Consider the following 57,671-nt stretch of genomic DNA (forward strand, 5'->3'; position numbering starts at 1 on the left):
CTGCTGGTTTTGCTTTGTGGAAATATTGGGACCGTTTTTCTTCTTTTATGAAGGGCTTTGCACGGGGGGTATCACGGGCTTGGGGGCAAACCTTTGAAGCCGTCATGCGCTTTTTTGGTGCTGATACGGCAACCATCACAAAATGGAAAAACATCCTTGCTGCTGCTTTTGATTTCTCTCAAACTTGGCAAAAGTTTAAACAAGGGCTTGGCGCTGTTGTTCAAAGCTTTGAAGGTTTGTGGGAGGGCGTTAAACAAAGCCTTTCCAACTTTTGGCAATGGTTGAAGAGTTTTTTTACACAGGAAAAGCTCTCGGAAAGTGCCAAGGCTGGTATGGAACAAGCCGGCGAAGATCTGGCTAATTCGATTGTCGATGGCTTTATGGGCCCCATCACAAAGTTGAGCGATTTTTGTAAATCTTTGCCCAGCCGCATGAAGGGGTGGATTGGGTCGATTGATGTAAGAGAGTTTTTGCCAAGTTTTTTGGGGGGCAAAACGTCCATTCAACCGATTGCACAATTTGCGGGGGCTTCTCCTATCAATTCATCGGGTAGAGAGCAAAGAGACAAAGACCGTTCCACCATCACTCACAATCAAACTGTCACAGTGCATGTCAATGGGGCGCGTGAACCCATGGCCACCGGTCGTGCGGTTGCCCATGCTTTGCAACGGGCACGCGCCAATGCCCTGCATGGCGGGACAGAATGATACGGGCGACAGAAGAAGGAAAAAGGCGGCGTGCTGGAAAGAACACAATGAGGGGAGGAATGAAGTGCTAGGAGGGCATAATGGTAGGAGAGATGCAATGATACGTTTCGAAAGAGATAACGTGCTGGAAGGGATACAATCAAGGAGAGGGAGCCTATGAGAGATCCTTTGATGATGTTAGGTTCCCATCTCTTTTATGTGGACTGGCTAAATTTCCAATCCTTTGAGGAAGAGTTTTCCGCTTCATGGGTATGTCTAGAGCGTTTTGGTGAGACTCCTGGTTTGCAATTTACCGGCTATGGCAATGACCCCAAAACCATCCATGGGGTGTTGTTTCCAGAAGAGTTTGGGGACCGTGCTGCTCTTGATGCTATCACCAGAACCATTCGTGCTGCCAAGCCCGTTCAGATGATCCGTTGGATGAGTGACAATGGCTATAGCGCCATTCTCCATGGATCTGTGGTGATCACCAGTGTCACGAAAGATCACGACTATATTCGTCGCTCTGGTCAATCGGGGCGCATTCGCTATGCCATTAGCTTGTTACCGTTTTTCGATGGAGGAAAACCACAAGGTCAATATCAGGTGGGACAATCCCAAGTGGGATATGATTAAGGGGGAAAAACGTCATGAAGATACCAGAAAAGCACCTCGTGGTAGAGCTAGAAGATATGAGTCTTGATCTGATCTGCTTTCAACATGCCATGGCTGTGTTAGGAGACCGTTCTCAAGTTGGAGCGATCAGAGGTTATTGTGAGGCTACTTTGCAAGCCAATCCAGGGATTGCAGGGTATGGTGCTCTGTTGCCACGGGGCTTAAAGGTTATTCTGCCTGAATTTGTAAGCCAAGAAAAGAACAGCGTGGTGAGAAGGCTATGGGATTAATGCGCGCACATCCCTTTATTGAAGTGAGGGTGGGGGAGAAACTTGTCCATGAGGTTTTTTACCAACGTCTTTTAACGGCAACCATTACGGACCATGCGGGCAATGAAGCCGATACATTTGAAGCAGAATTTGATGATAGCGGCAATGATTTAGAGGTTCCTTCCAGTAACAGCGCACTCCATGTCACCTTTGGCTATCAAAACAGCATCCGTGCCTTTATGGGGCGTTTTGTTGTCGAGTCAGTGGTAAGTTGTGGTGGGAGTGATGGAGAGATTTTGCGCCTTTGTGGCAAAAGCGCCTCGATGCGGAAAGAGATCAAAGAACAAGCCAGTGAACATTTTGACCACCAAACCATTGGTGAAATTGTCGAGACACTCGCCAAACGCCATGGCTATCAAGCAAAAGTCAGTCCCCAATTTACCAAACAAACTCTTCCTTATGTGGTGAGAACCGATCAGTCGGCGGTTGATTTTTTAACCCGCCTTGCGGACCGCATGCGGGCGCGTTTTTTAATTAAAGACCATAAGTTTTTATTTTTAAGCGGGGACAATTTACCAGCCCTCACCCTTCATAAACATGACTGTTCAAGCTGGGAATTCACCCTAGAGCCGCGCACCCAATATGGCACCATTGAAGCTTCTTATTTTGATCGCTCAAAAGGGCAGCAATGCCAAGTCAAGCATCAGACAGGGGTTAGCGGTCCCGTGCGGCGTCTTCGCACTTGTTATCCATGTCAAGAGGAAGCACGAGCTGCTGCTGCTTCCGAGTCGGACAGGTTGTGTCGTGCTGTGGGCAGTGGCTCTTTGTCTCTTGCAGGACGCCCTGAAATCATGGCGGATCAACCTCTTTTANAGGAAAAGAGGCAGGAGAAAAGGAAACCTCTGAGTGACAGAAAATCAAAGGGACAACTTGACCCTTTGATCGGTCGTGATGAGGAATAGGTGCAACTTGCACCAATTGCTAAAACCAGAAATAGGATCAAGTTGATCCAATTGCATGAGTACAGCAATAGGGTATTGTTTACCCAATTCCTTAAAGGAGTAATGATGAAAACATTGCACAATTGCATACTGAAAAGGAATTCTGTCAAGTTGACCGAATTGCTTAAACGCTTCTCTTTTTAATAATGTACTTGAATAATGTGTTTGGGGTACGGAAAAACTATCAATCAATTTAAGATAAAAGAGGTGAACACATCTTATATACGCTGCTTCTCAAATAATACGATTCCAACTCAATGATTGATCATCAAAAAGTGCGATTTTGAGCAGAAAAAAAAGAGGCTTTAAATACCCTTTAGATAAGGTCTTTGAAGACCCTTTGAGAACCCCTTAAAAACTCTTTGAAAAAAAATAAATTGGTACAAAACCTAGTGGCAAATTATACAAAACCCGCTGGCAAGCTACAATCAATTAAAATCACTTGCTTGCATACCACAAGCGGGGCTGGCGTGTGGGTAAAAACTGTACAAGAAAGGATTAAAAATGACTCTTATGAATCGTCTTAAGTGCCAAGGGCTATCGCAACATTGGGGGCTGGCAGATATGATGATGGTGCCGGCTTGCTACAAGAAGTATTTTGCGTGATTTGTCGTTTGGAGAGCTGAGAAAGATGAAGCAAATGGGCACTTTATCTTGCAATGTTTTCTTTTTTTGGGGGCTTTTTTGTAACGAGGTCGTGTTTTCTTGATTAAAATTGCATGACAAGATTATGAGATAAAATAAATTTAAAATGTACGCTCATGCGTTGTACTTCTGTGTACGTAAATTGGTTTGTTGAAACAACGTATGTTTCCTAAAGGGAGCTTTGAAAGCTTTTTAAGGTATATGTGGAGGTGAAAGGTGGGTGAAGGTATCATTATTGGACAGATTTTTTTTAACAGTACTCTATTTTTATGGCTGCATAGCTTACTTCTAAAATTTCAGGAATAAAATGACGTAAGATCTTTACATTCCATGTTTGAGCGCTGTTGAAGAGGGGCAATCGGTGTGGTTATTTTACCTATTGAGGTCAATATTTATTGTGATTTATTGTGGCATGGCTTCAACGCCTAAAACTTCAGGGATAAAATGACGTAAAAGATTTTCAATACCATGTTTGAGAGTTGCTGTTGAAGAGGGACATCCAGCGCAGGAGCCGCGCATATTGAGATAAACAATACCATTTTCAAATCCGCGAAAAGTAATATCTCCACCATCATTGGCAACTGCGGGGCGGATACGCGTTTCAAGGAGCTCTTTAATGGTTAAGACAATATCAGCATCTTTTTCGTCATAAAATTCTTCGTTAAGGGCATGGGTTTGTGCTTGTGTTGTAGCGTTGGTGGTGATCACTGGCTCATTGGATAGAAAATGTTCCATAATTGTGCCTAAAATGACGGGCTTGAGATGTTGCCATTCTCCTTCTTTTTTGCTTACGGTGATAAAATCATAGCCTAAAAAAACACCATTGATATTGGGAATATTAAACAGTTTAGCCGCCAAAGGTGAGTTTTTAGCTGCTTCTTCACGGTCACGAAATTCTAATACGCCCTCAGAAAGAACCACGCGTCCTGGCAAGAATTTAAGAGTTGCAGGGTTTGGGGTGGTTTCAGTTTGAATAAACATAGATTCTCCTTTTATAATGAAGGCTTGGGAAGATCTTACGTTGTAGAATATTATATTTTTTAGGCAATAGATCTAATATCTTCATCGGCAAGATTGCTAGGAATAACAATGACAGGGATTGAAAAAGCTGTTCCTTTATTCCCGATTAATTGAACAAGGGGGCCTGGTCCTTCTGTATGTCCACTGGCTGCTAAAACAATTAGTGCAATCCTTTTATCTTCGTCGACCAGTTTAGAAATCTCATCAATTTTTTTTCCTTCACGCACTACTATTTCTGTTTCAAGCGCATGGGTGGTGCGGACTTCACTGGCAATGTCTCCTAATATTTTATGAGCACTTTGCTTTGATTCTGTACGCATAACGTTGTTTACACCCAGAAAATGTTGAAATTCTACACTATCAACGACACAAAGTAATACCAATGTTCTACTGGTATTTTGGGCATGCTGTGCGGCAAACACAACGGCACGCCGACACTCTGGTGTTTCATCGATAATAACTAAGTTTTTTTTCTTTGGTTCTTTTTTCGGATTTTGGGGTTTGGAAATCATGCACTTTCTCTATTTTGTACAAACGATTTTTTTGCTCTCTACAGTTTTTAGTTTTATTATTTTTATGTATTGTGCAAAAATCCAATAATTTCACGAATTTTTTTCATATTTTCTTCTGCGAGCATACTAGCACGTTTAGCGCCATCATGCAAAACAGAGTCGATATAACCGCTTTCTTGATGAAGGCGACGTAATTCTTCTGTTATAGGGGCAAGCTTATGGACAACAAGGTCGGCTAGAGCTGTTTTAAAATGGGAAAATTGTTGACCAGAAAATTCTAAAAGAATCTTTTCTTTGCTAACTTTGGCAAAGGCGGCATAAATACCAAGCAGGTTATCTACTTCTGGTCGTTCTTTTAAAGCGGTTAGGGTATCGGGAAGTGGAGCTGAATCCGTTTTGGCTTTGCGTATTTTTTTTGCGATAAGATCAGCGTCATCGGTCAAATTAATGCGTGAAAAATCTGAAGGATCTGATTTTGACATTTTTTTTGTCCCATCGCGCAAAGACATAACGCGTGTGGCTGTTGTTCCAATAAGCGCCTCTGGGAGGGGAAAAAAGCCTTGTCTTTTTTCTTCATCTGTTTGCATAGAGATACCAAAATTTAATTCGGCAATACGCTGTGCATAGTCGTTGTTAAATTTTTGTGCAATATCGCGTGTGAGTTCAACATGCTGTTTTTGATCTTCGCCTACTGGAACATGCGTTGCTCGATAGACTAAAATATCAGCAGCCATCAAAGTGGGATAGGCAAAAAGCCCGATGGATGCTTTTTCGCGATCTTTTCCCGCTTTATCTTTAAATTGTGTCATGCGTTGAAGCCAGCCGATACGGGCAACACAATTAAAAATCCAGGCGAGTTCAGCATGTTGAAAAACACGTGATTGGTTAAAAATAATGTGTTTTTGAGGATCGATACCGGCGGCTAAAAAAGCTGCTGTCACTGTTCTGGTGGATTCGCGTAAAGTAAGGGGATCTGGGTTGACTGTGAGCGCATGCATATCCACAACACAATAGAGGCAGTGATGAGAGTTTTGCAGTTCAACCCAACGCTGAATGGCTCCAAGATAATTGCCAAGATGTAAATGACCACTCGGTTGTACGCCGGAAAAGACAAGTGGTGTGAAGGTATCCATAGGAGTGCTCTTTCTTCAATTAAGGTTATTCATTTTATTGTTTTTGACAAAGTATAGATATTATGGGCGTTTTTTCAAATTTTTAAGCGTGTGAAAAAAGGAACGGGTGTTGAATAAAAAATAGGCACTAAAATAGATCAAAAATATGCCAATCATGATCCCAGCTAAGGTGATCGCGCGCAAGAAAAATGATGCTTGTGAGGATAAAGGAAAAGACAAAAAAACAAACACATTCAATCCGTAATAGAGGGCTAGTGCACTCAAAAGAGTTGCCATCATGAGACATAATATTCGCTTTATCAGTTGGAAGTCGTATTTCCAATAACCGCGTTTGATAAGGACACTCCACAGCAAAAGGGTGTTGGCCCATCCAGAGGTAATTTCAGCAATAACAATGCCTCGTGCAGATAGAATAGGAAATAATGTTAAGGCGAGACTGATATTGATGAAAACGCAAATACCTGTAAAAATCATCGGTGTTTTGGTATCTTCATGGGCAAAAAAATTAGGAATAAAGACCTTAATAAGAACAAAAGCTGGAAGTCCTAGTCCATAAAGCTCCAATAATTGTGCAACATGGTGTGTTGATTGACTGGTAAATTGTCCTCGTTCAAAGAGCAAACTGACAATGGGAGTGGAGAGCAGCAAAAAAGCGATGGATGCTGGAAGTGTTAACAACAATGTTAATTCAATAGAGCGATTTTGTAAATGGTGGGTTTCTTTATGCTTTTTGCTCCGCAAAGCGCGTGTTAACTCTGGTAAAAGAATGGTTGCAACGGCAATGGCGATTACGCCTAAAGGCAATTGATAAAGACGATCAGCATACATCAAAGAAGAGACAGCACCCGATTGACTAGAAGCAATGTTGGTATTAATAAGCAAATTAATTTGCGTGATGCCACCTGTGATGGCTGCTGGGAATGCTAAAGTTAATAGCTTACGAACATTAGGACTTAAATGGGGCTGGCGGAAGGAAATTTTCATTCCACTTTGACGCAAAGCAAGGGCAATTAAGGTGAGCTGAAGAAGCCCTGCTGCCAATACACCCCAAGAGAGATTTAAGCCAATATGCCAAGCGTCAAGTTTATAGATCCAAGCATAGGCAAGCACACCAATCAAAATAATGTTTAAAAAGAGTGGGGCAATGGCGGCAATAAAATAGCGTCGCAGCGCATTAAGCATGCCCCCCATCATGGCAGCAAGCGACATGCAGGTTAAATAGGGAAACATGATTGCAGTAAAGTGAATTGTAGCGTTAAATTTTGTTGCATCTTCGGTAAAACCTGGGGCAATAATGGTTTGTACCAAAAAAGGCATACTCAGTTCCATCGCAATCGTTAACAGTAAGAGCAGCGAAAAGAGAACGCCAAAGACTTCTTCTGCAAATTTGCATGCCGTTTCGTGACCTTCTTCAGTGATTTTTTTTGCAAAAAGAGGAATGAAAGCAGCGTTAAAGGCACCTTCAGCAAAAAAACGACGAAATGTGTTGGGAAAACGAAAAGCAGCGTTAAAGGCATCAGAAACAGGACCTGTCCCTAGGGCTGCGGCCATAAGCATTTCGCGTACGAAGCCAAAAATACGGCTCATGAGGGTTCCGGAAGCAACTGTTGCAATTTTTTTAATCAATGTCATAAAGATATATCAGCTTTGTTGTAAAAGAGAAGCGATGACAGGAGAAATAAAGCGTTTTAAATCGTAAAAATCTGATCTCTATCCTAATCAAGGATACTTTTTGAAAGCGTTTTACGACGGTGTTTATCTTTCTGTCAACAATGGTGCTTGAAGACTTTTTTATGCTCCTTGTTTACTGTTGCATTAAAATTTTTATTGTTGCCATAAAATAATTAAAATTTCTTTTTCAAACTGAAATATGCGAGTGATATTATAACAGTTTGAAGGGATATGTAGGGATATATAATGATAATTTCTCTTTATGGTGTGATGTCGTGAATAGTGCAACCCAATACCGTTCTGTTTTATGTGAGGGGTGTGACCCTATTAAAGAACGCAAATAAAATAAAAGCGTGGAGCAATACGCAATTTCCATTATTTATTCATTATTAAAAAAAACAGCGCTTTAGATGTTTTAAAAAGTCGTAAGGCTGAGCTAAAAGGTGATGGTAAAGCTGGTGATTTATTTTTATCTTTACGGCTTTATATTCTCCCCAAATTTGGCTGCCTTTTCGTTTTAGAGATTACATAAACAAGAGGATAGGAAGACATGATCTTTCAACAGCATTTTTCCTGTTCAGGTTTCTTTTCACAGTTGATGAGGATAAAATCTGAGGAAATAAGATCAATTTGTTCTCTCATGGTTTCCATTCTCGTTGAGGTGCAATTGATTTGCCGATGAAGGCAGAGGGGGGTAAAGGCTATCATTTTTACCAGAGGGGCAAAAAAGTTAAAGTTTATAAACCTTTTAGATATTCATTGCCATTTCTTTTGTGTGCTCCGTTTTGTGAGGTTGAATATTTTCTTGTCTTTTTGGACTCTGATTGACGATTTCTGTCATTTTTTGCACTTTAATTGCTTCTTTATCAAGGGTGTTGGAACATTTTTTTTCATTATTTTTCTTTATAGATTGATGCTGGATAGATTGATACTGGTTTGGTGCTAAGCGCTCATCGAATTTATGGTTATAAAAATACATGGGTTGTATATGCGGTTCTATCTCTTTTATCTGCTTGACTATTTCCATAATCTCTTTTGCTTTGATGGTTGATGTGCCAAGACTCTTCGCAAGTCTTTCAGGATTATTTTCTTTTATAACTTCATGCTCATTTGAAGATAAGCGCTCATTGATTTTTTTGATATAAGTCCTTATCTCTCCCCTTAATTCAGGAGAGTTTGATAAAGTTTCTTGCTGTTGTGCTTTTGACAAGGAAAGGAGATTTTTCATCCAAGCCTTAGGCATTTCTACCGACTGTTCACACCGCCTTTGTTTTACATGATGGGTATGGAGAATGTCTCTTTCTGTTTGTTTAGAAATATTGATATAACGATCAATGGCTCTACAGAGGGGCAAAATATTTTCTTCAGCATGGGCGCGCGCGTTGTTTTTGATGCCAAATACATTGCTACCAGAAAGCTTAGAAATCGATTGGGGAGAGGTGGTAATTTGATAGGTGAGTTGTTCTCCTTCAGTATGATTTTCATGGATCATCTCAATTCTTTCCCGCAAAATATGACGATTGCCATAAATGATTTGGCACAAAGTTTCTATTTCTTTTCTTCTTGCTTGAATGGATGCGTTGTTTTTTATCCTTGTGGCAATTTCATTGTTGGTAAGGGGGGCTATTGTTTGTGCGGGGATAAGCACTTCTTGCTGGTTTTGAATTTTTGGTGCTTTAAAGGAGAGGGCGTCACCGATTTTTAATGTCTGTATTTGCTCTGGGGTGAGATCTTTTTTATTTCCCAAGATGAAAATTCCGTTAGCATCAAGCATAAAGCCATTGGGTCCACTGCCTCTGTAAAAGCCTTTATAGGTATGACCTTCTTTTGCTGTTATAATAAGATAATGATGAATACTCTCAAGCCCGATATGTTTCATGCTGTCCATGAATTCTTTTAAAATAAGTGTTTTTTCTGGATTTGAAATATCTTCAAGCAGATGTTTCATTTCTTCTTTATCGTTATGTTTTAGCGATGCAATGCTGGCAAGATTCATACGTTTTTCTGTTACAAGAGAAAAGTCGAGTGTGTGGCCAGCAACTTGCCCAAGTTTTTCAAAAAACATTCGTTGCGTGCGTCCATTGCCTTCTCTGAAAGGATGTGTATAGTTGAGCTGTATCAACATTTCAGTGACATGTTCAACAAATGTTTCGCGGGTTAAGCCTTTTAAACTATTCGTTTCTGCAAGTATTTTATCTAAATTTTCTAGACCCTCCTGTATCTGTTTTGCTGAGGCAAAAGAAATACCAGCTTTTTTCATCATTGGCATATAAGCAACGGTACCATCTTCAAATGTAAATGGTTTTTCGCGTGTTTGTCCGGCCCATTCAAAAGTATTTTTAAATAGGGTGTGATGAATATATTGGAGATATGTGGAGGTTAGTTTTTGTGGTGGCGCTTCTTGGCGCAGATGAATGATTGCTTTTGTTGTATCATGGGCACATTGCACTTTTAATTTTCCATAGTCTTTTATTCCATATTTATTCTTTAAGGTGATACTATTGGGATAAAAGAAATTACGATGTATTGTCTTATTTTCTTCGGTTTCAGGCAGTGATGATAATTTCTCCTGTAAGGTGAGAGGGACGGTGTCCGTTTTTCTTGTACCAGTATCCCAGTATGCCATTGATTTTTTTTGGGGTTGTTTTGTTCTTTCTTGATGATCAGAGCGTGTTTCCTTTGTCATTTTGACAGATATTGGATTATTTGTCGCTGTATTACTGCTCTGAAAAATGTTTTTTTGAAAATCTTTTTGCATTTGCCTCATAGCGGAAGCCGATTGAGCAATTGGTTGTGCCATTTGTTCTTTTTCTTGTTCTTGCAAACTTTGGGGCATAACTTCAACGCTGTCATGTAAAGCATGAGGGACAATCCACGGTGAAAAATGGGCTTGTTCTTTTTTCTTTGTTTGAATGGATGCGTTGTCTTTGCTCTTTTCAGTTATTTCATCGTTTTTAAGAGTGGCTCTTTTTTCTTCTGGAAGCAATGTTTTTTGCTGGTTTTTTTCTGGGTTTTGAACTTTTTGTGCTGTAAAGGAGAGGGCATCACCGATTTTTAATGTCTGTATTTGCTCTGGGGTGAGATCTTTTTTATTTCCCAAGATGAAAATCCCGTTGGCATCAAGCATGAAGCCATTGGGTCCACTGCCTCTATAGGTACCATGATAGGTTTCTCCTTCTTTTGCAACGACAGCGAGATGATAATTTTTTTCATCCAATCCAAGCTCTCTCATAGAGTTGGTGAATTCTCGTAAGAGGAGCAATTTTTCTGGATTTGAGATATCTTCAAGCAGATGCTTCATAGGCTCTGGGTTGCCATGTTCCATGGCAGCGGCGCGGACAAAGTCTTTACGTTTTTTGCTCACAAGAGAAAAATCTAGCTCATGTCCTGCTGCTTGAGAGAGTTTTTCAACAAACAGTCTCTTTGTGCGCCTATTGCCCTCTCTGAAAGGATGCAAGTGGTGCAAATCTATCATTATACTAGCTGCTTGTTCAACGAATTCTTCGCGCGTTAAGCCTTGTAAATTATTCTTTTCAGCAAGCGTTTTATCTAACTTTTCTAGTCCCTCCTGTATTTTTCTGCCAATCGCAAAAGGTTTTGTAAATTCTTTTCTTTTCAAAATGGGCATAGAAGCAACAGTGCCATCTTCAAATGTAAAAGGCTCTTCGCGTGTTTGTCCGGCCCATTCAAATGCACGGGAAAAGAGGCCTTGATGAAGGTATTTTAGATAAGAGGCATTAAACTGCTCTGGTAGAGGTTCTTGGTGCAGTTTTATCATTTCTTTTTTTACATCATTAGAACAGCATTCTTTTAATATTTCTTTATCTTTGATACGGTATTTATTTTTAAGCACTTTGCTATTGGGGTAGAAAAAATTTTGCGCTTCTTCATTGATTTGCTTTGAAATGGCTGCATTAATTACAGAGTGTTGTTCTTGCAATTCTTCCTGTGTAGAGGAGGCACAATGTTCTGTGTTTTCTTTCATGCATATTTCCTTTCAAATGGTAACATTATTTTTTGATTTTTTTGTTTACATTTTTTGCCTTATGTTATTTTCATAGTGTTTTCTTCAAAGAAGAATGCCTATTTGAATGATTGAAAAAATTGACCTTATTCGCATGGAACAAAGTTAAAGTTTGTAATTTTTATAAAGTATTATCGTGAAATTTTATCAATGAATTCTGTAAAATAATGGGGTGTCTTATTCAAAATTTTCTGTATTTCATACACCGTCTTTGGTGCAATCTTGGCAAGATAATTGCACCAAAGTTTTGGATGAAAAGCCAACGATGATTAGACTGTCACGACAAAGCCATTGCTTTTGATGTTTCGGCTCTGTGCGGTCGAACATGCGGCTGGTCTTCCTGTCTAGAAGTTTCTGCAACTTCTTGATGCCGCTTTGCTGTTGAGCGTTCAGGCAGCTTTGGGGGCTGCGATAAGCTTTGCTGCTGTTGCAACTTTTTATCGAGATCGGTAGGTGGTTGATGACGTTTTTGTTGTTCTTCCTGATGGTTTTGCACAATGCCTTCTCTTAACTGTTTTACAGTTTCAGCATAATCCTTAATGGCGGTACAAAGAGTAGGAAGATTTTCTTCAGCAGCTTTGCGTGCTCCATTTTTTATGCCAAGGACTTGTCTACCAGCAAGCGGAGAAACAGATGTACAATCCTTTTCAATTTGAAATACAAGCTCTTCTCCCATCTCTGGAATTTTTTGCATATCTTCTATTCTATATTGCAAAATAAATGGATCCTTATAAACAATTTGGCACCAATATTGGATCTCTCTTTGACCATATTGAACCGATGGATCTTTTTGAACTCTGCGGGCAATTTCCTCATTTGAGAGAGGCTGTATTTTCTTTTCTGAATTGAGCGGATTTTGTAAATGTTGATTTGTTAGCTCTTCCTCTTGTGCTTGTCGCTGATGTTGTTGTTCCGTGTGAGAACCTTGTAAAATATTTTCACTTTTTGTATATTTTGAAGTATACACATAACCGTTAATGGCAGCACATAGGGTGGGAAGAGCTTCTTCAGCTTGTTTGCGCGCATGATTTTTTATGCCAAGAACTTTTCTACCAGCAAGCTTAGAAATAGACTTAGGCTGTTCTGTAACATCCCATAAGAGTTGTTCTCCCATATCGGGGTTTTCTTTGATTTCTGCTATTTTTTCTTCTAAAATAAGTCGGTCGCCATAAACCTTTTTGCACAAAAATCGTATCTCTTCTTGATATGCTACGAGCAATAGCTCTCTTTCCATTGTATTAATAGATGGTTTTTGTTCGTGAGACGGTTTTGGTTGTTCAATTGCTGTGTGTGGAGAGGCAGGCTTTTGGACGACAGTATCGCTTTGTTTTCTGTTTTCTATACGGTGCGGTTTTCTTGAAGGCGGGACGGCATATGTTCCACTGTCTTGTGATGATGAACTGCTTTGCTGCCTGACTTTCATATGTGATAGTGTTTTGGGTCTAACACTTGGTTCGTGTGTTTCAGGATTTTGGATTTTTGTGCCATTTTGTACTCTTTCTCTCATGCGTGGGGGAAGGGGCGGAGCAGGCGTTGCATAGAGATGTTCTCCCTCTTGAGCTGTTGTTTTGTTTTGTTGCTTATCTTTTGCGCGTGGAGGTCTTTGTGGAGCTGCTTTTGTGTGCGGAGAGGAGTGTTCTTGGATTTTTGAGTTGAGGATTTTTGCGTCGGCTTGTGTTTTTTCTCTCATGCGTGGAGGAGGGGGCGGAGTCACTTTTGTCTGTAGGGGGGGGGACTCTTGAACTGTCGGTTTATGTTGTTGTCTCTCTTTTGCACGTGGAGGTCTTTGTGGAGCTGCTTTTGTGTGCGGAGAGGAGTTTTCTTGGATTTTTGAGTTGTAGATTGTTGTGCCGGTTTGTGTTTTTTCTCTCATGCGTGGAGGAGGGGGTGGAGCCACTTTTGTCTGTAGGAAGGGGGACTCTTGAACTGTTTGTTTATGTTGTTGCCTCTCTTTTGCACGCGGAGGTTTTGGTGGAGCTGCTTTTTTTTGTGGGGGAGGCGTCTCTTGGTTTTTGGCGTTAGGAGACATTGTGTTGGTTTGCACTGAGCTTTTCATACGAGGGGGTGGTGGTGGAGCAACTTTTGGGTGGGGGGATAAATTTTCTGGGCGTTTTTCTACAGTTGCTTTTGGCAAACTTTGAGAAACTTGGGAAGGAGGGGTTCTGGTAGGGGATTGTTCAGCCTGTTGTTGAAATTTTTCCATCATTTCGGTGATAAAAGGGGAGGGATTTCTTTTTTTCATACATGTTCCTTTCAAACTCTTCCAATATTGTTTTTAAATACTATTTAAAAATTTACGTTGGTTTTTATTCTGTTTTATGCTTTTTCATTTGCTTTTATGAGAGAGGATATGAAACTGAATGGTCTCGCACGATTTGACTCTTATGGTTCAGATCATAATCATTCTCTAAAGATTATTTTCTCAGTGTTTGGGTTAAGGGACAGAAAAATAAATTTTGTTTCAATTTTTCTCTCTTTCTTGGCGCAAACACCTCTTTCCTGTGTTGCGCCAAGACGTTAGATTCAACGTGAAAACTTATGTCTGTTTAGCTGGCAAAAGCCATCGCTTTTGGGGCGGCAGTTTTGCGAGGACGAACATCTGTTTCTCTTTGTTGTCCAAGGGGTGTTGCTCCTTCATGCGTTACTATTGAAGGCTCAGGGCGTTGAGCAGACTGTGAGACGCTTTGTTGTTGATGCAAATTTTGCGATCTGTCAGAAGGTGCTTCATTGTGTTCTTGTTTTGCCTGCTGAGTTTTTGAAAGGCTCTCTCTTACTTGTGTTACAGCTGTTGCATAATTGTCAGCGGCGTCAATGAGGTGAGAAAGACCCGCTTCAGCATGTCTGCGTGCTTTATTTTTAAAGCCACAAAAGTTATGACCAGCGTACTTGTGAAAAGATTGAGGATTTCCGACAAGTTGCTGTGCGAGTGCTTCTATTGTTTCAGGGTTTTGGAAAAGCTCTTCTGTTTGTGATTGCAAAATGTTTTCGTTCCCAAAAACAACTTTACACCAATATTGGATTTGGGCGAGGTGTCTTTTGACTTTTGAATGTTGTTGAATTTGGGTAGAAATTTCTGTCTCTGAAAGAGTTTCTTTTTCACGATGATTTGGTTTTTGCAGAAGTTTAGCGACGGCTTCCTTCCCCATGAAGCGTTCATAGTTTTTGAGTTCTTGCTCTGGAGATTGTACGAGGCTCTCTCTTGCCTGTTTTACAGCTTCTGTATAACAATCAACGGTGACACTGAGAGCGGAATAACTCTCTTCCGCGTGTCTACGTACTCGACTTTTGAAGCCCAACGCGCTGGTGCCGGAAAGTTTAGCAAAACTTTCAGGATATGCTGCCATGCGCCATGAGAGCTCTTCTCCTGCAGCGGGATTTCTTTGAATTTCCTGCATTTTTTCTTGCAAAATGTTTGGGTTACCATAGGCACTTGCGGATAAACGTTGGATTTCCTCTTGATAGGTTCGAACCAATGAATGGTGTGGAAGCAATAGAATGATTTCTTCCTCTGAGAGAACTCTTGTTGTTCTTTGGGTAACTTGTGAAGTAACTGTTGAGTGTGTCGTTTCAGGTTTTTGCTGCCTTTTGGTAGAGCTGCCTCTTGTTAACGAAGCTGTTGGATTTGTTGATGCATGTACAGTTTCTTCGCTTAAAAGAGATTGTCTTTCCTCATCTTTTTCCGGTATGGATGACAGTCTTTTGCTTTTTGAAGGTGTTTCTTTAGGAAGGGGGGCTGCGCCTGAGACCTCTGCCGCCGCTTGTTCATAGAGCTTTATAAGTTCTTGTATTGAAGAGGATGGAAAAGGATGAGGGTGTTTTTTTTTCATGCATGTTTCCTTTCAAAAATTGTTTTAGAAAACCTCTTTGGTGCATTCTTGCCTTTTATGCTTGGATCGCTTTGAGACAAAAAAAATATCGAGCTGAATGAGCTTCCAAAGATCTGCGCTATTTGCAATCAGCTTAATAGACATTTGTGTCTTTTATACAGTTTTTTTGTGAAATTTTATCAATAAGTTATGGTCAATCACAAAGTACATTTTTAGGACTATTTTTTGTAACATTCTAAAACAATTCTTGGCGCAATCGCAATAAAACGATTTGCGCCAAGAAATTCACTGAAAAAGAGATTATATGAAAAACAAAAATTGATCTGTTTTTATGTTTATGCCCCCTTACATGGCATAAGCCATCCCTTTTTCTCCTTGTCTTTGTCGTTGTGGACTGTGTTCTGGACTATTTTGTTCTTGTCCTCTTTCGTGATGACGATGATGGTGATGATGGTGATGATGATGATGGCGTCTCTGTTCCGCTAGAGGGGTTTGCGATAGCCTCTCTGTGGCTCTTTCTACAGCCTTTGTATAATCATCAATGGCGTCAACAAGCGATTTAAAACCCTCTTCAGCTTCTTTGCGTGTTTGACTTTTTAGTCCAAGTGCGGTACGGCCCGCAAGCTTATGTATAGACTCAGGATCTTCAGCAAGTTGATCTGAAAGCTCTTTTCCTTTAGTGGGATCTGTAAGTATTCCTTGCAAGTGCTGCTGGAAAATCGTATCATCGCCATAAACAATTTTACTCCAGTGTATGACTTCTTCTGCATGTGCTTGGACGTGAGGATTTTTTAAAAGCATGACACTCTTTTGGTCAGTTGTGAGAGAAGGTGAAGATGATCTTCCTTTTTGTTGTGGAGAAACCTCTGTGTAGTTAGTTTCAGTTTCTTGTTGTCTTTGATTATGGTGTCTCCCTCTTGAAAGAGGAGAAACGCTGCTCACTGATGCGTATAGAACTTCCTCTTCACGTTTTGGGGGAGCAACCGTTGTGTAATCGGTTTCAGTTTCTCGCTGTCTTTGCTTAGGGTGTCTCCCTCTTGAAAGAGGGTCAATTTCGCTAACTGATGCGTATATTAGCTCTTCTTCTTGGTTTTGGGTGCGCTGGTTTCCTCTGTTTTGTTTATTAACTTGTGCATAGAGGGGCTCTTGGCTCTTGGCTTCTGAGTGTGGGTGACTTTTTTTCATGGCTGTTTCCTTTCAATATTTTTAGAAAACCTCTTTGGTGCATTCCCCACTTTTAGTTTTGATAACTTTTATATAAAGGAAGATATCCAACTGAATGACCGCCAAAGATTTCGCGCTATTCGGGAGTAGTGTAACGGACCTTTGTGTCTTTTATACAGTTTTTTTATGAAATTTTATCAATAAGTTATGATAAATTATAGGATCCACTTTTAGAACTATTTTTTGTAATATTTTAAAACAACTCTTGGTGCAATCACGATAAAATGATTTGCACCAAGAAACTCACTGAAAAAAAGATTACATGAAAAACAAAAACTATCTGTTTTTATGTTTATGCTCCCCTTACATGGCAAAAGCCATTCCTTTTTCTCCATGTCTTTGTTGTTGTGGGCTGTGCTCTGGACTATTTTGTTCTTGTCCTCTTGCGTGACGATGATGATGGTGGTAATGTCTGTCTTCTGTATCTCTTTCTGGACTTTCTTGTCTTTGACCTCTTTCTCTTTCATGCTCCCGTGTAAACTTTTTATGGAGCTTTTGTGTATTATGTATATGTCTCTCAAGAGCTGAGCAAAGAGGACGAAAACCATCTTCAGCTTCTCTGCGGCTTAGAGATTTTACACCAAGTATTTTGTGACCTGCAAGCTTACCAGCGCTTTCAGGATTTTCTGCAAGGCTCCATAAGACTTTTTCTGCATTTTGAGGGTCGTCAAGAATCTTAGCCAGTTGTTGATTCAAAGCATGTTCGTTACCATAAACAACTCTGCACCATTCTTGCGTTTCTCTTACACCATATTGAAAGTCTACGCTTGTTAAAAGCTTTGTTGTAACCACATCTTTTGGGGTTCTGGGAGGGGAGATTCTGCCTCCGCCAACGCCTTGATAGATGGGATTTTCTAGTTGTTCAGATTCTTGCCCGCCTTCAGCTCCCATGCCAACCGTTGCATAGACGGATTCGAGTGGTCTTTGGGGAGAGTGCCTACCATTTTCACCAACTTCAAGCTCTGCATAGAGATGTTCTGGTTCTTGGGGATGTCGTCCACCCTGTGCACCTTCACCAACTGTGTCGTAGGGTGTTTGCCAATTTTGTGCTGCCAAATCCGTTATTGAATAGGGATTTACGAGTTTGTCGGTGCGTCGCCCATCACTTGGTCTTTCACCAAGTCTATCATAGGGATTTCCTAGTGGCTTTTGGGGAGCATAGGCCGTTTCTGATGGTTGTTGAAGTGTATATTGTTGTGAGTTGCGCTGTTCTTTGGGTGGTTTGTTAACCTTTGCGTAGAGGTCTCCTACATTAGAAGCTCCTAGATTTTGTTGTTCAAGTGGCTTTTGGGGAGCAAAGACCGTTTCTGGTGATTGTTGAAGTGTATATTGTTGTGAGGTGCGCTGTTCTTTAGGTGGTTTATTAACCTTTGCGTAGAGGTCTTCTACATTAGAAGTTTCTAGATTTTGTTGTTCAAATTGTCGTCTTAGTTCCTCTACATTGGTAGAAGGAGTTGGGTGACTTTTTTTCATGGCTGTTTCCTTTCAATATTTTTAGAAAACCTCTTTGGCGCATTCCCCACTTTTTTGATATTTTTAGGACAAAAGAAGAATATCAAACTGAATGGTCTCCAAAGACTTCACGCTATTCATATTGATATGTAATGGACATTTATGTCTTTTATACAGTTTTTTTATGAAATATTATCAATAAGTTATAGTAAATTATAGGATTCATTTTTAGGACTATCTTTTGTAACATTTTAAAACAATTGGTGGGCGTAATGGAGATAAAATGATTGGTATAAAGAGTTCTGTTGGAAGGCAAAAGTTCACGCGTTTTTAGCCGGTAAGAGCCAGCGATGAAGAGCGACTAACTTTCAAGCTGCGAGCTTGACATTGTGCTTCTTGGGTGTTCTTTACAGTATTCGCAATTTCTTTTGCTTTGCTTTCCGATGTCCCAAGGAGGCAAGCTAGTCTGGTATAATCTTTTTCTTGTATGGCTTTACGATCTTCTGAGGATAGACGATTGTGTAGTTGTCGTGAAAAGGTATGGAGTTCTTGTCGCAGTGAACGAGAATGCAATAAAGCTTCCCTTTGTTGTTCTTCTGGTAAGGCAAAAAGGTTTTGTAAATTTTTTCCAGGTTTTTCGACAGTGTGGTTCAGGCGATTTTGTTCTCTTTGGTGTTGCTCTAGAATTTCATCTTTTGTTTGTTGTGTTATTGCGCCATAATTTTTAAGGGCTTGGCTGAGTTGTGGAACAGCCTGTTCGGCTTGTCTGCGATTTGAACTTTTCATGCCAAGTATTTTACTCCCAGCAAATTTAGAAATTGATTGAGGGTTTTGTAAAGTTTCATCGGCAAACTGATTTCCTAAGTTTGGAGCTGCCGTTATGATATCCAATTTTGTCTTTAAGGACTGGGTTTTACCATAAACAGTCTTTGATAAATTTTCGATTTCTTTTCGGCACGCTTCAACATAAGCGTCATTTGAAATCCTTGTGAATAACTCTTCATGGGTAAGAGGGGCTAAAGTTTCTTTTGGGATCAGTGTTTCTTTTAAGCTTTGAACGTTGGTTTTTTGAAAGCAGAAGCGGGCACCGTTTTGTAATGTTTTGACGAGTTCTGGGGTGAGATCATCTTTGTGTCCGACGACGAAAGCCCCTTCTATTTCCATGACAAAACCTTCTGCTGAAAAACCTCTAAAGATGCCTTCATAGGTTACATCTTCCTTTGCTGCAACAACAACACGATCGTTAATTTCATCCAGTCCAGCGTTTCTCATTTGGGAGATGAACTCTTTTAAAACAAGGGATTTTTGCGGATGGGTGATATCTTCAAAAAGATCTTTCATTGGTTGGGGATTGCCATGTTGCATAGCTTCAATACAAGCTGCTGTCATCCGTTCTTTTGTGATGAAAGAAAAGTCAATGGTATATCCTGCGGCTTGTCCAAGTTTTTCCATAAACATTCGATTTACGCGCCCATTGCCTTTTCTAAAAGGATGTGCGTGCTCGAGCGCCATAAAAACTTCAGCGGCACTTTCAGCAAATTCTTGGCGCAATAAACCTTTTAAATTGTTCTTTTCATTAAGTGTTTTTTCGAGTTGTTTTAGTTCTTTTTGAATCTGCGGTCCAATAGCAAAAGGAATTTCATAGGCTTTGGGACGCATCGCCGGCATATGGGCAGTGGTGCCATCTTCAAATGTAAAGGATGTATCACGGGTTTTTCCAGCCCATTCAAAAGTTTTGTAGAAGAGGCTCCAGTGGATTAGTTTTAGATAGGAAGCATCAAATTTTTGTGGGGGTGGTTCATGGCGAAAATTTACGGCTGCTTTAGTGACGTCATGGGTACTGCGTTGATACAGTTTTTTAGGGTCTTTGATGCCATATTTATTTTTGAGTGTTTTGGTTCCTTTATATAGATAATTTTGCTCTAACATGTAATCTCTCCTAAGTAGGTAGGGTGGTGGTTGATGAGCGTCTTAAACGCTGCATGTGAAAAATTCCCCTTCGCGTATTCTTTTGAGATTTTGGGTGTTATGAGAGGGAGTGTTTTTCCCTTCAGTGTATGGATGTTGTATAAATCGTTTCGTGATGCTTTTGAAAAGCTTTTCTGATGTTTCCTTTGTTTATTATCTTGTACTGTAAAATGCTGGTATTTAGGGCGCTGATATGAAGCCCATGAGTGGTCAGAAAATGGATTTTCTATAAAATTGACTCTGGGTAAAATCTTCGTTTTTTGAGGTGTAAGGAAGAGGTCAAAAAGAAAAATGTTGCTTAAAATTGTTGTTTTTTCCTTTAACAAAGTTGTTTGCAAGAGCGCTTTGATGAGGGGCGTGGATATAGCGGGTGTAATCGCTCTTGGTTAGTGGATGGTGCTGGTACTTTTCATACACAGCTCTCAGATTGGTGAATCTATGGGCAAAAGCAGTCATCAAAAATTTTTCTCCATTATATTTTTTTTATTGCTCCATATGAATATCTTGCCATACGAACATCTTTTTTGTGTATTTTTGCAACAAAATGTTTTTTACTTTGTGTTGTTGCTCTTATTGTATGCGCTGCTTTAAGATTTAAGACCCATAAGAGAATAAAAACTTTTCTTTGGTTGGGGAGAAAAGCCTTTTTCAGCGCTTTATCATTAAAATAGAACACTTTATGATATCGTAAAGGGGGAAAAGCTTGTATAAGAATGATTTATTCATTTTGGTGTATATCTTGGATGTTTTTTGGGGGGGAGGGAGAAAATCGATGTTTGTCGTGTGGGTGTTTTGAGAACTTCTTGTCTCAAAGGCAAATCTTTTGTTGATTATGTTCTTTAATGGAGGAACGCCCTTGACGTAAAACAGAATACCATTGGGGTGCTAATTCACGGGCTTGTTTTAAAGAGACATCTTTTAACACACCCATTTGGCGACGGTGCTCATAAATAGTACAACGTTAAAGCCCCCCATGAAGTGTATAAAATCTATTGAGCTTTCCCATTTTTACGCTTCATAAAGAAGCCAGTATCCTCAGATACTTTGAGTGCCTAATGTTTCGGACAAGACCTTGGGCCTTAGAGACGGTTCATAAAAAGGTATGCCTTTCTTGTACAGTTTTACTCTACATGAGGCTCTCGCTTGTGACATGCAGGCGACAGAGTTTTGATTGATGCAACACGACATGGAACAGATTTAAGATGAGAGAATCTTACGCTATTTAGTCTCTTATTTAACAAAAAAATATAAATTATCATTTATAAATCAATTTATTATATAAATTATAGATGAAAAACTTTGTAGAAATGGGTTCCTTTTCCAAGTGGAGATATTAGTGTCGCTATTGGTTGGGTGTATGGGCGTTTTTATAAAGACTTTTTAAAGACCATGGGCGCTGATAAAGCTGATAAAACGATGCACAAAATATAAAACAGAAAATATAAAAAGAAAAATCATGGATTTTTTGAACCTGTTTTTCTTGTATGCGGGCGGTTATTTTTTGTCAATATCGCATCATGGAGGGTAGTTTTTCTTTTGTGGGGTAAAGTGGTGTTTTGTAGCTGCGGCTAACATTTCTTTCCTTCTGAAATAGATGGCTCAACCACATCGCGAAGGGGAGCCTTGCATCAGAATAATTTGTTCATCTTGACGCATTTCTCGAATAACTTTGTGGGGTAAAATGAGTGCTCTTTTTAAAATATTCATATAACCACGAAAATCGACTCCATCTAAGACAAATAAAATAGGCTTTTGTAGCTTTCGTCAGTAGTAATCATGACGTTTAAAAGGAATTAACAATTATCCTGTCCAATTGCTTTGGATATGGTGTATATGCTATGTGCAAAATTGGTGGTAGGGCGCTTAAGTAGTCTGTTTTTTGCATGTATGATAAGAATATTAAAATATCTCTTCCACATAGGTGTTTAAAACAAAAAAACAAAGTTTCATATTTTTTAGTTGGCCATAGCAAGTGTATTTGAACGATTTTGTGTGCGTGTGTAGAATTGGCTATGAGCGTTCCTTGCTTTTTGAACAATGTCGGTAATTTCTCGTGCTTTCTGTTCTGATATACCAATACTTTGTGCAAGTGTTTCATAATCTTTGTTTGTGATCGCACTACATTCGTTTGATGAGAGACGATGTTCTAAACTGTTTATAAAAGTACGGAGCTCTTGGTATAATTGAGGAGATTGAGACAAGATTTCTCTTTGTTTTTCCGGTGATAAAGCAAAAATATTTTGCAAGTTTTGACTGGGATTCTCTACCGCTTTTCCAAGGCGTTCTTGTTTAATTTTATGGTCTCGAGTGACTATATTATAGGTAGCTTCTACAGTATACACATAATTCTCAATTGCAAGAGAGAACACATCAAGATAATTTCGAGCGTGTACACGTGCCGGATTTTGTAGACCGCATATACTAAAACCTGCAAGAGGAGAAACAGAGTGCGGTGCCTGTTTAATCTGATTAGCAAACTGTCTGCCGAATTCTAGATTTTTAATAATCTCTTCTATCTGTTCGTTTAATACGTTTGCGTCACCATAAACAGTTTTTGCGTAAGCTCGGACTTGCTTTTGAGCTTTGAGAACGTAACTATCTAGCGCAACTGTTTTGGCACATTCACTTTTTGTGAGAGGCGCTAATGTTTCTTTTGGAATAAGCGTGTTTTCAAGCTCTTTGCTGTTGGGGGCGGTAAAGGTAATGATATCACCAGGTTTTAGTGTTTTTAATCGTTCTGGTGTGAGATCATCTTTGCTACCAATGATGTAAGTTCCTTGCACATCGAGTATAAAACCTTCTGAATAACAACCTTTATAAGTTCCTATATAGGTTTCTCCTGCCTTTGTTGCTATAACAAGGCGATCATCCACGTTGCGTCCCGTATTGTTTATGTGGTCCATAAATTCTTTTAAAAGACGTATTTTGGGGGGATTGGAGATATCCTCAAAAAGATCTTTCAACAGTTGTGTATTGGTATATTGCATTGCTTCGCTACAGGCAGCCATCATACGTTTTTGTGTGACAAGCGAAAAGTCAAGCTGATGTCCTGCAGCTTTGGCAAGATTTTCAAAAAAGACTTGTTCTGTGTGCTCATTGCCATCTATGAATGGGTGGATTTTGTGAAGAGAATAAAATAGACTCGTTGCTTCCTTGACAAATTCTTCGCATGTTAAGCCTTGCAAATTGTCTTTTTCGGCAAGCGTTTGATCTAATTTTTGTAAGAGTTCAGGGATTTCTTCACCGGTTGCAAAATTATTGCCCCATTCCATTCTTTTCATTTCTGGCATGGCGGCAATGCTATCGTCTGTAAATGCGAAGGGGATATGGCGCAGATGTCCAGCCCATACAAAGGTATTTTTAAACAATTGTTGGTGGATATGGCATAGATAAGTTGAATTAAAATATTCTGGCAGGGGTTCTGCACGCAGATTGATCATGGCTTTTTGCCTATTATGTGAGCATTTTTCCAGAAAGCGTTTTAAATCTGTTTCTCCATATCTATTTTTGAGAATTTGGGTACCAAGATAGATATAATTATGGGGTGAGGGAATTCCTTTTGTTTTTTCTTTTGCTTTGGGCATTGTTACATTCCTTATAATGTTACATTGTCTATGAGAGTGTGTTAAACTTTTTGTTTGAAAATCCCCCACGCATATTGTTTTGAGATGTTGAGACTTGGGTGAGGAAAAAATCCCTCAAATTCGTAGGTGTTTTTGAGTGTATCAATCTTTATCTTGGCACTTTTTTCTTTTACTGAGAGAGAATGGTTCATTTGGGTTGTTTTCATGCATATTGTCTTTTAATTTTTTTGTAGAAAAATTTCCCTATAAAAGCGGTGCCTTCAAAAGTTTCCTGATAGGATTCTCAAGGCATAGATATGATTGGTATTTATTATTTGGAGATGAGGAGAGTGCTTTATAAAGAAAATTGGCATTGGTAAGCACAGGCATAATACCATCATTCAAAGACTTTTCCCCATATTTTTCTTGTTGTATCAAGCGGGAATTCCTTCTTTATAGGCTTTTATGAGATAGAATCTCTGCTTTTATCCTTTGATGTTTTTGTTTTGATGCATGGCCTCCATTAGAGGGTGTTTTTTAGTTTTTCTGTGCTTTTGGGGCAAAACGGTTTTTTGCAGCTGCGGCTAACATTTCTTTTCTTCTAAAATAGATGGCGCGGCCACATCGCAAAGGGGGCTGTCCTTGCATAAGAATAATTTGTTCATCTTGACGCATTTCTTGAATAATCTCGTGGGGTAAAATGAGAGCTCTTTGTTGGTAGTTGACGTTGTATGAACTCTTTCCTAAAGATAAGCCTCTTGATTTGTTCGTTCCGGTTACTTCAACGGTCATTTGACCACAGCGTTCTGAAATGTCTTTGGCAGTTTGGAGATCTTTAATGGCAGCATAGCTGACAAAGGAACAACTTTCAAACCATGAACGTGCTCCTGCTTCTCCAAAGTGGTTGACCAACTGACCAGAGGATTGATAGAAGAGCATCAAGGATGTACCGTATTTACGTCCACGGTCGCGGGCTTCTTCTAAAATATTCATATAGCCTAAAAGATCAACTTCATCTAAGACAAATAAAACACGCTTTTTATAGTTACCGTCTGCTGTAACCATGGCATTGAGAAAGGCGCCAATAATCACACGTCCAATAGCAGGATAACTGTTTAAAATGCTTGCGGGGAGATTGAGAAAAACATCTGTATTGCCATTGGTAATATCTGAGGAAAAAAAATCATCTCCGCAGACAAGATCTGCATAATTGGATAAAGAAAGCCATTGGGTGTCTTTTGAGGCGGTGGTATAAACCCCTGAAAAGGTTTGCTCTGCCATTTCTGTAAAAATACCAACCATTTCACGAATAAAAGGAGAAGGTGTTGTTTCTTGAATCATGCGTAATTGATTAACAACAGCTGTTTCTGATTGAGAGAGAATGCTACGCAATGTTTTTAAATTGCGCTCGCTGTCTTCATATTCATCAGAAAATACAACATGAGCAAGAAGAGCTGTTAATAGATTATGGGCTTGTGTTGAGAAATATTCCGCTGAAGAATTGTCTGATTTTTTATCTGTAAGAAGCAACTTTGAAAAGCTTACAATATTCGCTTCGCGTTGTGTGCGTGGTACGCTGTCGTCTAAAAGCCAATCGATGACATTAAAGTTTTTTGTTAACAATGAGTTAGGATCGAGAACAATGACATTTCTATTTCCCATTTTTTGACGCGCAAATTTGACCATTGGGGCAACTTCTGTTGAAGGATCAAGACAAATAATAGACCCTGGATAGGTTAAACACGTAGGAACTACTGTACTTGTTGTTTTATAGCCACCAGAACCAGCAAAAAAGATCATATGAGTTGAACCAAAATCAAGATTAAAGGTTAGCAAAGGGGCTGTTCCACCCTTTCCCCATGTTGTTTTATTGCCAGGTGCAAAGGGAATGTTGCACACATTATCTTGATCGACACGGTATCTTTCACCCACAACAATTTGCCCATTGGCAGGAAAGATTTTTGCTGCCTCTCTTAAATTCATCCAAGCGGCCTCACCAAAAATACCTTTTTTTGCGCGCTTGACCTTATTTTTAGGGGGAAGGGTTGTTACGAATTGAATGATGGAAAAAAAAACACCAATGATGATGCCAAAAACAACCATGGGGTCCATGAACTGAAGAGCATAGCCCCATGTTATTCCTTGTTGGCCAACATAGGGACTTAAGCGTTTTATTTCACCACCAATATAGTAAAGAGCGGTTGTTCCAAAAAAGACAACGGAGACAAAAGTGATCATTTTACGCAGGTGTAGTTTTTGCGAGAGACTATACAACAATGAAACAGCAGCCGTTAGTGCTAAGACTAATAAAGGCTCAGAACGAAGAGTCCAATAAATTTGATCGCTCTTTAGTCCATTTGTTATAAACAACAAAAAGTGAGGGACAAGGAATATCGTTAAAGCACCTAAAGCGATAGGGGTTAAAATGAGTACCATTTGTGTTTTGGTATATTTCATTATATTTTACTTTCAATTCTATCAGAATATGCTGCGAAATGTTCTTTTTAGGTGTGTGATATTAACACTCTTTCTTTTTTGCAAAGGTGCAGATAACGCTCCAAACAGTTTTCGTTTATGAGCTCTTCTCATGAAGAAGGAAGGTTTTATCTATTCTTAGCAGGCCATAGCAAATGCTTGGGAACGATGCATTGTGCATATTTGTGCTCGTTGATGTACTTCTTTGGTTTGCTTAATAATTTCTGTAATTTGCCTAGCTTTACTTTCTGATACACCAATGCTTTGAGCTAGTGTTTCATACTCATTATTTTGGACTGCTTTATGTTCATTTGGTGAGAGACGGGTGTTGATCTTTTTTACAAAGTTGCTGAGCTCTTTTTGACATAAAGGATTTTTTGCTAAAGCTTCTTGCTGTAATTCTTTTGGCAAGGCGAAGAGGTTTTGCAAGCTTTGACTTGGCATTTCTACCATTTTTGCAAGGCGACTTTGTTCTGTTGCATGTTCTTGCGTAATTTCCTTTTCAGCATATTTTACAGCATGCGTGAAATTTGCAACGGCAGTACAGAGCATCTCAAGATGATTTTTAGCGTTTGCGCGTGCCTGATTTTGTAGTCCACATAAACTGAAACCTGCAAGATGAGAAATAGAGTACGGTGCTCTTTCAATCTGGTTGGCGAGCTGCTGGCCTAAGCTTGGATTTTTGATGATCTCTACTATCTGTTTGTCTAATATTTTTTCGTTACCATAAACAATTTTTGCCAATTTCTGGATCTGTTTTAAGCTTGTGTGTACGCAAGAATCTTCAGCAATCATTTCGGCTTTTTCATTTTCTGTCAAAGGAGCTAATCTTTCTTGTGGAATGAGAATGCTTTCAAGCTCTTTTGTTTTTGGGACTGTAAAGGTAAATTTGTTACCGAGTTTTAATGTTTTGAGTTGTTCTTGTGTGAGATGCTCTTTATTACCGATGATATAAGCGCCTTTCACATTGAAAGCAAAGCTATCATAACCAGCACCCCTATAGGTGCCCGTGTAAGTTTCACCTTCTTTTGCAACCATAACAGGACGATCATTAACATTGCGCCCAAGTTCTTTCATGTTGCTCATGAATTCCTTTAAAAGAAGTATTTTATTGGGATTAGAGATATCTTCAAACAGATGTTGCATTGGTTCTAGATCACCATTTTCTGCTACAGCAACACTGGCGAGCATCATGCGTTCTTTTGTAATCAGTGAAAAATCAAGCTGATGCCCTGCTGCTTGAGCAAGCTTTTCAAAAAAGACCCGTTGTGTACGTCCATTTCCTTTTCTAAAAGGATGAAGTTGGTTAAGGGCGTTAAATAAGCTTATTGCTTCAGCGTTAAATTTCTCACGCGTTAAGCCTTGCAAATTATCTTTTTCGGCAAGCGTTTGATCTAATTTTTGTAAACCGTCTTGGATTTCATCACCGAGTGCAAAAGGATTTTCCCATCCTGTTCTTTTCATTTCGGGCATAGCGGCTATGGTGCCATCTTCAAATGTAAAGGGGAGATGGCGCAGATATCCAGCCCATTCAAAGGTATTTTTAAATAAGTGGTGATGAATAGAGCATAGATAGGAGCTATCAAACTTTTCTGGTAAGGGGGCTTCACGCAGATTAACCATTGCTTCTGCTGTATCATGTGAGCATTTCTCCAGAAAGGATTTTAAGTCTTTTATTCCATATTTATTTTTGAGTGTTGTGGTGTTTGGGTAGACATAATGATGGGGAGAAACTGTCTGTATATTTTTTGTCTTTGCTTTTGCTTTTGGCATTGTAGCTTCCTTATAATTTTACGTTGTCCATAAGAGTGTTAAATTCCTCGAGTGAAATATTCCCCTTTGCGTATTCTTCTAAAATTTTGAGTGTTGTAGGATGAAGCGCTATTCCCTCTATCGCATGGGTGCTGATGGCTGCTTCAACGGCTTCACGGCGTTTTTTTAATTCTTCTTCTGTCATCGATAAAAGATTTTCTCTATTTTCTGTTTCGTTGGTTTTCATGCATTTTTTCTCTTATTTGCAATCGTTGCTTTAAAAGAGCCTTTGGCAGCCGGTGTGATCTTCTTTTACTCACCTCCAAAGATGTTTCGTTGTTTGAAGGGATCGTAATAAATTTCTGTGACCTTAAATTTTCCTTCAATCCGTTTGCATTGGATGATGATATCAATCATTGAAATCAACAGTCCTCGAATATCATCACGCTCTAAATCACCACCGCCTTCACTTTCTTTGACCAAAAGGGTCATCTGCTCAAAGGCTGCAAGTGCTGTTGATGCGTGAACCGTCGTAATGGAACCTGGATGGCCTGAATTGACATTGCGGATATAATAAAAGGCTGTACCATCTCGAAGTTCTTGCAAAAGAATACGATCAGGACGCATCCGTAAAGATGATTCAAGTAACTCTTTGGGGCCAACGGAGGCTAAGCCTTGTCCATCTTTTGAATAGAACATTGAGACATGGTTAGGGTGTGGTATCACCAATTCTTGCGTGTCTTCAATGGTGATAATACGCTCTTCTTGAGGGATTTTGGCGATTAATGCTTTTGATAATGTTGTTTTACCCGAACCGGTTTTTCCCGCAATTAAAATATTTTTCTGGCATTCTACAGCTTGATTTAAAAAAGAGACAAAGTCTTTATTACAGTAGGCATTGGCTAATTTATGCTCGATGATTTTGAGTTCGTTAAAACGAGAATGATAGTCATTCAAGGGTGTGAAAGAGACTTGCTCACAGAGCGAGAAGAGGCCTTTCTTGGCGAGCTCTTCGAGAGAAAAACTCTGCGATGACGGTTTGCGAATTGTCATACTAATCGTGTCTTTTTCGACAGCGGGTGGAATGACAATTTGAATACGCTCATTGCCTGGTAGCGTTGCAGATAATATTGGGTTTTTGTCCGATATGTTTTGCTTGGAATAGGATGCTACAACTTTCGCAATCCCCATAAGCTCATTAAAAGAGAGCCCCGGTGCTTCTATTGTTTTCCATCCATCAAATCCTTCAGTCATGACTTGATAGGGACGATTGATAACAATTTCAAAGAGTCTCTCATCTTTCAAAAAAGCACTGATGGGTTCAAGTTTTGTGAGAACAATCGCAACGGTTTCATCGCTCATGGTATGTAAGTTTGAGTTCATTCTAAAGTTACCGCCGAATTTTTGTAAAAGTTTCTTGAAACAGCTCGATTGATAATCTGTTTTTTGTTTTCGATGACTTTCAATTTATAAACGCTGGAAAAATCTAAATCGCGGGCGACAAAGATATTCACCATTTCCCCTTGGTTTTTGGATAATGTTGGAGGAATATTGGCGTAATTTTCTACGAGAATGTTTGCGATGTTTTGTCCTGAAGAAATTGTTTCAGTTTCTTCTTTTTCCTGTTTTTTTGATAAACGTTTATTGGCATAGTGTGTTGCATCTTTTATTAGTGAGACAAGAAGCGCAGACCCAATCCTCTCGAGCCAATGGTTATCAATATCTCCATCCATACCAGAACGCCCTAAAGCATCCGTTGCCGGTGAAGCTAAGGATATAATGATACCATTAGGGGTTTTTGCTCTATTCCATAGTACAAAGAGACGTGTTTGGCCTTTTTTCAATCCGGCGCGATATTCACCAACAATTTGGGTGCCTTTATCAAGAAGCACAACACGACCATTGTCTGATAAGATATCTCTGGAGATGATACAACTGGCAAAACCTTGTTGATCACTGTTGATGGCTGTTTCTAAAATACAAGGAATAGAAGTTCCCATCGCGATGATGTAGTTTCGATTGCCAAGGGTTGAAGCACGAATACCTTCAAGCACTGTGGGTTTGAGAAGATGATTAAAACGTTGTGTCGTTTCATCAGGTTTACTTTCAAGTTGGTGAGGCAAAGCACCATTATTTGTTTGTGAATCTATTTTGCCTTGTTGTGTACTTGCATAAGCTAATACAGGAGCACGTTGTGCTGCCTCCAGCAGTGAGTCATCAGAATTTAATTGATTGATGTTTGGTGTTGGTAGCTCGACTTTTGGTAATAGAGCGTTATTTCGTTGAGGCTGTTCAAAGGGGGGAGGGGTAGGCTTTGCAGGATGAAAAAGCTCTGTTTGTTTTATAACTTTTCCTTCTTTTGAGGATTCAATTGGTTGCTTTTTGTCTGTAACAAGTGTTGAATAGGCTAAATAAAGACAGACACTGAAAAGAATAATAAGAGCAATAGCTTTCCCCACATTGTTCTGTTGACTTTTCCCTTGAGCATTTTTTATTGTATCGCGATCATTAATGCTTTTTTCATCCACGGTGTTATTCATGGCTGCTTCCTAGGTTCACTTTACGTTGTACAGATGGTGATGTCGTACCTGTTTCAGGATTAATTCCTTTTGGTACGAAACTTTTGTTAAAGATGCACAATACTTCATTCCCACGTCGTAGCGTGAATTGTGCAGCTGTTGCATGAACAATAACCTTGTTGCCTTTAATCGATTTGGGAATAAGCGCTTCTTGCCCATCAGGCGATACAATGTAAATGGCAGGGATTTCAATGTTGCCTAAAAAGGTAAAGGTTGTTGTTTTCCCATTATCATAGACAGAAGCAGGTTCAATAAGAGATGAGCCTTGAGCTTCATAAGCCCAATTGCGTGGTCCAAAATCTTCATGGATATTTAAAATATCATTGACAAAGTTTTCTTCACGTTGTTTTTCTTTTTCTGCTTCGGCTAATTTCTTACGTAAGGCTTCATCTTCTGGATAACGAAACTTTACCAAGAAATACGTCTCATTGCCGGCTGAAACATCGCCTTCACGGACTTGTAGCTCGAATTGATAAGAGCGTTGTGTTCCATCTTGGCGGCTTGTGACAATTTGTAAATTTGTCACAGGCTGAACTTCACGTGGTTTGAGAAAAACAAAGTGTCCAGCCGGTGCAACTTGCCAAGCAACCGAATTTCCAATTCCTACATAGGTTACTTCTTCATCAACGGCAAATTCTAGTTGAACCGAAGAGCGAATGGAGCCAATGATTTGTACGACGTTGTAGGGGTCATAATTGACAAATCTGATGCGGTTATCTTTACGTGCACTGACAGGCGCTGTTTCCGCAAGTGAGAGAGCTGTGTGAAAGCTGACAGTGATCGTAAAAATTAAAGAGATTGTTTGTAAAAGTCTGATCATTTTATCACCTCTGGATCAGATCTATATTCCGATACTTGAAAACCAAGAGGGTTGATAAGACGATCAGACGTTGAAATGTGTGCGTTCACGTAGGAAAAATTTAAGATTGAAATCCAATGGGAAATATTTTCTTTTTCATTCAAGTCTCTGATCGTTTTATAGTAACGAACTTGGATAAGATCTTTACTTATAAAAGAGATTGATTTGATTGTGATCGTAGCAATCATGTTATGATAAATATTTTGCGGACTTTCTGGATTATTGCCCGCGTACCATTTTGCAAAACGGTTTTGTTCTTTTGGAGAAGATAAAAGAGAGACTAAGCGAAAATTGTTTTCTGCTTCTGATGCTTGAAAACCTTCACGAGCGCGAACGTATTGGCTGGCAAAATAACGCGTTATCGCTTCATCATAGTCGTTAGGGGATTCTTTTAGGGCGCTTACAGTATCAATAATGCCTGTTGAGTTATCAACGCGGATAACAAAAGGCTCTACCGTTTTCAACGGCGTCAAAGCTGCGACAGCTAAAGCCAGCGCAATTGTCATCAATCCAAAAAGCACTGTTAAAGCCATGGAGATTTTCATCCGCACGCGCATGCTATGCATGCGATCAATGTCAAATGAGCGCGCTTCTTTTATATATTCTTCAAGGGCATCACTTTTCACGCATAACCTCCACAGTTTTATCAGATCGTGCTTCATGAATAACCGGCTTTAATAAAGCTGAATTGGCTGTTATTTTTTCACTTTCCAAAGTATTGAGAATGATGGGAGTGGTAACAGGCTTTACGCTCTTTTCTGGGTAGACAATGTTTTTATTGTCCCAATTCCACTTATCTTTATTTAAAGCACGTGTATGTTTGCCATTACAGCGTGGTGGTTTTTTAGGGACACTCAAAGAGGCACAACCAGTAAGAGCGATTGTTAGGACCATAACAAAAGTTATTTTTCGTTTCATTTTTTGAACTCACAAATATCTTGGAATACAATGCATGAGAGCCTTTGTTCTGAACATTTTTACAAGTTTATGTGATGCAAGATTTTGATTGGTTTTGTTGTTAGACCCAAGATGTTAGATCTTATTTGGAACAGGATCATGGCGTGTGCGCCAAAGGGCGCACACAAGGCAAAAACAAAAATGCTTATTCTTTTAAAGAGGTGATTTATCTTAAAATCGACCACGACCGCCTCCAGATTTACCTGCTTTTGCTGCTGCCCCTGCCGCACTTCTAACAGCGTTACCGGCAGCTCCTGAGATTTGTGAAGTGGCACTTTTTACTGCATTGCCACTCGCTCTTGCACCATTGGAAAGCATTGTAAAAATCTGTCCTCCTGAAGAGACACCAGCGTTAAAGTATGGTCCGCCAGAGGCCAGCGCTGTTGCAATACCAGGAAGCGCACGGAAGATAATAACTCCTATGATCGAAATGACGATGACAGGGGGAAAAAGAACGTAAATTGATTCATATGAAACTTTGAGAACCTGTAGGATAACTTGACATATAATGGTTCCAAGCATGATTACGAGAACTTGTAAAATGGTAAAATTGATCAAAGTTGTAATCCATGCATCGGAGTATTTTCGCGTTGCATTGAACAAATACAAACTAATAAATAGAGGACCAAGACCTATAATCATGACGAGTGCAACTTGTGCAAACATTTGCACAATAAAACCACCTATACAAAAAAGAATAACCGCGAGAAGCATGATAGAACCAAGAAGACCTACAATGATCTTTTCAAAAAACCAAGCATTGTATAAGACTTCTTGATAACGCGAACTTGCCTTTAACAAAATATAATCAAAAACATTGGAGCTTGCAGGATTACTGTTAAGCGCATTCCCAATAGCATTGGATAAATCATTGAAGAAAATATCCTTGACATAAGTATTAAATGTATCCGCATTCGTTGCCATTGTTGTAACAACAACGATTTTAACAACATTATTGAGAAGACTATGCATGGAAAGGGCAACGCGACCTGTCATAACATTATAGCCATAAAGAAAGATAAAAATGATTGCGGCGAGATTTAAGGGCGCTGAAATAGCAGAAGACAGCCCACTCACCGTTGTGTCCATCACATTATCGAGGGGTTTTAAAATATACCCAGAAACGCTTTCAAAGGGAGAAAAACTAAAGTCTGACATTTGTACTCGTACTTTCAAGTTTTTCTTTTAATTTCTTTTCTTTTTCTTTTAATTGTGCCTCAAGATATTTATGCTTTTGTTGTTCCTTTTCTTCACGTAGCTCATCTTTTGTTTTCGTATCTCTTGCTTGAATCATATCAAGAGACTGAAGTTTTAAAGAACTTACTTGAAGACCTGCTTGAAGAAGAGAAAGTTTTACTTGAATCTCTTGTCGAAGGGCTTGCAATTCTTCTGGTTTTGTTTCTGGTTTTGATTTAATATTTTCAAGTTCTTGACTTATGTCTTTAATTTTTTTTGCAGTATCAGTTGCACTTTTATAAATGCTTTCAGCTGTTTCAGATTTTGCAGTATTTAATTTTTGTGTGTTCTCGAGTGCTTGTTTATAATATTCATCTACATCGGGTGTTGTTTGCGCTATTGCATGAGAAATAAAAGAAAAAGATAACAGTGTAACTAAGCCATATTTTTTCATTGATTTTTTCTCCTTTGATAAAATATGGGCAGCCATTTGTCAGGGGCAGCTCCATATTCGTTGATAATTTCATTCATGAGTTCAATGTTTTTTGTTGTGCCGCTTAAAACGGCGATCTCATCATTCATTCCACGTAAGTTAAGTTCTGCAACGACGGAACTTTGTCCTTGTTTGATGAGAAAACGACGGGATTCTCTGCTTAACTCTGATTGGATCAGTTCAAATTCACGCTCAGTAAGTTTGAAAGCTTCGACATAATCATTGTAATTTGCTTTTTGATTTGGAAAAAATATTTGGGTGGGGCATTGCTCAATGATTGTGTGCGCGATTGTTGAGTTCAAAGCATCTTTAGGACTTTGTGTTGCAAAGAGCATCATGCCATTTTGTTTACGAATTGTTTTTAGCCGATCTTGCGCAAAAGCTTTAAATGAATCATCTTCTAAAGCTTTCCAGAATTCATCAACGACGATAATGATGCGCCGCCCATCAATCAAATCAAGAATGCGGTGAAAGAGATACATCATTAAGGGGCGTCGAATTTCTTCATTATCTAAGAAATCGGTCATGTCATAGCCAATGAACTGCGCATTTAAATTGAGATCATCTTGGTCATTATCAAAAACCCATCCTAAATCATTGCCTCTAATCCAGCGTTGCAGCCGTATGGCAATCCCTTCTTTGGATGTGTTGTCAAAAAACAGTTGAAGGGCACCAAGAGAGCGCTGGGTTGGGGGTAAGTTTTCTAAGGAATCGATGGCTTTGGCGATATCTTGTCGCTCTTCTTCCGTTACGATTTGCCCTTCAGCGGTTACCAGCTTTAAGATCCAATTACGAAGAAATATTTTATTTTTTTCGGTGTATTCCATGCCCTTTAAGGGAGCAATACCCGTGGGTTGCCCATTTTTTAAAGGTTTGTATTTCCCTCCTCCAGCCCGTACAAAAATCTCTGCTCCTTGATCTTTATCAAAAAAAACCATTGTTGGATTGTGTTTTTGTAATTGTGCAAGAAGAAAATTAACAATCACTGTTTTACCAGATCCTGATGGACCACAAACAAATGTGTTTCCAAGATCGCCATAATGAAAATTAAAATAGTAAGGTGAACCAGCCTGTGTTTTTAGCAATGCGACAGCAGCTCCCCAAACATTATCGTTCAGTTTGCCAACAGGGAAAGAATGGAAGGGCGATAAAGCGGCAAAATTTCTGCTGGTAATGGCGCCTGAACGCGCACGATAGCTAAAGTTTCCAGGAAGTTGTGCCCACCATGCTGCTTCCAATCCTAAATCTTCTCTGGCAATCACGGCTCCTCCATTGGTTAAATGGGAACGTGCTTTTGATAAGTTTTCAGACAATATTTTAGGATGATCAGCAAAAACAGCTAAAGAAATGTGGTGTTCTCCCAAAACAAAACGGTTTGATTCTAAATCATCTAGCGCTTCATCCAGTGCATCGATTTGTGAGCTAGCACGGTCAGCTGCATTGATCATTTGATTTTGTTTGCGGCTCATAATCGCACTGGCGGCTGCCTTACTTTTAAAAACAAAGGATTGTGTTAAGATGAATTCAAATGGCACCGTAAGCAGACCATCAGTCATACCTGGGCGTGTTTTAGAAGGATACTCTTTCCATCCAAACATGCCCACAAAGCGTTCATTGCTTTCATGGCGAATTTCGATAATTTCTTTCCCAAAAATAACACGATCCGAGTAAATTGTTGAAGCAATAGTTCCAAATGTGAGAGGAATACGCTCACGTCTTCCCCCCACTAGCTGGTGGAGAAATTCACTTTGTTCGGCAAATAAAAGTCCTTCATGTTCATAGATTGATAGTAGACGGACTTCATACTCTTCCAAACCTTGCATAAGATCTTGACTTAACTCTTCGAGTTTACGAATAGCTTCCTCATCGGGCTCAGATTGTGTTTTCTTGGCTTTGCTCAAGCGCTGAAAAAATGAAACCAGCTTTTCTGTTTTATCCGCGGCCGGATTCCAAAGCAGTGAAATAAATAGATCATTTCTATACAGTTCTTGCGAAACCATTTTCTTTTTATATTTTTCATCTAATGTTGTTGCAAAAGATGAAAGAAAATGACCTTCTGGGTATATCGTTTCACGGCGGCGGATGATGTGAGAATATAAAGCAAGCCGTTCGTCTGCGATATTTTTAAAAAGGGTGTTTAATTGGTTGTGTAAAGAATTTAATTGATCAATATCCGCAGTGTCAAAATTTATACCCTCAACAGCCATCACAACCATTAAACAGCGTGAATTTAAAGCAACGACATGTTGGTTGATGTAGCGTATATAGGGAATATATTCTTCAGGCAAAGTTTCCCGTTTCATTATTGACATCTGTTTCACCAGTTTCGTTCCTTCAGCTTAGTTCCTTATAAGTGCGGATAAGGCGTAAAGGGGAGGTTGAACCTCCTCCCCATCTGTTGAGGTTTTTTTGTTTTCCTCGGGTATTGAGCCATGCAAATAATACGCGAAATTGGTTGTGATCGTACTTTGTCACTTCTCGCAAAATAAAGTGCATCCCAATCCCAAGACCAAACATGGTAAAATCACTGGTTAAAATGAAAAGAATGGATGTTGCCATGACATTAAGCGCCATCGCTTCCATTGTAACACCAGCAAACATGGCCGGGCGCGTACAGGCAAGGAAAAGAGTATCTTCGTTCATTTATGTTGTGCCCGCTAATTTAGTGACGAGAGCAGGGGCACCAAAAACAATAGCAATCCCCAGAACACAGTAAGCTGCTTTGCGTAAATCAATAAAGCCGTACATCCAGCCAATCCCCACAGCAGCAACACATATAATTGCAATGAGCCTTGCCGTTGGACCCGTCATCATTGTGACAATGTTGCCTAAAACACCATCAAGATTTCCCAGACCACCTCCACCAGTAGTAGAAGCAGCATAAGAAAGATCAGATACAAAAACTGCCGTAAAAAGCAGCATGGTCACGATAAAAATGATGTTTTGGAATCTATTATCTGTCATTTTACCTCTCTTTAACAAATAATATTTGTTCATATGTCGACATTCCATTGCCTCTAACAAACTAAAGAGTGCTGTCATTTGATGACAGTTTAATTCTTCTCGTTTGTTTGCTTTAAAAGCCTTGATCGTGGATCTGTTCACTCTCAAGCTCTTCTTCGTAAAGAGACAGAAGTCTTTTCAAATTCAGATTGTGTTACATGAAAATGGCAATTTTAAGTTGTGTATATTGGTAAAAATAACAATATTAAAATAATGAAAGAAAGAATATCATTCTTTACAAAATGTAGTTAATCTGCAACACTTATATTTGGATTTTTTCTTTAAAAACAAGGGGATTGCTGATCAATAATCTGACATGATAGGAAAAAAACGAATTTTTTGAGCGAGCGTGTTAAGAGATGCTATTTAAATTGATTGTTATTATTTACATTATGGGGGCGACAGTGTGGGGATTAAGCCAATATAAAGATAAAATGGATTTCAGCATTCTTAAAACATTTGAGACGCAAGATATCCAAGATATTGTCGATCTCTATCGAGAAGAAAAAAAGTTGGGTAGATCTATCACCAAACAGCAATTAGAAAAAAATGAACCAGCTCTCGATTTGCAGAAGAGTGTTTCATTAAATGATGTTGCAAATAATGCTGTTGTTTTTCATGGTAAGGCTTCTGTTACAAGTGGGGTTACATTTAAATTACTGACGCCTGCTGCACAATCTTGGCGCTCACATATCTCCCGTGATATTCATCTTTATGGTGTGGACACATGTGCACCCCGTCAAAAAGCAAGATTAAATGATCAAGAATGGCCCTGTGGTGCGGTTACAACGGCTTGGCTTGTCACCAAAACACTTGGGCAGGATTTATCCTGTAAACAGGCTTTGATGCACAATGGTGTTTATTATGCGCAATGTTTTGTTCAAGGGGTTGATTTAGCTGAGGCAGGTCTTACAGAAGGTATGTTGGTACTCTCAAAAGAGGGGAAAAATCCTATTCCAGCCCAGTATCATCATGCGGAAGAAAAAGCACGTGGCAACAAGATTGGTCTTTGGTCGAGTGATTTCACTGAACCTTTAAAATGGCAGCGAGATAATGGATCCTATAATCCCTTTGCTAGTCCATGATTGGTTTTAATGAACATATTTACTTAAATTTTTATAGAGAAAACTTTATCAATAAAATTGTACCAAATCGTAGAGCAAATTTGAATAAACGGTGAGATTATTTTCGTTTATGAAGTAAATGGATGGTACTTCCCTTTTCAAGGGAGGGTTGCTTTCAAAATCGCTTCTCTATTTTTACTTATGTGTTTTATAAAAGCGGGAAAATGTCATTGTTGGTGGCAAAGCATTTTTGAGTATTTGTGTTTGAAGGAGAAAGTGAGGCGATAAAAAACGCTCAAGAAACGGATTTCTAGAGCGGTGTTGATAAAAGTAAAAAATGAACAGCCCCAAAAATGGTGTAACGTTTAATATAATGGATAGAATCTTTCACAATGCCTTAAAAGAATTCATAGCAAAAGTTTTTTCATCAGAATTTTGTCTTCAGGATTGGATCACGTTTTTTACTTCTTTAAAAGTGATCAATCTGTTGCCTTCCTTGAAAAGCTTTCATAATTATCTGCTTTTAAATTCAGACTTCCAAATGATGGATGGATTTCAAATAGACTCTACACGAAGAAATCTTCGTAAAAATGATTTGCATTGCTGATTGTTTTCTATATATCACAAAACGTTTCTATTTAGGCCTTCGATGGGGAACAATAATCAACATATAAATAGGTAAAAAGAGCTCATACTTTTTTGTTATGGCTTTGTGGTTTAATGATCGTGAGACTTAAGTCTTATAATGCTCATAGGCTTTCTATAGGGCTAGGGGCGATGCCTATTGCAATGTAACTATTTGAAATCAGTTGAACAAAAGCATTAATGCGCCTTCTGATTTCATCATTTGTATTCAGTTTGGGCTCTTTCCCTTCTTATTGTATTTTATGACAAACTCATACGATGGCTATTGTGAGCTCTTCTTGCGTTACTTTACTCAGAGTGTTCACTTTGAAAGCAAGCAAGTGGATAGTGAGGTTGTATTCTCATACAGTGTGAAAATTCAACCCTCATTTGGGGGATAATATTAACAGATAAGGTATTTAAAGAGGGATAAAATGAAAAAAAATTATTTTATTATGCATGGCTCTATTATTCGTCTTGGGGTGTGAAAAAAAACTATAGCGTAGAAGATTGAAAAAAAGATGCAAAATTAAGAGAAGAATGGGGAACGAAGTGTTTTCTTTCAGGACAATTTGTTAAGGAATCTAAAAATTGTCAAAATGTCTTACAAGCAGATACTGAAATGTTTTTCTCGCCAAAGCTTGATGCTCTAGACCGTGGTCATGTATTTTAATAAATATATATTACTCAACAGTAAAGTGTGATATAAAAATTCTAAAATAAAGAAGTTACGGCTCAACGAATGCTCGCTTCTTCAATTGTTATAGCGGAATTTTTTATCATTTTTCATCTTTTAGATGAGCTCCCCAAATCATATTCGCAATCCTATTGTTTGTTTCAACTTTATCAGATTGAGGATTATAATCATGAGAGAATTGGATAGCATTGTCTTATAGAAATATCTCTCAAGGTATCCAAGCCTATTTTGCGACGCTGTTCGTAAAGGGTATAAGGGTAAATCCATTGAGCCCCCCATCTTTACGCTTATGAAGAAGCAAGCCGGCGCCATCATTATATTTGCCAGCCCCCAATGTTGCGACAGATCTTGCATTAAGACGGTTCATAAGAGCCATTTTTTAATCCTTTCTTATACAAATTTGATCCACACATTCATCCCGCTTTTGACGTGCAAGGGAATGATTTTGATTGATTCAAGATAAGCAGGTTTGAAATGAGAGAATCTTACGTTATTCGAGCCTCTCAATCAACATACAAAACAGTGAATTATCATTATAAATCAATGTTTGCCTTATGATAGAGTTGGTGTAGCATTGAGATTTTAGAGGAAAAATATGCCTTTAAGACTTTATAACAGATACTAAGTCTTTAATAGCAGGTATATTAAATGTACATCATTTAAAATAAATAGAGCGTCCATAGAGAAAAGGGGGCCGCTCTTTAAATACGGATAAATACTTATTCTGTTGTGCTGTAAAACGCTATTGTTTGCGGGTGTGGTGATATAAGACATAAAACTTTATACATGGGGTGTTTTGATAAGAGAGTGTGATGAATATTCAAGGGAGGGCTTGTTTATATAATTTTGTGAAAGGAACCATATGAAATGGGAATCTGAGAAGGAGCTATTTTTGAGAAGGCGGATCGTTTATCAACCGGTTTGAGGAGGGGGGCATCCTTTTGGGGTGTGGGGAGAAAGACAAGAATAGGGTGTGTAGCACTTTATAGCTATGCTTTTAAAGCGTTTTAATTTTAATCACAAATTAAGTTTAAAATCGCTTTCTGCTTGACAGATGTGAGGACTCTAAAACTTTTTAAAAGCAAATATTCCTCTTTGCTCGAGGCGATTTCATCATAATGGTACGGGGTGTTGTCTTTTTTGATGATATCAGTGTAAAAAAAGGCAAGTGGAACATTCAAAATATCGGAAATTTCCTTTAAACGTCCTGCGCTCACGCGATTTAAGCCTTTTTCATATTTCTGGATTTGTTGGAAAGTGACACCTAAATGATGCCCTAATGTTTTTTGAGACATTTTTAGCACTTTTCGCCTAAAGCGAATTTTTTTGCCTACAAAAAGATCAATATTAAGATTTTGAGCTTGCATTTTCCCCCTCCAGGTGCGAGCGCCCTCGCATTGGTATTCCGGGAGCTTGAAAACACTGAACCCTAGTCAGCATTTTGCTTTTAGTGCTTGGAGCACCTGGACATAGCAAAATCTCCCGGAATTCCGGGATACCCACATAGTGGGTTTATTTTTACGCTAGGGTTTCGGGTTTTCAAGACCCCTTTTGATCGTTGCGTATGCGATCAAAACATTTTTCGATTCATAAAGTAATTTTAGGAGATTGGCAATAAAAATAGTTTTTCTTGAGACGGATAGATTTTTTTAAATAGGAGGTTGTTTGCCTTTCAAAGTTTTAAGGATTGCTTACTCAACTCATGACATCAGATATGCATTTTACGAAGGTAAAGCTTGGTTTTTAAGCTCAAGTCACCGCTTACGGTGCTGTCCTTAACCAATAATCAAAATGACTTGTTTTGATGCGTCTGAGATATCATGATGATAGGGGAAAGCTTTTATGAGTAAAGAGCCCTCATGCAAAATAAACTCAAAACATTATAGATCTTATTGTTGTATGTTCACATGTTTGTTTTAGAAGATATTTCTCAATGTTAGCGCCTATTTTACAATGGTGCTTCGTAAAGTATGTAGCGTAAAAGCCTCTATGAATGGGATAAAAGCTATATTGCTATCTTTACTGAAAAAAAGATGCTCGGACGGCACATACTCTCTGCCAGTTCAAAATATTACGACAGTTTTTGCCTTGAAAGGGAGCATAAGAGCTATTTTTTCTTTCTTCACGTGTTTTTATCTGTACGCTCTCTGCTTATAATGTGTAAGCGAAAAGGTTTTGATTGATTCAATATAAACAAATTTGAAATGAGAAAATATATTGGGCTTTCTCATGATGCATGTTTTTAAGAGGGGGATACGTTTATTTTCTCAGTGAAGAATTTGAGTATTTTAGATAAAAAACTCTATCAACGTCGTTGTTGTTAGAATTAAAATTTTTATGAGAAAAATGAGCATTGGGGAATGATAAGCTTTTGCTATCAAGCATTTTAGAATTTTGCACAACTTAATGATAACTTAGTTATTTTATCATTTCTTATGATCTCTATAGACGATAAAAAGTTGGGATATGGTTTGAGAAAGCAGATGACACAAGTATTATCTTTCGGTAAGTAGTTTTGAAGTAAAAGACAGCTTTAAATGACAAATAGAGATAGGTGCTCCATGAATGAACTTACCCATATTGAGACTATTATAGCGCATTATGATGCTGTTTTTTGTGATGTGTGGGGTGTTGTGCATAACGGTGTACATGCATTTGAACCAGCGTTGAAGGCGTTGTATAAAATCCGACAAATGGGAAAAACTGTCATTTTATTAACCAATTCTCCTCGGCTACGGGAAGATGTTGCTGCTCAATTACAAAGCATGAATGTTCATAGCGACTATTATGATGCCATTATCACTTCAGGGGATGTAACGCGCGATCTTATTCAGACTGCTCCACGTAAAGTTTTTTTCATTGGTTCACAACGTGATTTGGTGCTGTTTGAAGGGTTAGAGTGTGAATTTGTTGAAGAATGGGAGGCTTCTGTTGTCGTCTGTAGCGGTTTTCTTGAAGATTTTGACGAAGAACCCTCTGCTTATGAGGAGATGTTTCGTCGCATGCGGTCGCGGAATTTACCTTTTATTTGTGCGAACCCAGATGTGATTGTCCATTATGGAAATAAAGAATTTTGGTGCGCTGGTGCATTGGCTCGTCTTTATCAACAATTAGGGGGGGAAGTGCGCATTGCTGGAAAACCTCACGCGCCTATTTATGAATGTGCCTTTGAAAAACTTCAAAAAATACGGGGAACAGTAGAAAAAAGTAAAGTTTTAGCTATTGGTGATGGTCTTTTAACGGATATTAAGGGGGCGGCTCACTTTGGTCTTGATGCCCTTTATATTATGGGGGGGATTCATCATTATGATTATACGCAAAAGGGTGAGGTTGATAAGCAAGCTTTGCATTCTTTTCTTGAACATCATGGTTATAAACCACAAGCAATCATGTGGGCACTTCAGTAATGACTAATTTTTTGCGTCTTCAGGGAATTCATATGTTTCCCTCGGCTTGGCGGGAAGCAGTGTTGGCACTTGGAAATTTTGATGGTGTTCATTGTGGGCATCAGGTGGTGTTGCAAAAAGCACTTGATTTCGCGCGTATAAAAAAGAAACCATCTGTTGTTTTAACGTTTGAACCCCATCCAAGAAGTTTTTTTCAACATTCAGCTCCTGTCTATCGTTTGACAGAGGCAGCTGAAAAAGCTGAAATTTTTAAAACCCTTGGTTTTGACGGCGTGATTGAACAGCCCTTTGATGCACAGTTTGCCGCTCTTTCAGCGGACGAATTTATTAAGTCGTTTTTAAAGGAAGTTTTTGATGTTTCAGTTGTGGTGACAGGCGAAAATTTTCAATTTGGTCATCAGAAAAGTGGAAATGTACATCTTCTTTGCCAAAGGGGAGAGAAATATGGATTTGAGGTTGTGCAAGTTCCTTGCGTTGCTCGTCCTCAAGAGTCACAATCTTTGATCATTTCCTCGAGTTTTATTCGGCAACTTCTCTCACAAGGGGAAGTGGACAAAGCAGCCCATTTGTTAGGGTATCACTATCGGATACGCTCCAATATTATTCAAGGTGAAAAACTTGGACGTCTTTTGGGATTTCCTACCGCTAATCAAATGTTGCCTCCCCAAGTTCGTTTGGCTCATGGTGTTTATGCGGTACGTTTGCGTCGTGCGAACGGTGTTTTGTATGATGGTGTTGCAAGCTTTGGTTGTCGTCCAACGGTTGTTAAGGATGGGGCGCCCCTTTTGGAAACCTATTTGTTTGACTTTAACGACGACCTTTATGGGGAAAGCTGTATCGTTTCTTTTTTCCAGTTTTTGCGAGGACAAGAAAAATTTGATGGGCTTGAACCTTTGATTGCGCAAATGCATCGTGATGAAAAAAAAGCAAAAGAAGTTTTAAAGACAGTACAACCATTATCAACGTTGGATAGGCTGCTTACTTTTAAAAATATGTCCTAAACTGATCTGAAAAAGAGAGAAGAGCTGTAAAAATAGCACTTAAAGTGATTATAATCACAAAGATATATTCCAAAACATCGTGGAATATATGTTTTTTCCGTTGTTGAGAGGGAGAATCGAATATCTGAAGATCTGATTTTGGCATCATTTTTTTCAAAGTTAACTTTATGGTTTTTGTTGTCATTCAAAACTTTACTGCTTGTTTCTTTCTGATCCGTTAAAACTCGTCATAAAAGATGCAGTAAAGAATAAGCAACCAGCCTATTTAGCAATAATAGACGTGAAGAAGGAGAAAGGCTGTTTTTAAAATTTCTTGCGATTTTAAGCTTATAGTTTGATAAAATTTAATTGATGACTTTTTTTATTTTAAAAGGTTATTGTTTCTTTTTTCTAATTTGGCTTATTATGTCATTTATGCCGTATCATCGTTTATGATGAGAGTTGGTTCGTGTAACCTTACGCATGTGATATTTTGTATTATGTAATGAATATTTTTAAAAAAGTTTTGTTTGTCGAGTCTTGTGAAGAAGATCAGTGGTTAGCAGCAGTTTTCGTGCTAACCAATCACGTAAACGAGAATGAAGCTGCTGGAAAATGCTTTAAGTTTCGTTTCTCTTGTATATTGTGATGGGGAATGCATATTAAGGAGACTGCGATTGATTGTAGATAAAAGAAATCATTGCGAGAAAGCAGGTGTATTGTTTCAAAATTTCTAATGCTTTTGATGGATAAAGGCACAATTTTGTTGTCGTAACACGTCAATCTTTCAGATTTTCAAGTTAAAAACTATCCATATATTTCCTTTGTCTTTCACAAATGTAACGCCCATAATGAAAAGGAAAGACAGTCTTGTAAGGATATGAAAACACAAAGCCAATAATGTTTTGTTGTTTTTTGATAGAAATATTGGATAAAAGTTAGAACATCTTTCCAATCTATGTTCGGTCTATTCATGACTTTATGGTGTTGTTTTTCTCATAAAACTTTTTGTTTAGCGATTCTCAATGCGAGCAGTATGTTTGAGATAAGGATTAAGGCGCTTTAGTCCTCTCTCTACTGTTACAGCTTTTGTATACCAGATGGGGAGAGTCTATTGCTATATTCATTTGGATAATCTCTGAAACCGGTTTACAGCCTTATTGGGGAAAAATATGAAGTTATAAAGGGGAAAATCAGTCCAGATGACAGTCTTTTTTACATTCGGGTTTGCCACTTTCAAAAGGGTCCAGAGCAATATCTCTTAAATCATGAAAATAACAGCTTCAGGCTTTTGTTGTTCTTTGCATAGGATATCAGGTCCCACAGGTAAAATAAAATGCTGGAATATCCTTGTTTTGCTAATTTATGCACTTCTTTTAAAGAAATATCTCTCAACGCTTCTCATATTCATTTTCATGATGGCTCTCATGAATGGTATCTTGAAAGCTCCGTTGAGCGCTATCATCTTTATGCCTAATAAAAGAGCAATCCGACACCATCCGTTATATTGACAAGCCTTTAGTGTTGTACAGTCTAGGCTATTTGAGAGCGCTTATGAGAGTTTGCTCTTAACTCGTTTTATTTCACACGAATATTTCTTGCTTGTGACATGCAAGAAACACGCTTTTGATTGATTCACTATAAATAGGCTTGAGAGAATCTTACGGTATTAGGATTTATCACTCAACGTGCAAAATAATTAATTGTTATAAATCAATATGTCGCAGTTAATCATAGATTATGGCTTACTGCTTTTTTATAAAATACTCTGCATGCCTTTTATTCGGAATATGGGTTTTCTTAGTGGTTTTACTGTCGTTTTAGGTGTCTGTGGCGTATGAATGAGCTCGTATTGGTAAAGGAAGAGAAAAAGAAGGTGGAGCAGTGATAAAAAGTGAGGTGAAAATAATTTTCTTTGATCATCATATGAATTTTCATGCATTTTTATGGCTTCGGGTGTGCATGCTTGTTGTATATTGAGGAGCAAAGCTTGCTTGTAGAGTTTTATGAAGTGGCAAGCCAAAGGAAAGGCGCAAAACAAAGATTATTGACAGATTGTTTTTTACAAATCGATGCGTATTTAAGAATTTTCGTCTTTTAAGGTGCGTAGGAAATGTGCGAACCCTCTGTTTAAAGACGCGCTAAACGATAAAGATGCAGCGAGCGTGATCCGTGATGACAATAGGCAAGAAGAGGCAGAGAGGCTGTTTTTAAAATTGTTTGCATGGCTTCAACAGCTGACTTTTCTATAGTTGGAGGAGAAATGGGAATGTGATAGGCTTTTATGCCATATTCATTTGCGACCGTTTTAATGCTAGAAAAGTCAGGTTGATGGAGCTCTTCGTGATCGGGGCGGTTACAGATAATTGTTTTAAAACTAGCTTGTGCCAATGTTTTGATATTTTCTATGCTAAGTTGGGTGCTGATAAAAATATCAGGTTCAATTTGTTGTAAATTCATTTTTGTTTATTCCCAATTGCACGATCTTCACGATACCCTCTGGTCTGGTATATAGAAAGAACATAATGAAGGTAAGTTTTTCACTGGCATCTTAACAAAAATATTCTTTTTGTCGAGAAAATCTATTTGAGAAAAATGAGCTGTAAGATGCAAAATATCTCATTCCGCAACATGTTCGTTATGCGATCTTATAAAAGACGGATGTTTGGTCTTTATGGATAATCTATAGTGTTTACTAAACATAGACATTTCATTGTGTTGTTTGTTTACGCGCTTGCTAGAGGTACCCTTATTTCTCTTAAGCCCATTTTACTCTGTCGAGCGTCAAAGAGTATAAAATTCATGGATCACCACCCTTTTTACGCTTATGAAGAAGGAAGTCGGTACCATTGTTATATTTGCCAACCTCCAATATTGTAATAGTTCTTGGTACTTGAGATTCTGCATAAGAAGCATTTTAAATCCTTTCTTGTACAGTTTTTACCCACACGCCAGCCCTGCTTGTACGTACAAGAGATATGATTTTGATTAATTTAATATAAGAGGCATGAAATGAGAGAATCTTCCTGATTTCGGCTCTCTCATTCAACGTGCAAAACAATGAATTCTCCTTATAGTTTGTTGTATATTCAGAGTGGAGCTTGTTTGTAGAGTTGCATTAAGTGGATTGCATGAAGGGAGAATCCCAAAAGGCCGGTGCAAAATAAGAAGCTGGATCATTTACAGCGCATTGTTTACAGATCGACATGGATTTAAGAATCTTCGTTTTAGGGTGGGGGGGAAGAAGAGCATGCCTCTTTTAAATTTATTTTGTTATTTTCAAGAATATCATCTTCATAATGTTTTGCTCATGTTAAAGAATATTATAAAAAATTGCGGGCTATTGTTATTTATCCTGAAAATGGGAGAAATGGTTATTTTGCACGTATTGGATGCTTGTTTCTTTTATTACTTTCAGTATAATCGTAAAAACGATAATACTGAAAGGCGTAATGGATGATCATTGGACTTTTGAATCAAAAGGGAGGTGTCGGAAAAACGACGTTGAGTGTTAATCTTGCTGCCAGTTTTGCACGTACTGGTACACGGGTATTGCTTATTGATGTTGACCCACAGGGAAGCGCATTGGATTGGGCTGCTGTACGTGAAGATGCTCCTTTGTTTTCAGTTATTGGTTTACCGCGTGCAACGGTTCACAAAGAGATTACACAGATTGGTCATGGTTATGATCATATTATTATCGATGGTCCTCCGCGTGTGACGGATCTTGCTCGTAGTGCTCTTATGGCTTCGGATTTGGTGCTTATCCCTGTTTTGCCTAGTCCCTATGATATTTGGGCAGCGGATGGAATTGTAAAGCTGATTGATGAAGCACGCGTTTATAAAGAGAATCTCAAATCTGCTTTTGTTATTAATCGTAAAATCGTCAATACAGCGATAGGGCGCGATGTGAACGAAGCTCTTGGCATATACCCTGTGCATGTTCTTTCTTCTAGTGTTGCGCAGCGCGTGATTTTTGCAGAAGCAGCAGCACAGGGGAAGGCCGTTTATGAAGTTGATAAGCAAGGACCCGCAGCGGCAGAGATTGAAGCGGTTGCAGCGGAAATCAAGGAGTTAGCACGATGAGTAAAAAAATTAAAATTGGCACAAAACCAACCAATAAATCAATTCCTTTAACAGCGGATGCATGGATAGGAAGCCACAAAGGGAGCATGAGTGGAGGTATGAAGCGCCTCACGATTGATATACCAGAAAGTTTGCATCGGTTGATTAAGGTCAGTTGTGCAAGTCGTGGAACTAAAATAGCTGATGAGGTCCGCGAATTGCTTTCACAAAAATACGGAAAAGTGTAAAAAATGATACGATAATTTCATTGGTTTGAGTGCTTTTTCTAGAGATGATATCGATTGTTTTTATACGAAGTTAATAATAAAAGTGCTCTTCTTTTTTCACGATGGTTGCTTCATTCAAGTTGTTTTTCATAAGGTTCTGTATCATCGCATGAAAGAGCTATGAGTTTGCGAAAAATTCTCCGTTTCAAACTTTTCCCTATAAATGTGATAATCATCATACTACTTGTGATCTTATCCGCTAGATGAGTAGATAAGTTTATTCTTCCATAAAAATTATCTTGATAATGATTTTAAACATCAGGTTATTTTTTTGTTTATTGTACTTAATACATGCGTAAATAATGTAATTAAGAGTAGCCTTGATTATTTTTTTCTGTTATGCAGCAATCCGTTTTATTAAATTATATTCATTGTTTATAAAGGGGGGGATAAAAATAAGTAAAATTTACTGATATTGACGCGCTATAATTTTTCCTAATAAACAAAAGAAGTCATTGAGTATATTATAGAAAATATTTCTTACATTTATATGATTTTATAGTCTTAAATATTTAATGCCAGTTGTAATGGTACGCAAGGCAATAGGCTTTTTTCTTCAATTGGAATGTATAAGATCGCTTTTTTAGCATTTCTATTGGCTTTTAAAAAGTACAGGGGGACTTAAAGCTTTCTTTCTTTTCCGGTGGTTTAGAAATGATAAGAGCGCAATTAGTTGATTAAAAGCTGTATTCTTTCGTTTGCAGAGAATTTGCAATGGATATAGGCATGACGAATTTTGGGTAAGATATCGTGCTGCTTCTCGTTACCAAAAGGTTCTTGAAGGAAAAGAAATGATTAAAAAGCTTTTTGAGAATGTCAAGATATCAGAATTTTTACTGAAGTTTTAACACTTCAAATACAAAGAGCTGCCGTGCAGATAATGTTACAAATGCAAGTCTGATAAATGAAAGAGGCTCTTATGATTTAACATGTTTGCGTTGGAAGTGTACGTATTTGCAAAGGAAAATTAGACGCAAGGTCACAATATAGGAGGGGATGTGAATCCAAAGATATTGTTAATAAAATATAAAACAAAGAGAGGGGTTAAATCATGAACAAGATCATTATAACAGCGCTACTGCTTTGCGTGGGACTTGCTGTTACTGGTTGTGAAAAAACTTATAGTGTAAAAGAATTTAAAACAAATGAAAAATTATACGAGGAATGAGCAAAGAAATGTGAGAAGGATGATTCACCGCTCAAATCCTCTCAAAATTGTAAAAACCTTCGACAAGCATATGTAGAACTTTTTTTAAGGCCCTAAATTGTGTCCTAAACTTTGTAAATTTGAAAAAAGGGGAATTTTATTGATGAATAAAGCCATTATTACAGCATTGCTGGTTTGTACTGGACTTGTCGTTGCTGGTTGTGAAAAAACTTATAGCGTATCGGAATTTAAGAAGGATCCCAAATTACTCGAGCAATGGGCAATGAAATGCATGATATCAGAGGATTTAGATTCTCAAAATTGTAAAAACGCAGATAAAGCGTATCGTGAAGTTCATGCCCGAGATTGGCCTGGTTCAAGCTTTGTACATGATGACGAGAAAAAAACTGAAGAGAAAAAGGAAGGGAATTAAATCATGAATAAAGTCATTATTACAGCATTACTGGTTTGTACTGGACTTGTTGTTGCTGGTTGCGAAAAAAACTAAATTTAAGAAAGATAAAACATTACTCGAAGAGTGGGCAAAAAAATGTGAAAAGCTGGATCAATCTTCTATGGAGAAATCTAAAAATTGCCAACATGCCAGACAAGCATATATGGAACTGATGTTTGGCATTAATTAAAAACATACAATTCAATAAATAAGGAATTGTTTAGTTCTTGATTCTATTACGTTTTTAGGCTCTCTCTAACTTTTAGAGAATCTTTTTATGGCTTCAAGAATTAGTCGTTTACGATCAGTACTCTTTGTGTAAACGGATGCTATACTGTCATTGTTAAGCCCAAAAGTGCTTTCAATTGTAGATAGTATTGCCTCCCAATGAGTTGTTATGTGTTACTGCTAATTTTTTAATGTTTTGGTTACATGTATTTAAAATATTGAGATTAAATCTATCTTTGGGGTGTTTTTTTTGCGTTTATCACAAATAAATGTTTCATCACACTAAGATCGTCTTTAAGTGTTGCGGCTAATTTCGGAAAAATTAGGAGGAAACATTTGTTTGGAAATTACTTTCTCTGTTTTAATAAAGAGAAAAACATTCTGAATAGAATTATTATCGTTTCATACTCAAATGTTTTTCTCAAACTATTTTTAAAAAATTTCTTTTGATTTGAGAATATTATAACATTAGTTAAGTTGTGAGACAGTTTTGCTAGGACGGTTTTGCCGGATGTGTGAGGAATTGAGCGCTCTCCACATCTTTTCATTTTTCTCCTCTCTCTTTTCTGAGTTTACAAGGGTTTTCCTTGTTATTTTTTTATCTTGATTGTGTCGTGATATTATCATGTTGAGCGGTGGAGCTCATATAAAACTTTACGTATGAGGTGTTTTTTGTTCTCGAGCGTGTGATGAATATTTTTCTAAATAACACTTTGATTTATAAAAATGATTTAATTATTTTATGCTGAATAAGGATCTCGAATATAGTAAGCTTCTCTTATTCCAAATCTGTTTTCGGTTGAATTAATTAAAACCATCTTCTTGCATGGTACAAGCGGGGAGAGCCGTGTAGATAAAAACTGTTGGAGAAAGAAGTAAAAATGCCTCTTATAAACGATCTCAAGTGCTAAAGGTTATTGCAACATTTGGGGCTGGAAAAGTGTGTGCTGCTGCTGGTTTATTCTCTCATAAGGGTAAAGATGGTGTTCAATGGATTTATCATAAGCTTCATGAAATATTATCCTTTAGGATTGTGAGATGCCCTGAAGGGGGAAGCAAAAGGAACTTACTCAATAAGGAGACAAATTATTTACAGATCGGATCTGGTAGAAAATTTCGTTTTTTAAGCTGGGGATGAAGTTGAGATTCAAGATAGCGTGAAAAGATGGACAATGATGGTTAAAAATGCATACAAAAAGCAGAGTTTACACCTCAAATAGTTGCAAGCGATGTTTGAAATTGGGTGTGTGGTTTATCTGTAGAATTAAAATTTTTCTTTGATCTTATGTGAAATTAAGATGCTTATTTGCACAGATTACAATAAGCCAAGAGAGTATGCTTAGTATATTTCTATTACGAGAACTAAAATAACAACAAAAGCATTGATGGTGATAATCAAGGTTGAATAAAGCATAGCGGCTTTTACGAGATCAGCCATAAAAACCTCTTTCTGTTCTTTTTGAGGTGATTTTATGAATAACAATATGTTACAATCTGTAATATATTGCTGATACAACATATTCGGCAAGCTTAAAATTGTTTCTTTTTTTATAAAAGCTTAAGGAGTTGGAGTATTGTGAATCCTAAAAAAAGAAAGCTTTAAAAGGACTATTGATTGATTTTGTAAGTTTTGTGTTGCTGGAAACTTTTTTATCCTGTTATGCTATAAAGCACTGTCATTTATAACGGTAATATAAGACATATACGTTTTCTTGGAACGTTTAAGTATTTTTTAGTGTACGATGAATATTCGTAGGTTTATTTGTTGAGCCTTTCGTTTAAGTGAATCAGATGAGGGGAAAGTCAAGAGAAGAGCGTTTGACAAAGATTCGGACTGCGTACAGAGCCGATTGAGTTAAGATCTTAGTTCTTTAAGGTGAGCGGCGGAAGACAAAAATGTTTTCTGATCGTTTATCTCATAGCAAGATTGGTTAATGCTGCTCTAATGGGGCATGTTTTGCACAAAAGTAAAGAACGCTCCAAAAGAAATATACTTATGTTGTATATTAGTATATTTGTATTGCATATTTATGTACTTGTTTTAAAGAAATATCTCTTAACGCACACGAAAGACATTTTACGATGACATTCGTAAATGGTATAACGGTAAATGTGAATAGTATAACAGTAAAGCTCTCGTGAAATAATATAAACTTTGAATAATATAAAAATCTATAAAATGCTATCATCTTTATACTTATGAAAGAGCAAGTCACGATCATCGTACACTTGCTTCCAATGTTTATTATAGTTCTTGGCATTTGCTAAGGTTCATAAGAGGACTTTTTCTTTCAGCGTATTTTATCAACACATCAGGGCGTTGTTTGTGATGTGCAAGCAAGTGATTTTAATTTATTCAACATGGAATAGATTTGAAATGTGATGATTATGAAAGAGAAGAGCCGCATTTAAAAGGTTGAAAACGAGAGAAAGATCGTAAACAAAAATTGTACCTTGATTATAAAATGATTGTTTCTCTGTTTTTATACTAGTAGCGCATGTAAAGTCGCGATATTAAGAGCAAACTGTGTTATGGAATGAAATAATCTGTAAGAAGATGCCGTGAAAATTCTGAAAATATCAATGGGGGAGCGTTAAGCATTATGCATTGGATAATATTTTGATTTATAATGATAATCTATCGTTATTCAACTTGAATTAGAGCCCTGAATACTGGAATTTTTTTCATTCCAAATCTGTTTCGTGGTGAATTAACTAAAACAATGTCTTTTGCAGTTACAAGCAGGGAGCTCCTATGCGCAGAGAAATTGTACAAGAAAGTCCACGCTTTATGAACTGTCTTAAGTGTCAAGGGTATCAGAACATAAGGGGTTAGCAAAATATATGATGGTGCTGCTTGCTTCTTTTATTAAGCGTAAAGATGGAAAATGCTCAATGGATTTTATACATGTCATAGGAGATTTATCATTATACCATTCATGCATTCATGGGCCGCGGCGCGAAATAGGCTTGGGTGCACTTAAGAGATGTTTCTTTAAAACAAGCGCGTGAATATGCGATTGAAGACGTATCGAACTGATTGGCTAAGAAACTCTTGAAAAGGTTCAAAAAATCTTATATAGTTGTTCATTGCAAAGAAAAGCGAATGATAATTTAAAAAAGGAAGATTGATGGCTGTTTAGCTATTTTAAGATGTCTTTTTTTATATTGCTGTGTGGCTGATCTGTTCAAAAGAGCATTCTTTTTGTGTTTTATGCGAAATACTGCATGTGTGCAGAAAGAGCATGGGAGAGGGGGGCCTTTTGAATGGGTGCAAACTGATCTTGTCTGGTGCCATCTTATGGGGCGCTAGAAGATGTGCAAGTTTAAGTGCAGAGAGAGCCATAAGGTTATGGAGGGTAAAATGCTGCTATCGGTAAAATGCTGAAATTTTTCATGGGCTTACATCTTTATATGCTGCAAGATAGGCTGCGGTTCTTTGTCGGCAGGCAGTTTTTGTGGCTGAAGTTTTCGTGAAAGCATTGTTATTTTCTGTTGAAGATGAGCTCGTGATAAAATCGGCAAAGATAAAATCGGCAAGGCGAAATAGACAGAGCAAATATGGAAGTTTCGATATTGCTGTAAGGTTTAAGTTTATAGCGTTTTTATGGATTAGTATAGCCGCAATGATGGTTTTGGAGCAAAGCAAGAAAAATATTCGAGAGAACGCGTTGAAAGTTGAAGTGGTATACGCTTTGAAGGATTGTCGTGCTGTTGTTTGAGCAATGTTTGCACCACGAGCTTGGTTGAGTGTATCAGCATTGAAGAGAGCCTGTTTAATCTCCCTCATTTGAAAGTAAGATTGAACAATAGTGTTGAAGGGGAAGTAAAAATGTCTGTAGTGCAATATGGTGATGATAGTTTTGCGGCAAAAGCAAAAGTTCTTGATAACAACCTTATTGATCGTGATTGGGCGATGACAAAATTTGTTGCTGCTGTTAAAGGATTAGCACAAGTTGTTGATTATGAAAGCAATATGCTAGAGAGTAGTGGTGTTCCAGATTACGAAGAAATAAATTTGCGTAAAATACGTGGTTTGCGTGATCTTAATAAATCCATGAGTGATGTGAAGCGCTATATGAATCAAGATATTGAGCATGAGGTTGAAAGTTTGTTGTCTGATTTACAAGAAAAATTACAGCGTAATAGTGAATTACTTCAAACACATTTAAATGCAGTTAATGATCTTTCTAGAGCTATACAACTATCTGGACGCGCAAAAGAAATAGAGGAATAAATTCAAATCTGATTAATACGGGTTGTTCTAAGTAATGACAATGATTAGGTAGGGCAGTTGATTTGGATAAATAGTGCGTTTAGTGAGTAGACTTGTTTTAAGCGCATTTTGGTATTTAAATTATTATCCTGATGTACTGTAAAACGCTGTTCTTAAGACAATGTCTTTTAAGGTGTCGTGATGTGAACCGCATGCGGTGAGAAGCTGGCTGGAAGAGAACTCAGAGAAGGCGGATTATTTACAGAGCATTGTTTGCAGACTGAGTTAATCGGGAGCTTCATTTTTTAGTTTAGGGGGAGGAGAGAATATTTAGACCAGCCTGTGATGCCTTAAAAACAGCTTCCTTGGGGGTGTGGTAATGTAAGGTTTATACATTGAGTCTTTTGAGAGTATGTGATGAATATTGCCTATAAGCCTCATGGAATACTGTCCTTTGAAGTGTGGTGATATGACGCGGTTAGTTGTTTAAATCTATATGCTTGAGACAAAAATTAAAGCGGTTATTATTTCATTCTGTTGTTTTAGTTTTTGTATGCCAGATTGAGAGAGCATCCAGATTTGAGCGAGTATATTGCGTATACCTTTGTTGGCGTAATATTTGAAATGGGGAGGCAATCTCATTGGGAAAGAATAAAGGGGTAGAAATCAGCGTCCCTCTGTACCGCCGTCCTTTAATTTAGCTTTATGTCTTTCAAAAGCATCTAAAGCACTATCTGTTAAATAATGAAGATTACGCATTGTTTTACGCTTTTTTTATTGTGTGTTTTACTGGGTGCACGTCCTTCATGCACGACAAAATACTCAAAATAGAATGGATTTGTTATTCCTAATTCACGCCCTTGTTTTAAAGAGATATCTAAGCTCTCAAGTCTATTTCGTGATGGTATTTGTGGGGTGGCGCAACGACATCTTTGATGCAACGGCGCTTGTGAATGGTATAATAAGAAAGTTCTCATGGAAATAATATAAAATCTATAGGGTACGACCATCTTTATACTTAATAAAAGAGCAAGTTTATATTGTTATATTTTTCAACATTGTCATATTCTTTGTTTGCCCCCAATGTTGCTCCAGCCCTTGGCACTTAAGATAGTTCATTAGAGGTATTTTCAATCCTTTCTTAATAGTTTTTTATCCCTATGGCTCTTCCCCCTTGTCACTTGTAAGAGATATGGTTTTTGTTGATTCAACATGGAACAGGTCTGAAATGAAAGAATCTGACGGTATTCTGGATTCTCATTTAACATGGAAAACAATAAATTATCTTTACAAATCAACGTGTTGCCTTATGATAGAGTTGGTGTAGCATTGAGATTTTAGAGGAAAAACATGCCTTTAAGAATTTATACCAGATACTAGTCTTTATAGCAGGTATATTAAATGTACATCATCTAAAATAAATGGAGCGTCCACAGCGAAGAAGGGGCTGACTTTTTTAAATCCGCATGAATGCTTATTCTGTTGTGCTGTAAAAACATCATCGCTTGAGGTGTGGTGATAATATAAGACATCAAATTTTATGCATGGGGTATTTTGATGAGAGAATGTTATGGTATTCAGTTTTTTATTCAATATGCAAAAGAAATATTATAAGTCAAAATCTTCTTTGATGTGATAATGATTTTTGAGAATTTAAAAAAATATATAAATTTAAATAAAAAAGCAGCACTTTGTGCTGCCTTTTTTATTTAAGTTAAAATTAACTTCTGCTTTAGAAACGATAACGTATTCCACCAGACAAATTGGTGCCAGATACACCGGCTTTTTGCAGTTTTTGCCGATAGCTGATATCGGCGTTTAGTACGATATTTTGAGAAAGATATGCATTCACCCCCATGCCTCCCTCAACTGAAGAGCCGGTAGGATCAACATGAAAGGTATCAGCAATTTTTATTGTTTTACCATCGCCAAAAGTTTTGATAATATTCATTTTACCATAGAAGGAAACAGCTTTGTTTTCTTCAACAGCCATTATCGTTTTTGTTAAACGTCCACCAAAACGGATCAACCATTGATGTGGATTGCCCATGTCTACTTTTAAGCCATTGGTATCTGAGAAAATATCAAACATGAGATTTTGATAAATGAATTGAGCTTGTGGTTCAAAGACCAGCCCTTTTGTATCGGTTGCTAATTTCTGACCAATGGTTGCAGATATATTAAGCATCTCGGTACCATCCAATTTTGCGGCATTCCCAACAAGAGCTGTGGTAATATTTCCTTTTAAGGTTCCGTAAGAAAGAAGAGCGTTGACATATATACCATTGCTATGCTGGATGCCGCTATAAGCGGTAAGTGACCATTTATCAAGCGTTGTCTTTTCAGAATCTTGCATCTCTTTTGGCGTAAAGGCAAGCTTTCCGTACGTTCCTAAAAGACCAAAATGTGTGCTTATGTCTTTGCTTTCTAAGGCGGCTAATATGCCCCCTAATTGTAAAGCAGTATAGTTTACATCAGCACCATAACCATAGTGCAGTGGATCGCGGTTGGAAGATAGGGTGACCTTCTCGCCGTAGGAAGAGAAAAAGATACCATTCTTTTTATTGTCTTTTGCCCCAAATACTGTTGTTCGCATATTGTCTAACAACGTGTTTTGATTGTTTACATCAGTAAATCCAGCAGAAAATAAAGTATTAGATATGGTTAAATAGTTTGCTACCTGTGGTAAAAGGGCTCGAACTTTTTTATCCTTATCAATGTAGGCATTTTGTAAGCGGAAATCCCAGAAATCACTATTCTTCTTGCCAAAAAGATTTTGGCTCTCATGAGATGTTCCAGGCTTATAGCCTGTGAGTACATATTTATAAGGTTGTTTCCCTATTGTCATATAGTTTCCTGCTAACGTGAAGGAATTTTCGTTTGCTTGTCCGGAAACTTGAATGATTGAAATCCCATGTGTCCCTAAAGGAAGTGAAGCCATCTTCTCTTCCCAAACAGCAGAGCTATCGGTTTGGAGATTGATGTGAACAACAGTACTTCCTGAGACATCACCATTAATCACAATGCGATCAGTTTGTTGTTCCGTGATAGGAGAATATTTATCCCATTGAGTGTTTACATAAATCTCTGCAAGACCCGCTGTACTATAAACCGCTGCTGTGTGAGTTGTCTCGTCTTCTTGCGAAAGATTAGGTCCTATAAACAGAGTTTGATAATGTCCCTCCACTGGCTTGTCAAACATAATGGCACTGTTTGTAAGCTGCAATTCAGAAAGATTAGAGTATGATTTTTCATCAACACCAAACTGTCTATAGTCATTTAAAATATTATCATTATTTGTGGCATTTTTATTCGCCTTTAAAAGCCATTTCGTCCTCTCTTTTAGATCAAAAACTGTTCTATTATCTTTAGAAGTTCTTACCCGACCTTCTAAAGAAGAGTGGTCTGCAACTAATGTAATGGTGTTTGTGGAGGCACTTTCGTTCTTGATATTTTTTAATAAAATATCGGCATGAACTTCTGAATTTTTAAGGTTGACTTCCCCGTTTACGCCTGTTCCATAAAGGTTGATACCGCTACCATGTTCAACGAAAAGCTTTGTATTCTCTAGGGTTACTTTATCAGCAATATTGGCTAC

At 38.1% G+C, this 57,671-nt stretch carries 41 protein-coding genes and 5 pseudogenes (1 of these 46 running past the window's edge); 16 read left to right on the forward strand and 30 right to left on the reverse strand.

Annotated features, from left to right (window positions below):
* The 4 genes and pseudogenes from ACFIL2_RS04110 to ACFIL2_RS04125 form a co-directional block, all read left to right on the forward strand.
* Nucleotides 1–707: pseudogene (locus tag ACFIL2_RS04110) on the forward strand (phage tail tape measure protein); the annotation flags it as partial.
* 156 nt (nt 708–863) lie between these two features.
* On the forward strand, nt 864–1,322 hold the full coding sequence (locus tag ACFIL2_RS04115; RefSeq protein WP_375680084.1) for a phage tail protein: 459 nt from the start codon (nt 864–866) through the stop codon (nt 1,320–1,322).
* 14 nt (nt 1,323–1,336) lie between these two features.
* Entirely contained in the window at nt 1,337–1,591 is a 255-nt protein-coding gene (locus tag ACFIL2_RS04120) for a tail protein X (protein WP_375680085.1), read from the forward strand.
* Nucleotides 1,591–2,532, forward strand: coding sequence for a late control protein (locus tag ACFIL2_RS04125; RefSeq protein WP_375681691.1), 942 nt, complete (start codon nt 1,591–1,593; stop codon nt 2,530–2,532). The genes ACFIL2_RS04120 and ACFIL2_RS04125 overlap by 1 nt, the downstream gene beginning before the upstream one ends.
* A gap of 1,086 nt (nt 2,533–3,618) precedes the next feature.
* Here ACFIL2_RS04125 and ACFIL2_RS04130 read toward each other — a convergent pair.
* The 4 genes from ACFIL2_RS04130 to murJ form a co-directional block, all read right to left on the reverse strand.
* On the reverse strand, nt 3,619–4,197 hold the full coding sequence (locus ACFIL2_RS04130; RefSeq protein WP_375612176.1) for a NifU family protein: 579 nt from the start codon (nt 4,195–4,197) through the stop codon (nt 3,619–3,621).
* A gap of 59 nt (nt 4,198–4,256) precedes the next feature.
* Nucleotides 4,257–4,748 carry a universal stress protein gene (locus tag ACFIL2_RS04135; protein ID WP_375680086.1) on the reverse strand — a complete coding sequence of 164 codons (492 nt, stop codon included), beginning with the start codon at nt 4,746–4,748 and terminating at the stop codon, nt 4,257–4,259.
* A 62-nt stretch (nt 4,749–4,810) separates the two neighbouring features.
* Nucleotides 4,811–5,881, reverse strand: a complete 1,071-nt coding sequence (gene trpS, locus ACFIL2_RS04140) for a tryptophan--tRNA ligase (protein ID WP_375680087.1) — start codon at nt 5,879–5,881, stop codon at nt 4,811–4,813.
* Between the two features lie 60 nt (nt 5,882–5,941).
* The gene (gene murJ / locus ACFIL2_RS04145; protein WP_375680088.1) at nt 5,942–7,513 is read right to left on the reverse strand and encodes a murein biosynthesis integral membrane protein MurJ; all 1,572 of its coding nucleotides are present in this window, start codon (nt 7,511–7,513) and stop codon (nt 5,942–5,944) included.
* Nucleotides 7,514–7,836: 323 nt separating this feature from the next.
* On the opposite strand from murJ, the pseudogene ACFIL2_RS04150 reads away from it, so the two are divergent.
* Nucleotides 7,837–8,081 (forward strand): annotated as a pseudogene (locus ACFIL2_RS04150) (integrase); the annotation flags it as partial.
* 219 nt (nt 8,082–8,300) lie between these two features.
* Here the strand turns inward: ACFIL2_RS04150 and ACFIL2_RS04155 are convergent.
* The 22 genes and pseudogenes from ACFIL2_RS04155 to ACFIL2_RS04260 all read right to left on the reverse strand — a co-directional run bounded on the left by ACFIL2_RS04155 (nt 8,301) and on the right by ACFIL2_RS04260 (nt 36,865).
* Nucleotides 8,301–11,537, reverse strand: a complete 3,237-nt coding sequence (locus ACFIL2_RS04155; RefSeq protein ID WP_375639553.1) for a BID domain-containing T4SS effector — start codon at nt 11,535–11,537, stop codon at nt 8,301–8,303.
* Nucleotides 11,538–11,853: 316 nt separating this feature from the next.
* Nucleotides 11,854–13,818 carry a BID domain-containing T4SS effector gene (locus tag ACFIL2_RS04160; RefSeq protein WP_375636863.1) on the reverse strand — a complete coding sequence of 655 codons (1,965 nt, stop codon included), beginning with the start codon at nt 13,816–13,818 and terminating at the stop codon, nt 11,854–11,856.
* Nucleotides 13,819–14,122: 304 nt separating this feature from the next.
* Complete coding sequence (locus tag ACFIL2_RS04165; protein ID WP_375680089.1) at nt 14,123–15,403, reverse strand: BID domain-containing T4SS effector; 1,281 nt, start codon at nt 15,401–15,403, stop codon at nt 14,123–14,125.
* A gap of 345 nt (nt 15,404–15,748) precedes the next feature.
* Nucleotides 15,749–16,588, reverse strand: coding sequence for a BID domain-containing T4SS effector (locus ACFIL2_RS04170; RefSeq protein ID WP_375680090.1), 840 nt, complete (start codon nt 16,586–16,588; stop codon nt 15,749–15,751).
* Nucleotides 16,589–16,930: 342 nt separating this feature from the next.
* A complete protein-coding gene (locus ACFIL2_RS04175) occupies nt 16,931–18,100 on the reverse strand; it encodes a BID domain-containing T4SS effector (protein ID WP_375636860.1) in 1,170 nt (389 codons plus the stop codon).
* 309 nt (nt 18,101–18,409) lie between these two features.
* Nucleotides 18,410–20,008, reverse strand: coding sequence for a BID domain-containing T4SS effector (locus tag ACFIL2_RS04180; protein ID WP_375680091.1), 1,599 nt, complete (start codon nt 20,006–20,008; stop codon nt 18,410–18,412).
* 859 nt (nt 20,009–20,867) lie between these two features.
* Nucleotides 20,868–20,987: pseudogene (locus ACFIL2_RS04185) on the reverse strand (integrase); the annotation flags it as partial.
* A 575-nt stretch (nt 20,988–21,562) separates the two neighbouring features.
* Nucleotides 21,563–21,754, reverse strand: a pseudogene (locus ACFIL2_RS04190) (type IV secretory system conjugative DNA transfer family protein); the annotation flags it as partial.
* Between the two features lie 248 nt (nt 21,755–22,002).
* Complete coding sequence (locus tag ACFIL2_RS04195; protein WP_375680092.1) at nt 22,003–23,631, reverse strand: BID domain-containing T4SS effector; 1,629 nt, start codon at nt 23,629–23,631, stop codon at nt 22,003–22,005.
* Nucleotides 23,632–24,147: 516 nt separating this feature from the next.
* Nucleotides 24,148–26,067, reverse strand: a complete 1,920-nt coding sequence (traG, locus tag ACFIL2_RS04200; protein ID WP_375680093.1) for a Ti-type conjugative transfer system protein TraG — start codon at nt 26,065–26,067, stop codon at nt 24,148–24,150.
* 156 nt (nt 26,068–26,223) lie between these two features.
* Nucleotides 26,224–27,858: a BID domain-containing T4SS effector gene (locus ACFIL2_RS04205; protein WP_375681689.1), complete on the reverse strand. Its 1,635-nt coding sequence runs from the start codon at nt 27,856–27,858 to the stop codon at nt 26,224–26,226.
* Nucleotides 27,859–27,868: 10 nt separating this feature from the next.
* Entirely contained in the window at nt 27,869–28,084 is a 216-nt protein-coding gene (locus ACFIL2_RS04210) for an antitoxin VbhA family protein (RefSeq protein ID WP_375610603.1), read from the reverse strand.
* A gap of 65 nt (nt 28,085–28,149) precedes the next feature.
* On the reverse strand, nt 28,150–29,220 hold the full coding sequence (gene virB11 / locus ACFIL2_RS04215; protein WP_375662381.1) for a P-type DNA transfer ATPase VirB11: 1,071 nt from the start codon (nt 29,218–29,220) through the stop codon (nt 28,150–28,152).
* On the reverse strand, nt 29,217–30,377 hold the full coding sequence (gene virB10, locus ACFIL2_RS04220) for a type IV secretion system protein VirB10 (RefSeq protein WP_375612191.1): 1,161 nt from the start codon (nt 30,375–30,377) through the stop codon (nt 29,217–29,219). Before virB10 ends, virB11 begins: the two co-directional genes overlap by 4 nt.
* Nucleotides 30,370–31,236 (reverse strand): P-type conjugative transfer protein VirB9, encoded by an 867-nt coding sequence (gene virB9 / locus ACFIL2_RS04225; protein ID WP_375681690.1) that lies wholly within the window; start codon nt 31,234–31,236, stop codon nt 30,370–30,372. The genes virB10 and virB9 overlap by 8 nt, the downstream gene beginning before the upstream one ends.
* Nucleotides 31,233–31,937, reverse strand: coding sequence for a virB8 family protein (locus ACFIL2_RS04230; RefSeq protein WP_375610599.1), 705 nt, complete (start codon nt 31,935–31,937; stop codon nt 31,233–31,235). Before ACFIL2_RS04230 ends, virB9 begins: the two co-directional genes overlap by 4 nt.
* Nucleotides 31,891–32,193, reverse strand: a complete 303-nt coding sequence (locus tag ACFIL2_RS04235; protein ID WP_375634364.1) for a type IV secretion system protein VirB7 — start codon at nt 32,191–32,193, stop codon at nt 31,891–31,893. Before ACFIL2_RS04235 ends, ACFIL2_RS04230 begins: the two co-directional genes overlap by 47 nt.
* Nucleotides 32,194–32,403: 210 nt before the next feature.
* The gene (locus tag ACFIL2_RS04240; RefSeq protein WP_375610597.1) at nt 32,404–33,390 is read right to left on the reverse strand and encodes a type IV secretion system protein; all 987 of its coding nucleotides are present in this window, start codon (nt 33,388–33,390) and stop codon (nt 32,404–32,406) included.
* Nucleotides 33,377–33,862 carry a type IV secretion system protein VirB5 gene (locus ACFIL2_RS04245; protein ID WP_375634362.1) on the reverse strand — a complete coding sequence of 162 codons (486 nt, stop codon included), beginning with the start codon at nt 33,860–33,862 and terminating at the stop codon, nt 33,377–33,379. The genes ACFIL2_RS04240 and ACFIL2_RS04245 overlap by 14 nt, the downstream gene beginning before the upstream one ends.
* A complete protein-coding gene (locus ACFIL2_RS04250) occupies nt 33,859–36,213 on the reverse strand; it encodes a VirB4 family type IV secretion/conjugal transfer ATPase (RefSeq protein WP_375634398.1) in 2,355 nt (784 codons plus the stop codon). Before ACFIL2_RS04250 ends, ACFIL2_RS04245 begins: the two co-directional genes overlap by 4 nt.
* Nucleotides 36,214–36,235: 22 nt before the next feature.
* Nucleotides 36,236–36,544, reverse strand: a complete 309-nt coding sequence (locus ACFIL2_RS04255; protein WP_212112790.1) for a type IV secretion system protein VirB3 — start codon at nt 36,542–36,544, stop codon at nt 36,236–36,238.
* Nucleotides 36,545–36,865, reverse strand: a complete 321-nt coding sequence (locus ACFIL2_RS04260; protein WP_375634396.1) for a TrbC/VirB2 family protein — start codon at nt 36,863–36,865, stop codon at nt 36,545–36,547.
* Between the two features lie 398 nt (nt 36,866–37,263).
* Here ACFIL2_RS04260 and ACFIL2_RS04265 point away from each other — a divergent pair, with 398 nt between their 5' ends.
* On the forward strand, nt 37,264–37,989 hold the full coding sequence (locus ACFIL2_RS04265; protein ID WP_375676823.1) for a hypothetical protein: 726 nt from the start codon (nt 37,264–37,266) through the stop codon (nt 37,987–37,989).
* A 1,488-nt stretch (nt 37,990–39,477) separates the two neighbouring features.
* Here the strand turns inward: ACFIL2_RS04265 and ACFIL2_RS04270 are convergent.
* Nucleotides 39,478–39,665 (reverse strand): annotated as a pseudogene (locus ACFIL2_RS04270) (integrase); the annotation flags it as partial.
* 637 nt (nt 39,666–40,302) lie between these two features.
* Nucleotides 40,303–40,656, reverse strand: coding sequence for a helix-turn-helix domain-containing protein (locus ACFIL2_RS04275; protein WP_375636854.1), 354 nt, complete (start codon nt 40,654–40,656; stop codon nt 40,303–40,305).
* A gap of 1,194 nt (nt 40,657–41,850) precedes the next feature.
* On the opposite strand from ACFIL2_RS04275, the gene ACFIL2_RS04280 reads away from it, so the two are divergent.
* Together ACFIL2_RS04280 and ACFIL2_RS04285 are read left to right on the forward strand one after the other, a co-directional pair.
* Entirely contained in the window at nt 41,851–42,696 is an 846-nt protein-coding gene (locus tag ACFIL2_RS04280; protein WP_375680095.1) for a TIGR01459 family HAD-type hydrolase, read from the forward strand.
* Entirely contained in the window at nt 42,696–43,697 is a 1,002-nt protein-coding gene (locus tag ACFIL2_RS04285) for a bifunctional riboflavin kinase/FAD synthetase (protein ID WP_375680096.1), read from the forward strand. The genes ACFIL2_RS04280 and ACFIL2_RS04285 overlap by 1 nt, the downstream gene beginning before the upstream one ends.
* 2,109 nt (nt 43,698–45,806) lie before the next feature.
* Here ACFIL2_RS04285 and ACFIL2_RS04295 read toward each other — a convergent pair.
* Entirely contained in the window at nt 45,807–46,136 is a 330-nt protein-coding gene (locus ACFIL2_RS04295; RefSeq protein WP_375680097.1) for a TIGR01244 family sulfur transferase, read from the reverse strand.
* Nucleotides 46,137–47,132: 996 nt separating this feature from the next.
* Between ACFIL2_RS04295 and parA the strand changes: the two genes are divergently transcribed.
* The 8 genes from parA (at nt 47,133) to ACFIL2_RS04335 (ending at nt 54,094) form a co-directional block, all read left to right on the forward strand.
* Entirely contained in the window at nt 47,133–47,762 is a 630-nt protein-coding gene (gene parA, locus ACFIL2_RS04300; protein ID WP_375613562.1) for a ParA family partition ATPase, read from the forward strand.
* Nucleotides 47,759–47,989, forward strand: a complete 231-nt coding sequence (locus tag ACFIL2_RS04305; RefSeq protein WP_375613561.1) for a plasmid partition protein ParG — start codon at nt 47,759–47,761, stop codon at nt 47,987–47,989. The genes parA and ACFIL2_RS04305 overlap by 4 nt, the downstream gene beginning before the upstream one ends.
* Nucleotides 47,990–49,079: 1,090 nt before the next feature.
* A complete protein-coding gene (locus ACFIL2_RS04310) occupies nt 49,080–49,196 on the forward strand; it encodes an EexN family lipoprotein (protein WP_375680098.1) in 117 nt (38 codons plus the stop codon).
* A gap of 142 nt (nt 49,197–49,338) precedes the next feature.
* Nucleotides 49,339–49,608 carry an EexN family lipoprotein gene (locus ACFIL2_RS04315; protein ID WP_375632897.1) on the forward strand — a complete coding sequence of 90 codons (270 nt, stop codon included), beginning with the start codon at nt 49,339–49,341 and terminating at the stop codon, nt 49,606–49,608.
* A gap of 52 nt (nt 49,609–49,660) precedes the next feature.
* The gene (locus ACFIL2_RS04320) at nt 49,661–49,819 is read left to right on the forward strand and encodes a hypothetical protein (RefSeq protein WP_375632885.1); all 159 of its coding nucleotides are present in this window, start codon (nt 49,661–49,663) and stop codon (nt 49,817–49,819) included.
* Nucleotides 49,820–50,761: 942 nt separating this feature from the next.
* Nucleotides 50,762–50,995 carry a hypothetical protein gene (locus ACFIL2_RS04325; RefSeq protein WP_375680099.1) on the forward strand — a complete coding sequence of 78 codons (234 nt, stop codon included), beginning with the start codon at nt 50,762–50,764 and terminating at the stop codon, nt 50,993–50,995.
* Nucleotides 50,996–53,315: 2,320 nt separating this feature from the next.
* Nucleotides 53,316–53,579: a hypothetical protein gene (locus tag ACFIL2_RS04330; protein WP_375680100.1), complete on the forward strand. Its 264-nt coding sequence runs from the start codon at nt 53,316–53,318 to the stop codon at nt 53,577–53,579.
* 110 nt (nt 53,580–53,689) lie between these two features.
* Entirely contained in the window at nt 53,690–54,094 is a 405-nt protein-coding gene (locus tag ACFIL2_RS04335) for a flagellar protein FlgN (protein WP_273790974.1), read from the forward strand.
* Between the two features lie 1,711 nt (nt 54,095–55,805).
* On the opposite strand, the gene ACFIL2_RS04340 is transcribed toward ACFIL2_RS04335, so the two are convergent.
* On the reverse strand, nt 55,806–57,671 hold the 3' portion of the coding sequence (locus ACFIL2_RS04340) for an autotransporter outer membrane beta-barrel domain-containing protein (RefSeq protein WP_375680101.1). The gene runs 1,269 nt beyond the window's last position; the window shows 1,866 of its 3,135 coding nt (coding positions 1,270–3,135); its start codon lies off the right edge, out of view; the stop codon is at nt 55,806–55,808.

This window comes from Bartonella sp. AP30XZML, from assembly GCF_042195945.1.
Taxonomy (GTDB): Bacteria; Pseudomonadota; Alphaproteobacteria; order Rhizobiales; family Rhizobiaceae; genus Bartonella.

Bases quoted from the DNA above. Each gene is read 5' to 3' on its own strand.
- ACFIL2_RS04245 (WP_375634362.1), bottom strand. From the start codon at position 33,862: ATGAAAAAATATGGCTTAGTTACACTGTTATCTTTTTCTTTTATTTCT.
- virB10 (WP_375612191.1), bottom strand. From the start codon at position 30,377: ATGAATAACACCGTGGATGAAAAAAGCATTAATGATCGCGATACAATA.
- virB11 (WP_375662381.1), bottom strand. From the start codon at position 29,220: ATGAACTCAAACTTACATACCATGAGCGATGAAACCGTTGCGATTGTT.
- ACFIL2_RS04120 (WP_375680085.1), top strand. From the start codon at position 1,337: ATGAAGATACCAGAAAAGCACCTCGTGGTAGAGCTAGAAGATATGAGT.
- ACFIL2_RS04230 (WP_375610599.1), bottom strand. From the start codon at position 31,937: ATGAAGCACGATCTGATAAAACTGTGGAGGTTATGCGTGAAAAGTGAT.
- ACFIL2_RS04160 (WP_375636863.1), bottom strand. From the start codon at position 13,818: ATGAAAAAAAGAAATCCCTCCCCTTTTATCACCGAAATGATGGAAAAA.
- ACFIL2_RS04335 (WP_273790974.1), top strand. From the start codon at position 53,690: ATGTCTGTAGTGCAATATGGTGATGATAGTTTTGCGGCAAAAGCAAAA.
- ACFIL2_RS04135 (WP_375680086.1), bottom strand. From the start codon at position 4,748: ATGATTTCCAAACCCCAAAATCCGAAAAAAGAACCAAAGAAAAAAAAC.
- traG (WP_375680093.1), bottom strand. From the start codon at position 26,067: ATGAAATATACCAAAACACAAATGGTACTCATTTTAACCCCTATCGCT.
- ACFIL2_RS04195 (WP_375680092.1), bottom strand. From the start codon at position 23,631: ATGCCCAAAGCAAAAGAAAAAACAAAAGGAATTCCCTCACCCCATAAT.
- ACFIL2_RS04205 (WP_375681689.1), bottom strand. From the start codon at position 27,858: ATGCCAAAAGCAAAAGCAAAGACAAAAAATATACAGACAGTTTCTCCC.
- ACFIL2_RS04275 (WP_375636854.1), bottom strand. From the start codon at position 40,656: ATGCAAGCTCAAAATCTTAATATTGATCTTTTTGTAGGCAAAAAAATT.
- ACFIL2_RS04295 (WP_375680097.1), bottom strand. From the start codon at position 46,136: ATGAATTTACAACAAATTGAACCTGATATTTTTATCAGCACCCAACTT.
- virB9 (WP_375681690.1), bottom strand. From the start codon at position 31,236: ATGATCAGACTTTTACAAACAATCTCTTTAATTTTTACGATCACTGTC.
- ACFIL2_RS04180 (WP_375680091.1), bottom strand. From the start codon at position 20,008: ATGTTAGAGCAAAATTATCTATATAAAGGAACCAAAACACTCAAAAAT.
- ACFIL2_RS04235 (WP_375634364.1), bottom strand. From the start codon at position 32,193: ATGAAACGAAAAATAACTTTTGTTATGGTCCTAACAATCGCTCTTACT.
- ACFIL2_RS04310 (WP_375680098.1), top strand. From the start codon at position 49,080: ATGAACAAGATCATTATAACAGCGCTACTGCTTTGCGTGGGACTTGCT.
- ACFIL2_RS04280 (WP_375680095.1), top strand. From the start codon at position 41,851: ATGAATGAACTTACCCATATTGAGACTATTATAGCGCATTATGATGCT.
- ACFIL2_RS04210 (WP_375610603.1), bottom strand. From the start codon at position 28,084: ATGAAAACCAACGAAACAGAAAATAGAGAAAATCTTTTATCGATGACA.
- ACFIL2_RS04115 (WP_375680084.1), top strand. From the start codon at position 864: ATGAGAGATCCTTTGATGATGTTAGGTTCCCATCTCTTTTATGTGGAC.
- ACFIL2_RS04260 (WP_375634396.1), bottom strand. From the start codon at position 36,865: ATGACAGATAATAGATTCCAAAACATCATTTTTATCGTGACCATGCTG.
- ACFIL2_RS04130 (WP_375612176.1), bottom strand. From the start codon at position 4,197: ATGTTTATTCAAACTGAAACCACCCCAAACCCTGCAACTCTTAAATTC.
- ACFIL2_RS04315 (WP_375632897.1), top strand. From the start codon at position 49,339: ATGAATAAAGCCATTATTACAGCATTGCTGGTTTGTACTGGACTTGTC.
- ACFIL2_RS04255 (WP_212112790.1), bottom strand. From the start codon at position 36,544: ATGAACGAAGATACTCTTTTCCTTGCCTGTACGCGCCCGGCCATGTTT.
- ACFIL2_RS04250 (WP_375634398.1), bottom strand. From the start codon at position 36,213: ATGTCAATAATGAAACGGGAAACTTTGCCTGAAGAATATATTCCCTAT.
- murJ (WP_375680088.1), bottom strand. From the start codon at position 7,513: ATGACATTGATTAAAAAAATTGCAACAGTTGCTTCCGGAACCCTCATG.
- ACFIL2_RS04170 (WP_375680090.1), bottom strand. From the start codon at position 16,588: ATGAAAAAAAGTCACCCACACTCAGAAGCCAAGAGCCAAGAGCCCCTC.
- ACFIL2_RS04175 (WP_375636860.1), bottom strand. From the start codon at position 18,100: ATGAAAAAAAGTCACCCAACTCCTTCTACCAATGTAGAGGAACTAAGA.
- trpS (WP_375680087.1), bottom strand. From the start codon at position 5,881: ATGGATACCTTCACACCACTTGTCTTTTCCGGCGTACAACCGAGTGGT.
- ACFIL2_RS04155 (WP_375639553.1), bottom strand. From the start codon at position 11,537: ATGAAAGAAAACACAGAACATTGTGCCTCCTCTACACAGGAAGAATTG.
- ACFIL2_RS04305 (WP_375613561.1), top strand. From the start codon at position 47,759: ATGAGTAAAAAAATTAAAATTGGCACAAAACCAACCAATAAATCAATT.
- ACFIL2_RS04165 (WP_375680089.1), bottom strand. From the start codon at position 15,403: ATGAAAAAAAAACACCCTCATCCTTTTCCATCCTCTTCAATACAAGAA.
- parA (WP_375613562.1), top strand. From the start codon at position 47,133: ATGATCATTGGACTTTTGAATCAAAAGGGAGGTGTCGGAAAAACGACG.
- ACFIL2_RS04265 (WP_375676823.1), top strand. From the start codon at position 37,264: ATGCTATTTAAATTGATTGTTATTATTTACATTATGGGGGCGACAGTG.
- ACFIL2_RS04285 (WP_375680096.1), top strand. From the start codon at position 42,696: ATGACTAATTTTTTGCGTCTTCAGGGAATTCATATGTTTCCCTCGGCT.
- ACFIL2_RS04240 (WP_375610597.1), bottom strand. From the start codon at position 33,390: ATGTCAGACTTTAGTTTTTCTCCCTTTGAAAGCGTTTCTGGGTATATT.